The sequence below is a fragment of the Bradyrhizobium sp. HKCCYLRH3073 genome, assembly GCF_051167995.1.
Taxonomy (GTDB): Bacteria; Pseudomonadota; Alphaproteobacteria; order Rhizobiales; family Xanthobacteraceae; genus Bradyrhizobium.
The window spans coordinates 55,795-104,504 of sequence record NZ_JBNPUD010000019.1 but is presented as its reverse complement, the minus strand read 5'-3'; the positions used below and the strand labels follow the sequence as shown (position 1 = coordinate 104,504).

Below are 48,710 nucleotides of genomic sequence, written 5' to 3'. Positions count from 1 at the left end.
GCTCAAGACCGCAGAAGAATCCACGCCATGCACCATGTCCAGTCTGTCTGAACCGGACAGCCGTGGGTCAAGCCCGGGCATGACGAAGGAGAGAGTGACCGTGCAGCTTTCACCGAACGGCTTCCTCACCATCGACTCCGCCCAGCTCGAATATCGTCTCATCGGCCCGCAGCCGTCCGACGCCCCTTGCATCGTGCTGCTGCATGAAGGGCTGGGCTCGGTCGGCCTGTGGGGCGACTTCCCCGACAAGCTCCAACAGGCCACCGGCGCCTCCGTGCTTGCCTATTCCCGCGCCGGCTACGGCGCCTCGAGCCCGGTCACTCTGCCGCGCCCGCTCGACTACATGCAGCGCGAGGCGCGCGATGTGCTGCCGAAGCTGCTCGACGCGATCGGCTTCCGGCGCGGTCTTCTCGTCGGCCATTCCGACGGCGCCTCCATCGCGGCGATCTATGCCGGCAGCCACGCCGACCATCGCCTCCAGGGTATCGTGCTGATCGCGCCGCATGTCATCGTCGAGGACGTTTCGGTGTCGTCGATCGCCGCGATCAAGACCACTTACGAAACCACGGAGCTGCGCACCAGGCTCGGCCGCTGGCACAAGGACGTCGACAATGCGTTCCATGGCTGGAACGGCGCCTGGCTCGATCCGGCGTTCCGGACCTGGGACATCACGGCTGACCTCGCCTACATCCGCGTCCCCGTGGCCGTGATCCAGGGCGTCGATGACCAGTACGGCACCCTCCGCCAGGTCGAGATCCTCCAGGAGGAGTGCTACTGCCCGGTCGAGGTGACGATGCTGCCCAAGACCGGCCATTCCCCGCATCGCGAGGCGCCCGAGGCGACCCTGCGCGTTATCGCCGAGTTCGCCGCAGCCACCTTGCCGTCACCGGCATCACAAACATGAAACAAAGTGCATGTTCTGGCATTTAACGGTAGACGCCAGTCATAACATGAATTATTGTGCATCTCAACGATAAGCACTCCAACGAAGGGTGACTCATGGCCGGGGAAGACCGCGTGCTCGCGGAAGGCAAGACGTTCATCGATTTTCAGACCGATCCCTCCCGCTACAAACATTGGAAGCTCTCGATCGATGGCGACGTGGCGACGCTCGCCATGGATGTCGACGAGAATGGCGGCCTGTTCGAGGGCTACCAGCTCAAGCTCAATTCCTATGATCTCGGCGTCGACATCGAGCTTGCAGATGCCGTGCAGCGGCTGCGCTTCGAGCACCCGCAAGTGAAGGTCGTGGTGCTGCGCTCGGCCAAGCCGCGCGTGTTCTGCGCCGGCGCCAACATCCGCATGCTCGCGGGCGCGACCCACGCCCACAAGGTGAACTTTTGCAAGTTCACCAACGAGACCCGCAATGGCTTCGAGGATTCATCCGAGAATTCCGGCCAGCGCTTCATCACCGTGGTGAACGGCACCGCGGCCGGCGGCGGCTATGAGCTCGCGCTCGCCACCGATCACATCATCCTCGCCGATGACGGCTCGTCTTCAGTGTCGCTGCCGGAGGTGCCGCTGCTCGCGGTGCTGCCCGGCACCGGCGGCCTGACGCGCGTCGTCGACAAGCGCAAGGTGCGCCGCGACCGTGCGGACGCGTTCTGCACGACGGAGGAGGGCGTCAAGGGCAAGCGCGCCGTGCAATGGCGTCTCGTCGACGAGATCGCGCCGAACTCCAAGGTCGATGCCAAGGTCGCCGAGCGCGCCAGGGAGTTCGCGGCCGCATCCAAGCGCAACGGCAGCGGCAAGGGCGTCGCGCTCACGCCGCTCAAGCGCATCATTGACGCGAGCAGCGTGCGCTACGGCTTCGTCAATGTCGACATCGACCGCGCCGCCCGCATCGCCACCATCACGGTCTCAGCTCCCGAGGCCGCGCCGCCGGCCGACATCGACGGCATGATCGGGCAGGGCGCCTCGTTCTGGCCGCTGCAGGTCGCGCGCGAGCTCGATGACGCCATCCTGCATCTGCGCATCAACGAACTCGGCATCGCAATGCTGGTGTTCAAGTCGCAGGGCGAGAACTCCCAGGTCCTGGCCTACGACGCCTTCCTCGAAGCCAACAAGGCGCATTGGCTGGTCAACGAGATCAGGCACTATTGGAAGCGCGTGCTCAAGCGCATCGACGTCACGTCGCGCACGCTGGTGACGCTGGTCGAGCCCGGCTCGTGCTTCGCCGGCACCTTGGCCGAGCTCGTGTTCGCCTCCGACCGCTCCTACATGCTGATCGGCACCATCCAGGGCGACAACCGCCCGGCGCCTTCCATCGAATTGTCGGCGATGAATTTCGGTCCCTATCCGATGAGCCACGGTCTGACCCGGCTGCAGTCGCGCTTCCTCGACGATCCCAACGGGCTCGAGCGCGTGCACGAGCAGGTCGGCAAGCCGCTGGAGGCGGATGAGGCCGAGGAGCTCGGCCTCGTCACCTTCGCGCTCGACGATATCGACTGGGAGGACGAGATCCGCGTCTTCCTCGAGGAGCGCGCCAGCTTCTCGCCCGACAGTCTCACCGGCCTCGAGGCTAATCTGCGCTTCGCCGGTCCCGAGACGATGGAATCGAAGATCTTCGCTCGCCTGACCGCCTGGCAGAACTGGATCTTCCAGCGCCCCAACGCGGTCGGCGAGGAGGGCGCGCTCCGGCGCTACGGCACCGGCGAGCGGCCGCAATACGACATGACGCGCGTGTAGTTATCATCCGTCATGGCCGGGCTTGGCCCGGCCATGACGGGCTCATCGACACGAACGACGTGGATGCCCGGCACAAGGCCCGGCATGACCACCGGGAAGATTTCAGGGAGGCACGCCATGAACATGAACATCATGAACGTCGACTACTCGACCAAGATTCCGAACAACGTGAATCTCGCCGAGGACCGCCAGGTCCTGAAGGCGCTGGAAGGCTGGCATCCCGGCTATGTCGACTGGTGGAACGACATGGGCCCGGAAGGCTTCCAGCAGTCGCTCGTGTATCTGCGCACCGCTTATTCGGTCGATCCGCGCGGCTGGGCGAAGTTCGACTACGTCAAGATGCCGGACTATCGCTGGGGTATCCTGCTGGCCCCGCAGGAAGAGGATCGGAAGATTCCGTTCGGCGAGCATTATGGCGAGCCGGCGTGGCAGGAGGTCCCCGGCGAATACCGCGCGCTGATGCGCCGCCTGATCGTGATCCAGGGCGACACCGAGCCGGCCTCGGTCGAGCAGCAGCGCCATCTCGGCAAGACGGCGCCGTCGCTCTACGACATGCGCAACCTGTTCCAGGTCAACGTCGAGGAGGGCCGTCACCTCTGGGCGATGGTTTATCTGCTGCAGAAATATTTTGGCCGCGATGGCCGCGAGGAGGCCGACGAACTGCTGCGCCGCCGCTCGGGCGATGCGGACTCTCCGCGCATGCTCGGCGCCTTCAACGAGAAGACGCCGGACTGGCTGTCGTTCTTCATGTTCACCTACTTCACCGATCGCGACGGCAAGATGCAGCTGCACAGCCTCGCGCAGTCCGGCTTCGATCCGCTGTCGCGCACCTGCCGCTTCATGTTGACTGAAGAGGCGCACCACATGTTCGTCGGCGAGACCGGCGTCGGCCGCGTCATCCAGCGCACGGTCGATGCGATGCGCGCTGCCGGCATCGATGATCCCACCGACATCACACGCGTGCGCGCGCTCGGCGTGATCGACCTGCCGACCATCCAGAAGAAGCTGAACCTGCACTACACGCTGTCGCTCGACCTGTTCGGCTCGGAGGTCTCGACCAACGCGGCCAACGCCTTCAACGCCGGCATCAAGGGCCGCTATCACGAGACCCAGATCCAGGACGATCACCAGCTCAAGAACTCCACCTATCCGGTGCTCAAGCTGGTCGATGGCGAGATCAAGCGCGTCGACGAGCCGGCGCTGACCGCGCTCAACATGCGCCTGCGCGACGACTACTCGCAGGACTGCGTCAAGGGCCTGTTGCGCTGGAACAAGATCATCTCGACAGCCGGCTACGATTTCGAGCTGAAGCTGCCGCACACCGCCTTCCACCGTGCCATCGGCGAGTTCAAGGACGTCCATGCGACGCCCGACGGCATCCTGATCGACGAGGGCACGTGGGCGAAGCGCAAGGGCGACTGGCTGCCCTCGGCCGACGACGGCGCCTACATCGCCTCGCTGATGAAGCCCGTCACCGAGATCGGCGAATACGCGTCGTGGATCGCACCCCCGAAAGTCGGCATCGACAACAAGCCGGGTGATTTCGAGTACGTGAAGATCGAGACCTGAGACCTGGACCCGGTCTGTTCCCTCCCCCCTTGTGGGGGAGGGCTAGGGAGGGAAGCCGCGGAGACGGTCGTTCGTGGCTTACCCCCCTCTCCACCCCTCCCTCACAAGGGGGGAGGGAGCCGACCTTTCCTTGGGTTACTAATTCGGCCTCAACTATCCCAGCCCGCGCCTGGAATGCCGGGATTCGCGTAGACGATGCCGCCATCGACGGCGATCGTGTTTCCCACCACATAGTCGCCCGCCCGCGACGCCAGGAAGATCGCTGTCCCCGCCATGTCCTCGTCGGTGCCGATGCGGCCCGCGGGCACGCGCGCGGCGACCTCGTCGGCGTTGTCGCGCGCGGCCTTGTTCATGTCGGACTTGAACGGGCCCGGCGCGATCGCGGTGACCACGATGTGGTCCTTGATCAGCTTGGCGGCCATGCGCCGCGTCAGATGGATCAGGCCGGATTTGCTCGCCGCATAGGAATAGGTCTCGAGCGGGTTGACGAAGATGCCGTCGATCGAGGCGATGTTGATGACCTTCGCCGGCCGCTCGGCGCTGGCCGCCGCGCGCAACGGCGCCGCCAGCGCCTTGGTCAGGAAGAATGGCGTCTTGAGGTTGAGGTTCATCACCTTGTCCCAGCCGCTCTCGGGAAACTCATCGAAGTCGGCGCCCCAGGCGGCGCCGGCATTGTTGACGAGGATGTCGAGCCTGGGCTCGCGCGTCTTGATCTCGGCCGCGAGCATGTCGATACCCGCCATCGTCGAGATGTCGATCGGCAGCGCGATGCACTCGCCGCCATATTCCGCCGTCAGTGCCTTGGCAGTCTCCTCGCACGGACCGGCCTTTCGCGCCGTGATGTAGACCCGCGCTGCGCCCTGCGCGAGCAGCCCGGACGCGATCATCTTGCCGATGCCGCGCGAGCCGCCGGTGACGAGCGCGATGCGGCCTTCGAGCGAGAACAGGTTCTTGAGCATGGTGCCTCCCTTTTGCTTATGTCGTGCGCTTGTGTGCGGGACGCGCTGGCACTGTCAAGTGAGACGCAGTCGCAAGGATTTGCCGGAATTCATCGGGGGTGTGAAGACGCGGCCTATGCCGCGTCGATGCGGCGGAAGCCGTTCCACATCGCGGTCGCGGCGCCCGAGGTCAGCACCGGCAGCACGCGGGCGTCCTGGTAATGGCCGTTCAGCGAGACGCGCGACAGAGCCGTGAGATGATCGGCGCTTTCGGCGAAGATCATGCCGGGCCGGGTGGTGACGGCGGTCTTGTAGCCGCTCGCGGCCGCCAGCACGAATTCGCGCTGCGAGGCGGCGGCGCGGTCGCCGTAGGGGTAGGCCATGTGCAGCACAGGCCGCTGCAACTCGTTCTCGATCCGGGCACGGCTGTCGGCGATCTCGATGCGCGCCGTCTCCTCGGTCTGCTTGGCGAGATTGCAGTGACTGATCGAATGCGCGCCGATCGAGATCAATGGCTCCACCGACAGCGCCCGAAGCTCGTCCCAGGACAGGCAGAGCTCACGGCAGATCGACGCCTCGTCGACGTCGTAGCGCGCGCACAGCGCGCTGATCTCGCGCCGGACGTCGTGTTCGCCCGGCAGTGCGCGCAGCCAGTCGTGCAGGCGCTGGAACGTCACGCATTTGGCTGCCGGCGTCGATGCATCGAGCTGCAACGACAGCCCGCCGATCTTGATGTCGATCGCGTTGGTCTTCGCGACCAGCCGCTCCAGCGTCACCCACCAGAGCCGGCCGTTTCCGGACGCGAAATCGGTGGTCACATAGATCGTGAACGGCGCATCGAACTCGCGCATGACAGGCAGCGCGAAGTCGCGGTTGTCGCGATAGCCGTCGTCGAAGGTGAAGCAGGCAAAGCGGCGCGAGAAGTCCTTCGCCACCAGCCGGCTGTGCAACTCGTCGAGAGTGATGATCTCGATGTCGTGGTCGCGCAGGTGCGACAACATCTCGCGCAGGAAATCCGGCGTGACCTCGAGGTGACAATTGGGCTGGAAATCGGCGTCGCGGTGCGGCCGCACATGATGCAGCGTATAGATCGCACCCACGCCCGAGAAGATCGGGCGCAGCCAGACATGCGCGCCGCTCAGATACAGCGCTTCCAGGCCGGCACGGATAAAGGTTTTGCGAAATCGCCTCATCTGAAACATGCGGCCCGGTGAGTGTCGGGACAAGGTTACCGACGAATGATTGAAGAAAACCTTAGCCTGCGGTCGCAACGTACCGTGCGGCGCTCCTCATTTCCGGTTTGACAGGCATGCAAGGGTTTGTTTTCTCTCTGCTTCCTCGATGCGACGGATGACGAATGCGCGGACTTTTCAGGTGGAGCGGGAAATGGTGGCCTGGTGTCATCCCGCTGATCGTGCTTTGGGGCTTCGCGGCCTGGACCAGCACCGTTCCCCTGGAGAATGATCTCGCCGGTCGCAGTGCGGCCGCCCTGAAGGGGGCGGTGCTCGACAGGACGAGCATCACGGTGGATGGCCGCGATGTCTCGCTGCGCGCCAATGCATTTTCCGAGGCCGGGCGCCGCGATGCCGTCGCCGCGGTCGACGCCGTGGCCGGCGTGCGGCTCGTCAACGACGAGACCCGGCTGGTCCCCGAGGCCAAGCCGTTCGTCTGGTCGGCCGAGCGTGACGTCGTCCGGGTGACGCTGGGGGGCAGCGCGCCGTTGCCCGCCTTGAAGGGCAAGCTGATGGACGCGACCCGGGCGGCGCTGCCGGGCGTGGAGGTCGCTGACCAGATGGGCCTGGCGCGCGGCGCGCCGGCGCGCTTCGAGGATGCGGCGCTGCTGCTGATCGGCCAGATCGCCAAGCTGAAGGACGGCAAGTTCACGATCTCCGACGGCGACGTCACATTGTCCGGCATGGCGCGCGAACTCGGCGGCCGCGAGGCGATCGCGGCCGCGCTCGGAAAGCTGCCTGACGGCTTCAAGGTCGCCAGCAACGAGGTCAAGGCGCCGCCCTATGTCTTCCAGGCCTACAAGGACCCGGTCGCGGTGACCGTGACGCTCGCCGGCAACGTTCCAGACGAGAACATCCACGCCGTCGTCATCGGCTCCTCATCGCGCAAATTCTTCAGCGAGAAGGTCGTGGACAATCTCAAGAACAGCCTCGGCGCGCCGGCCAATTTCGTGAATGCGGTGGTGCCGGCGCTGGGCGCCTTGTCGCGGCTGTCGACCGGCACGCTGGTGGTGTCCGACCGCGACATCAAGATTTCGGGTGATGCGCTTTACGACGCCGCCGCCGCCCAGATCCGGACCGGGCTCGCCAAGGACGTGCCGCAGGGCTGGCAAGTGAAGGCCGAGATCACGGTGAAGCCGGCAGCCGCCCCGGTCGATCCCACGGTGTGCCAGCAGCTGTTTTCCGACCTGCTCGGCAAGGCCAAGATCCGCTTCGAGACCGGCCGCAGCGACCTCGACCGCGATTCCACCGGTCTGCTCGACCGCCTCGTCGAGATCGCGTTCCGCTGCCCCTCCGCCAATGTCGAGATCATCGGGCACACCGATGCTGAAGGCGACTCTGCGGCCAATCAGGTGCTGTCGCAGAAGCGCGCCCAGGCGGTCGTCGATTATCTGGTCAAGGCCGGGCTGCCGGCCGATCGTTTCAGCGCGATCGGCTATGGCAGCACCCAGCCGATCGCCGCCAACGACACCGCCGACGGCCGGGCGCAGAACCGGCGCATCGAATTCGTGGTGAGGTAACGTCATGGCCTATCTCGTTGCCTTTCACTGGGGCTGGCTGGCCGGCGCATTCGCCATCGGGCTGGCGATGGGCTGGGTCGCCGTGGTGCATCGCGCCCCGCGCGTGTCGGGCTGGCTGACCTGGCTGCTGGCGGCGCTGGCCGCCGGCCTGGTCGCGGCGGCCGTGGTCTCCCTGATCCCCGGCCGGGCCGGCTACTGGCTCGAGCTGTTGCTGATCATGTTCGTGCCCTACCTCGTCGGCTGCGCCATCGGCACCTGGCTGCGGGCGCTGGTGGTGATCCGCAGCATGCGGACGAAATCGGCGGCCTGAAACCGCCCGCACCGGGCTGCACCCGACGCCACCTGCCGAGACTGCGGCGGGCGCGCCCACCGTCCGCGTGCCCAGGTCATCGCAACTGCGAGACACGAAGGTTTGACGAGGCGCGAACCTGTCAAACGCGCAGCTCGCGCTTATCGTTGAGCCATGCCGACCCGCCGAGCCATGGGGCGCCCCGGAAAGCCCGGAGATCCGCGTTCCTCACCAAAGTTTAACCTGGGGTTTGCAGGCTGGCGGGAGCGTGCGCTGACCCGCCGTCCTGCATGATGCCTTGCCTGACGTCTTTGCCTGATGTCTTGCCTCATGTGCGGCAAAACGGTGCATCGCATTTCCGTAAAGCCTGCTAAGTATATCCATGTGTACGCTTTTGTTCGCACGCTCCGTGTTCCCCAATGCGTCGAAACGCGCTACGAGGGCGTTGTATGCGCACATGATGCTGCGGCCTCCGGGGCCCGGCGTCCCCGGCCGTCGTGATCGGATCACGGTGAGAGGTGTAGATGCTTGAAGCCATACGCAGAGCGGCCACGTTCCTGCGCGAGAAGCAAGTCCTGCACAAGCTCGGCGTGCTGATCAGCATCGCGGTGATCGCGGTCGCCTGCTACGTCCTCTACCACATGCTGCGCGGCATCGACACCTACGAGGTGCTCGAGGCGATCAAGAGCACGGAGCCGCATCAGATCGCGCTCGCCGCGCTGTTCGTCGCCGCCGGCTATTTCACGCTGACCTTCTACGATCTGTTCGCGGTGCGCGCCATTGGCCACGACCACGTGCCCTACCGCGTCAACGCGCTGGCCGCCTTCACCAGCTATTCGATCGGCCACAATGTCGGCGCCAGCGTCTTCACCGGCGGTGCCGTGCGCTACCGCGTCTATTCGGCTCATGGGCTGAACGCCATCGACGTCGCCAAGATCTGCTTCCTTGCCGGCCTGACGTTCTGGCTCGGCAATGCCGCCGTGCTCGGGCTCGGCATCAGCTATCATCCGGAGGCCGCGGCCTCGATCGACCAGCTGCCGCCCTGGGTCAACCGCATGGTGGCGATCGCGATCCTGGTCGGCCTGTTGGGGTATGTCGCCTGGGTATGGACCAAGCCGCGCGTGGTCGGCCGCGGGCCGTGGACCGTGGTGCTGCCGAGCGGCCCGCTGACCCTGTTGCAGATCGCGATCGGCATCATCGACCTCGGTTTCTGCGCGCTGGCGATGTACGTACTGGTGCCGGACGAGCCCAATCTCGGCTTCGTCGTGGTGGCCGTGATCTTCGTCTCGGCAACCCTGCTCGGCTTCGCCAGCCATTCCCCCGGCGGGCTCGGCGTGTTCGACGCCGCGATGCTGGTCGGGCTGTGGCAGATGGACCGCGAGGAGCTGCTGGCCGGAATGCTGCTGTTCCGGATGCTGTATTATTTGGCGCCGTTCCTCATTTCTGTAATCTTGCTGACGTTTCGCGAGGTTATCATCAGCACGCGGTCGAAGCGGCTGCGGCAGGCCGCGCTCAGCCTCGATCCGGGCCCCCCGCCCGAAGCCGCTTTTGTGAGGAAACGCAGCGATTCCGGTGCCTGACGCCAGTTCAAGGGAACAATCGGACCAGATGGCCCTCGACGCTCCCTCCGACACCTCGCTCTCGATCTTCACCCCCTGGCCGGACCGGCTGCGCCATTCCGCGATCATCCTGCTCGCTGCGGCGCTCGCGCTTGTCGGGCTCGTGCTGCTGGACGAGCTGCTGCCGCTGCGGGCCCTGGCGGTATTCCTGTGCATTGCCGCCGCCGCCCTGGTGCCGTGGCGGCTGCATGGCGCGGTCGCCAAGCGCGAGGAGGAGCGCCACGCCAACCCGGTCGAGGCGCCGGCCGTGAGCGCGGTGGTCGAGGGCATCCCCGATCCCGCCGTGCTGCTCGACCGCGCCGGCCGCGTCATCCACCTCAATGCCGCCGCCGCGCAGCTCGCGCCGGCCCTGCGCAAGGGCGAGCTCGCCCAGTTCGCGCTGCGTACGCCGGAGATCATCACCGCGCTGCGCGAGGCGATCGCCACCACCGAGATCCGTCGCGCCACCTATCACGATCACGTTCCGGTCGATCGCTGGATGGAGCTGATCATCACGCCGGTGCCGGTGCCGACGGCGTTCGGCGGCACCGACAAATGCATGCTGATGACGTTCCACGATCTAACCCCGCTGCGCCGGGTCGAGGAAATGCGCGCCGACTTCGTCGCCAATGCGAGCCACGAGCTGCGCACGCCGCTGGCGGCGCTCTCGGGCTTCATCGACACGCTGCAGGGGCCGGCGAAGGACGATCCGAAGGCGCGCGAGCGCTTCCTCGGCATCATGCACATCCAGGCGACGCGCATGGCGCGGCTGATCGACGATCTCCTGTCGCTGTCGCGGGTGGAGCTGTCGGCGCATGTCCAGCCCCACGCCATGGTCGACGTCGTCCCCATCATCCGCCAGGTCACCGACGGGCTGGAGTCGCTGGCCAGGGAGCGCCAGGTGGTGATCGAGACCAGCCTGCCGGAGGCGCCGGTGACGATCGCCGGCGACCGCGAGGAATTGCTGCGCGTGTTCGAGAACCTGATCGAGAACGCGCTGAAATACGGCGCCTCGGGCGGGCGCGTGATCGTCTCGCTGGAGCAGGCCGTCTCCGCCGAGAACGCGCCGGAGATCCGGGTCAAGGTGCGCGATTTCGGTCCGGGCATCGCGCCCGAGCATCTGCCGCGCCTGACCGAGCGCTTCTATCGCGTCGACGTCGGCGACAGCCGCGCGCAGGGCGGCACCGGGCTCGGCCTCTCCCTGGTGAAGCACATCCTCAACCGCCATCGCGGCCGGCTGCTGATCGAGAGCGTGCCGCGCAATGGCGCCGCCTTCACGGCCTGCTTTCCGCAGTCGAAGCCCGCGCGGGGCGCCTGATCGGCGGGCGCATCCTGCGGCCCGGCGCAGGCCGGGCACACGTCATCGATCGTTCTGAGTAAGCAGCCGGAGATCGCGGGGCGATGTGGAGCATCCTCATCGCCTGTCGCGGCCAACCGCTCAGCGCGTGGTCGACTTCGCCGGCTGGCGGCGGCGGTCGGCCGCGGGCTGATAGGCGACACGCGAATGCTGTGCGCAATAGGGCAGGCCGGACAGCGCCTTGCCGCCGCAGAAGAAGAAATCCGCGCTCGAGGGATCGCCGACCGGCCAGTGGCAGGTCGCCTCGTTGAGCTCCAGCAGCGACAGCCGCTGGTTCATCGGCACGACGTTGTCGAATGCAACCGGATCGGGCTCCGCCTCGACCTCGAAAACCTGTGCGAGCGCCGTGTTGCCGCGCGCAACCGGGCGCGCCACCCGCATCATCGGCTGGGCCGGGCGGGCCGCCTTGCGCTGGCGCGGTGCCGCGGTGGCCGGGCTCTTGGCGCGGCCGGACAGGCCCAGCCGGTGCACCTTGCCGATCACGGCGTTGCGCGTCACGTTTCCGAGTTCCGCGGCGATCTGGCTGGCCGATAGTCCGGCTTCCCAGAGTTTTTTCAGTTGCTCGACGCGATCGTCGGACCAGGTCAATACGGTCATCGAACCTTTCCCTTCGCGTTGCGCCGGCCAATTCCGGGACGGCGCTGCGATGCTGTCTCAAGAAAATCCCTGGCGGCAGAATCCCTTATCCCTCGCCGGGCGCGCACGAGGCACCCGGACGTTACGCAAACTCAGAGAACTTCGAGAGGGATCAGAACTGCCGCACGAGATGTCGTACTCGACGTCGAAAACGCTACAATATGGCGTGACTCTCGCGCAAGAGTCGGTGGCCGCAGTCCACACATTCCGTGGTTCCCTGTGGCACGTCTCGAGCCGTGTCGTGCGTCCGCAATCTCACGGGCCGGCCCCGCCATGCATCGGCTGACGCGTAGTTGACTCCCACCGCTGCCCGCATACAATAGATGTACGTGCCGCCTTGAAAAGGCGGCACATTTTGTTTTCCAGGGTGGGGTCCCTGATGCGCGATGGCGCCGCGTGGCGCGTGTCTCGGCCGGCCCGTCAGCTCATGTGATCCGCCATGACCAGTGTTGCCGCTACGCATCTCCTCCCCGTATTCGCCCGGGTCGATCTTTCGTTCGAGCGCGGCGAAGGCGCGTGGCTGATCGCGACCAATGGCGATCGCTATCTCGATTTCACCTCGGGCGTCGCCGTCAATTCGCTCGGCCATGCGCACCCGCATCTGGTCAAGGCGCTGCAGGAACAGGCGGCCAAGCTCTGGCACATGTCGAACCTGTTCAAGAGCCCGGATGGCGAGCGCCTCGCCGCGCGGCTGTGCGAGCAGAGCTTTGCCGACTACGTGTTCTTCGCCAATTCCGGCGCCGAGGCGATGGAAGGCGCGATCAAGATCACGCGCAAATATCACGCCGCCAAGGGCCATCCCGAACGCTACCGTATCATCACCTTCGAAGGCGCGTTCCACGGCCGCACGCTGGCGACGCTCGCCGCGACAGGTTCCGCGAAATATCTCGACGGCTTCGGTCCGCCGATGGACGGCTTCGATCAGGTTCCGTTCGGCGACATCGAAGCGGTGAAGAAGGCAATCGGTCCGCACACCGCCGGCATCCTGGTCGAGCCGGTGCAGGGCGAAGGCGGCGTGCGCACCGCGCCGCTGCCGTTCTACAAGGCGCTGCGCCAGCTCTGCGACGACAATGGTCTGTTGCTCGTCATCGACGAGGTCCAGACCGGCATGGGCCGCACCGGCGATCTGTTTGCGCATCGCTGGCTCGGCGTCACGCCGGACGTGATGTCGCTGGCCAAGGCGCTCGGCGGCGGCTTTCCCATCGGCGCCGTGCTCGCCACGGCCGAGGCCGCGTCGGGCATGACGCCGGGCTCGCACGGCTCGACCTTCGGCGGCAATCCGCTGGCGGTCGCCGCGGCCAACGCCGTGCTCGACGTGATGCTGGCGCCCGGCTTCTTCGATCACGTCCGCAGGATGTCGCTGCTGTTGAAGCAGAAGCTTGGTGCCGTCCTCGATCGTCATCCCGACATCATCTCCGAGATCCGCGGCGAGGGCCTTCTGATCGGCGTCAAGGCGGTGGTGCCGTCGGGCGATCTGGTCGCGGCGCTGCGCGATCAGAAGCTGCTCACGGTGGGCGCCGGCGACAACGTCGTGCGCTTTCTGCCGCCGCTGATCGTCAACGAATCCGAAATCGAACAATCGGTCGAGATGCTCGATCGCGCCTGTGCGGCGCTGTCGGGCAAGCCTGCCAGGCAGGCGGCCACATCATGAGCAAGACCATGGGCAATACGCCGCGTCATTTCCTCGATCTCACCGAGATGCCGGTCGAGGAGCTGCGCAACGTGCTGGCGCTGTCCAGCGCGATGAAGAAGACCTTGAAGGCGCGCGAGCCGGCGAAGAAGCCGCTCGAGGGCAAGGTGCTGGCGATGATCTTCGACAAGCCGTCGACCCGCACCCGCGTGTCGTTCGACGTCGGCATGCGCCAGCTCGGCGGCGAGGCGATCATGCTGACCGGCACCGAGATGCAGCTCGGCCGCGGCGAGACCATCGCCGACACCGCGCGCGTGCTGTCGCGCTATGTCGACGCCATCATGATCCGCATCCTCAGCCACGAGGCGCTGCTCGAGCTCGCCGCGCACGCCACCGTGCCGGTGATCAACGGCCTGACCCGGCGCTCGCATCCCTGCCAGGTGATGGCCGACGTGATGACCTTCGAGGAGCATCGCGGTTCGATCGAGGGCCGCACCGTGGCCTGGACTGGCGACGACAACAACGTGCTGGCCTCCTGGGCGCATGCCGCCGAGCGCTTCAAGTTCCGGCTCAACGTCGCCACCCCGCCGCAGCTGTCGCCGGGCAAGCCGATGAAGGATTTCATCCGCGCAACCAAGGCCGACATCCATCTCGGCCACGACCCGGAAGTGGCCGTGGCGAATGCCGACTGCGTCGTCACCGACACCTGGGTGTCGATGGGCGACAAGGACGGCGAGCACCGCCACAACCTGCTCAAGCCCTATCAGGTCAACGCCAAGCTGATGTCGCTGGCCAAGCCAGAGGCGCTGTTCATGCACTGCCTGCCCGCCCACCGCGGCGAGGAGGTCACCGACGAGGTGATCGACGGCCCGCAGTCCGTCGTCTTCGACGAAGCTGAAAACCGCCTGCACGCCCAGAAGGGCATCCTGGCGTGGTGCTTCGGCGAGCGGGCGTAGGGTTCGACGGCGCCACACCACCGGTGTCGTCCCGGCCTTGAGCCGGGACCCATACCGCGTGATCGAACTGGTTTGCAGCGGTGGCCGTTGCTCTGCTTAGTTGTCGGGATCGTGGTTCGTTCGTCAAGGCCTGGTGTGGGCTGCAAGACGAGTGACTACTACCGACGTCCCTCGATAGCATCCGCGGTATGGGTCCCGGCTCAAGCCGGGACGACAGTCGGGGGGTGCCCTTCCATTCGTGCCAAAAAACCCCAAATACGCCCCATGACAGCCAATCCCCCCGCTACCAACATCAACCTCGACACCAGCCGCGCGCCCTCGGCGGTGCCGGTCGACGACGCCGTGCTGCCGTTCGAAGTCGCGGCGCTCGATCTGCGCGGGCGGCTGACCCGCATGGGCCCGGCGCTCGACGACATCCTCACCAAGCACGCTTATCCCGCGCCCGTGGGCAAGCTGCTCGGCGAAGCCATCGTGCTGACGACCCTGCTCGGCTCCTCGCTGAAGTTCGACGGTCGCTTCATCCTGCAGACCCAGACCGATGGTCCGGTCTCGTTTCTGGTTGTCGACTTCCAGGCGCCCGACCGGTTGCGCGCTTACGCACGCTATGACGAGGCGCGGCTCTCGGAAGCGAAGGACTCCGGCGGCCTGCTCGGCAAGGGCCATCTGGCGATGACCATCGACCAGGGCGCCGACATGAGCCGCTACCAGGGCCTCGTCGCGCTCTCCGGCGGCAGCCTGGAGGAGGCCGCGCACGAATACTTCCTCCGCTCCGAGCAGATCCCCACGCGGGTGCGCCTCGCTGTCGGCGAGGAGTGGAGCGGCGGCAAGCACCGCTGGCGCGCCGGCGGCCTGCTGACGCAATTCCTGCCGCAGGCGCCCGAGCGCCTGCGCCAGGCCGATCTGCATCCCGGCGATGCGCCGGAGGGTACCGAGCTGCACGCGGTCGAGGAAGACGAGGCCTGGATCGAGGGTCAATCGCTGGTCGCGACAGTCGAGGATATCGAGCTGATCGACCCGGCGCTGTCCGGCGAGCGGCTGCTGTATCGCCTGTTCCACGAGCGCGGCGTGCGCGTGTTCGACACCGTGCCGCTGCAGGCGCGCTGCTCCTGCTCGCGCGACGCGGTCGCCAACATGCTGAAGAGCTTCTCGTCCCAGGACCGCGCCGACATGGTCAAGGACGACAAGGTCGTCGTCACCTGCGAGTTCTGCTCCTCGGTCTATCAGTTCACCCCGCACGAGGCGGGCGTGACGGAGAACTAGGCCGTCGATTCACGACGCGACGGCCCGGCAGGAGTGATTGGACGGCCGGCGATGCGCCAGCGAGCGATGCCGCAAGGCGTGATGCGCAACAGGGCGCCGGATCGTGACGCGATGGGATGGAGTCGCATTACTGATCAGTTCGCACAAACCTCGCGACAAGCGCCTCCAGCAATATGTCACTCGACCGCTTGATCTCGGCGGCCGGCACGTCCTGCAAGAACAGGGTCAGAACGCCGTTCGAAGCCGCCCAGATCGTTCGTGACGCGGTGTCCACGTCGGTCGTCAAACGCCCTTGGGCTTCAAGCCGCTCGACCACCGCCCGCATGAGTCCGAAAGCCTCTCTGGACGCGCCTGGGTCCGACCGGGTTTGATCGATCATCATGCGGAACAATTTTGGTCGTTCGAGTGCGAAAGCGATCCAGCCGTTCCAGCCGCGCTTCAGATCGGCGAGGGCGTCAGCGGTGTGACGGTTGGTCCGCTTCTGTGTCATGAACGTCTCGACCCCCCGCAAGACCAGGGCACGCAGCAATCCGCTCTTGTCACCGAAGTGGTGATAGAGCGTTGGCGCGGTGACGCCCGCCGCTTGGCACACCGCCCGCGTCGTCACGGCTTCGGGGCCCTGCCGTTCCAGGATTTCAGCGGCGGCGGATAGAATCTGATCTTCGGTCGACATCGACAGTCCCTGACGGATCTTGCATTGGCCTATAGCGGTGCTATATGAGTGCTATAGCAACGCTATAGAGGTAGCATGAAAAATGTCTTTGTCACAGGCGGCTCCGGCTTCGTCGGCAAGCGCCTCATCGCGCGGTTGCGGGAGATGAATGTGCGAGTGGTCGCGCTGGTTCGCAGCGACGAGGCGGCGGCGGCCGTCGAGGGCCCGGGTGTCGTGACCCGTTGGGGCGACCTTCAGGATGAGATGGCGCTGACCGAGGGTATGCAAGGGTGCGACACGGTCTTTCACGTGGCCGGGCACTTGAGCGAGTGGGACCCTCATGCGCTGTTTCGCGAGGCCAATGTTGACGGCACGCGCAAGATGCTGGCCGCCGCCAAGGCGGCTGGCGCATCGACATTTGTCGCCGCCGGAGCCGCCGCGGTGGTGATGGGACGTCCGAAGCCGATGAGGGACGTCAGCGAGGATGCGACGCTGCAAAGGCCGTCCTGGGCGCCCTACATCGCGACCAAGGCGGACGCCGACCAGATGGTGCGGCAGGCCAACACGGCTGCGTTTCGCACGATCGTGGTCCGGCCGCCGCTGATCTGGGGCGAGGGGATGCCGATGCTCGATGCCATGGTCGAAACCGCGAGGGCAGGTCATTTCGCGCTGCCCGACGGCGGTGGACAGCTCATGTCCACGAGCCACGTCGACAATGTCGTCGCATGCCTGCTATTGGCGGCCGAAAAAGGCCGGGGCGGGCAGGCCTACCATGTCACCGACGGGCAGGCCGGCACGCTCAAGCAGGTGATCACCGATCTGCTCGGCACCCGGGACGTTCCCCCCATCCAACGATCCGCACCGTTCGGCATCGCCTGGCGCATGGCGGCCGTCATGGAGACCGTCTGGCGCATGTTTCATCTGCGCTCCAAGCCGCCGATCACGCGCCAGACACTGCGCATGATCGGCCAGGATTTCACGCTCGACATCAGCAAGGCGCGAAGCGACCTCGGCTACACCCCGGTCGTGACCTGGGCCGAAGGCATCGCGCGCATGCGGGGATGATCGAAGGGCGTCGCGCTGGCGGCACGGTGGCCCCGACGGCGCCTCCGAGCGTGATCGCGTTCCCACGATCGCGAGCGGTGGTCGCGGGCGGTGGGCACGGCGCCGTGCACTTGTGCCTCTATCGTCGGGCCTCCAAGTGCCTTTTGCCCGCCCTATGGTCCGGTGCTTCGTCGCTATTAGTTCATCCTGGATCGTGCCGACCGCACTGCCCGTCGCGCTCCTTTGTCGCAGCAACAAACAACTTGTGTCGTCGGGCAAATCACTGGCACATTTCCGCGCGTCTCTGCTGCCGCATGAGGGGCGTTTCGCGACCGTCACGAACCGTTGGCAGTGGGATGCGATGGGCGTGTATTGCCGCAGCGTGGATCAGTCCGCGCGGACGAACGGCGATGCACGCACGGTCAAGTCGCGCGGTCCTGATATCCCGACGCTGATATCAACTCACGCCGGAGCTTTCGCTTCGCGTGGGGATGGTGGCCAGAAAGCACGGCGCACCAGGGAGAACGCGAAGCAGCCGTTAAAACCGATCGCGCAGGGAGGGCCGGGTCGTTCCGGCTGAACCTGTGGTACCTGCCGCCTGCATTCTTTTCGCAGGCGGGCCACGGGCCTCAGCCGAGGCCCGGCCTTCCCTGCGCCCTCTGCTTTGAGAGGGCGAACGAATCGACAAAGCTCGGGCGCGGGATGCGTCGCGAGAACGCGAAGTGCTGTGACGTCAGTCAGAGAGGGGCGGTGTGACGCAATCTCGCTTCGACAGAAATGGTTTCGTCCCCGCCTAGTGCGCAATTGCGCACGTCGCGCGGGGAACCATAACCACAGGGTCTTGTGGTGAAACGGCATCGTCGCTCCAGCCGTCGCCAAACTGCACACTGTGGTTATGGGTCCCGGGTCGGCGCATCCGCCAACGCTGGCGCGTTGTCGGACGCTTGCCCGGGACGACAGCTGAGCAGAAGTCAGCGGGTGTGCCGGGCCGATACGCGATGAACGTTGAAAGCCAAGTACAAAAATGCGGGTGCACGATCGGTCATCAGCCGAACCAAGTGCACGCTCGGCTAATTCAACACCCGCTTGCCGCCGTCCGGGCTGTCGAGCGAAAACGCCGGCACGGCGATGTCGAAGTGCTCGCCGCTCTCGCTCTCCATCTGGTAGGAGCCGGCCATGAAGCCGGACGCGGTGGTGAGCGGCACGCCGGAGGTGTATTCGAAGCGCTCTCCTGGCGCGAGCACCGGCTGCTCGCCGACCACGCCCTCGCCGCGCACCTCCTGCTGCCGGCCGATCCCGTCGGTGATGATCCAGTGGCGGCTGCGCAGCCGCACCGTCTCCTCCCCGCTGTTGGTGATGACGACGGTATAGGACCAGAACCAGCGGCCATCGGCCACCGACGACTTCTCAGGCAGGAAGTTCGGTTCGACGGTCACTTCGATGTGGCGAGTCACGGCGCGATACATGGTGGCATTGTAGCGGAAACCCGCGCCGGAACCAATCGCGACGCCATCGTGCTTTCAACACAGTTCCGCATTATGGCACCAGAATCGCGGACTCTGTCGGCCGTACGCGCGGTCCGTTCCTTGGACTCGGATCGGGCGCGGCCGGCAGACCCTGGCGGCGATCGACCTGTCCTGCGTCGTGCGATCGCCCACCAGCTGGCCGCCAAGGTCGAAAAACTGGGCACGGCCCAGCTGATAAGTCCTTCATCGCTTGCGCAAAAACTGCGCAGCCCTACATTTCCCCTGCCGGGCCTCGAAGGCTGGCAGCCTTGACGCGGTGCCTGATGACGTCGATTGCCGATCGCCTTGCCGGACCGTCCGCCCCCGCAGCCAGCGCCGCACCCGCGCCGGCTGCGGAGACCGCCGCCGCGGCGAGCGCGGCTGCACCTGTGGTCGCATCAGCATCAGCCGTCGCGGCCGCGCCGGCCGCCACTGCTGCACCCGCCACCACCGCTGCTCCGGCGATCACCTTCCCGGCGGTCGGCGAGCGCGAGCTGCGGCTCGACCTGTTTCGCGGGCTGGCGCTATGGCTGATCTTCATCGACCACCTGCCGCCGAACCTGCTGACCTGGTTCACGATCCGCAACTACGGCTTCTCCGACGCCACCGAGATCTTCATCTTCATCTCCGGCTACACGGCGGCATTCGTCTATGGCCGGGCGATGCAGGATGCCGGCTTCATCGTCGCCACCGCGCGCATCCTGCGCCGCGTCTGGCAGATCTACGTCGCCCATGTCTTCCTGTTCACGATCTTCCTCGCCGAGATCTCCTACGTCGCGACCAGCTTCGAGAACCCGCTCTACACCGAAGAGATGGGGATCATGGATTTTCTCAAGCAGCCGGACGTGACCATCGTGCAGGCGCTGATCCTGCGCTTCCGCCCCGTCAACATGGACGTGCTGCCGCTCTACATCGTGCTGATGCTGTTCCTGCCGCTGATCCTGTGGCTGATGCGCTGGCGTCCGGATGTCACGCTCGGGCTCTCGGTCGTTCTCTACGCACTCACCTGGGAGCTCGATCTCTATCTGACGGCCTATCCGAACGGCTTCTGGGCGTTCAACCCGTTCGCCTGGCAGCTCCTGTTCGTGTTCGGTGCGTGGTGCGCGCTCGGCGGTGCTCATCGCATGTCGCGCATCATCAACTCGCCGATCACGCTCGGGCTCTGCGTCGCCTATCTGGTCGCGGCGTTCTGCGTGACCTTGACCTGGTACATCCCGCAGCTCGGCCATCTGATGCCGCGCCGAATCGAGCAGTGGATGTATCCGATCGACAAGACCGACCTTGACGTGTTGCGCTTCGCGCATTTCCTCGCACTCGCAGCACTCACCGTGCACTATCTGCGCAAGGATTGGCCGCTGTTGAAGTCGCCGTGGCTGCGCCCGCTGATTGTTTGTGGGCAACACTCGCTCGAGATCTTCTGTCTTGGCGTATTTCTGGCGTTTGCGGGCCACTTCGTCCTTGCCGAAGTGTCCGGCGGCGCCATGATGCACGCGGTGATCAGCCTTTGCGGCATCCTCATCATGTGGGGGGTGGCGTCGTTGATTTCGTGGTACAAGCGTGAGGCCGATAAGGGCGCCGCGCGAAAAGGTGCGCGCAGCAACGCCGATCTGGCGGGAGGGGGCTGATGAAGTCCGTCTCGTGGTTAAGGTTTGGTATCGCGGCGCTGGCTGTTTCGCTGGCGGCCTCCGCGCGCGCGGAAGACGCGCCGCAGAACTGTGAGGTGCCGGCCTACCTGCTGACCACCGAGAGCCCGCTCCCGAAGGTTGCAGACGCCGTCAAGAACGGCCGCACACTCGATATTCTCGTCGTCGGAAGCCGCTCGTCCTCGATCGTCAACACCTCCGACGCCAATGCGTACCCCGCCCGTCTGCAGGCTGCGCTGAAGGACAAGCTGCCGGCGGTCGCCGTCAATCTCAGCATCGAGCTGCAGCCCAAGAAGACGGCCGAGGAAGTCGCGGGCAATCTCGTTAAACTGGTGGAAGGAAAAAGGCCTAATTTGGTCATCTGGCAGACCGGCACGGTCGACGCCATGCGGTCGATCGATCCTGATGAGTTCCGGCAGGCGGTCGACGACGGTGTGGCGACGCTGCAGAAAGCAGGAGCTGACGTCGTCTTGATGAATCTGCAATACAGTCCGCGGACGGAAACATTGATCTCCGTGCCGCCCTATGTCGACAACATGCGTGTGGTGGCGCAGCACCGCGACATTCCGCTGTTCGATCGGTTTGCCATCATGCGGCAGTGGAACGAGCAGGGCGATTTCGACCTGTTCAATCCGACGCACGGGGTCGAGCTGGCCAGGCAGGTTCATGACTGCATCGGCCGGGCGCTGTCGAAGTTCATCATCGACGCGGCGCATATCGGGCCGGCGCAGCAGAACTAGGATTATGTCGTTCATGACGTCGAATGAGTGTCACCGCGTATCCGGGACATGGGAGAAGCTTTCGGCCGTTGCGGTCATTGCCATCGCCCTCGCGCTGAGCCCGCAGACGGTACGGGCGCAGAGCGCAGCACCGGCTGCACCCGCCGCGCTGTCCGATGTGGAGAGCTCCGGTCCGAAGACTCCGCTGATCAGCGAGCTGCGACCTAGCATCGGACACGTCACGTTGGCGCAGGCGAACGATCAGGTGCGCGGGCCGATCGCCGCGGTGCGCCCGGCGGCCACGACCGCGCCGCCTGCGGCGACGACCGCGCCGGCCATGACCGATGCACAGCCGCCGGCTGCAGCCGGGCAGGGCGTCGCGGCCACGCCGCCGCAATCGCGCAGCATCACCGAGCGGGCGATCGACAAGGTCAAGCAGGTCGCCAAATCGGCCACCGACATCTTCAACCGCGTGCCGTGCCTGGCGCCGAAGGGCGTCGCGAAGAAGAATTTCATTTCGCTGCCGCACGTCGCCAACAAGCTCGCCTCCGGCCTGCCGATCGTGATCGTCGCCTTCGGCTCGTCGTCGACGCAGGGCTATGGCGCGAGCGCGCCGGACTACACCTATCCGAATCGGCTCGCCGCGCAGCTGCGCCGGCAATATCCGATGGTCGACATCAGCGTCATCAATGCCGGCGTCGGCGGCGAGGATGCGCCGGAGATGATGAAGCGGATCGAGACGTCGGTGATCGACCGTCACCCGGATCTCGTGATCTGGCAGGTCGGCACCAATGCCGTGCTGCGCGATCTCGATCCGGCCGAGACCGCCAGGCTGGTCGAGGACGGCGTCGCCAAGATCCAGGCGGCAGCCTCCGATGTCGTGCTGGTCGATCTGCAATATTCGCCGCGCGTGAACGAGCGGCAGGAGAGCGCGGGTCGCATGAACAAGCTGCTCGGCCGCATCGCCGAGCTGCATCACGCCGGCATCTTCCCGCGCTTCGAGGTGATGCGCGACTGGCACGAGCGGCAGGCGATCCCGATGAACGAGTTCGTGATCTCGGACGGCTTGCACATGAGCGATTGGGGTTATGCCTGCTTCGCGCAACTGCTCGGCGACGACATCATCCGCTCGGTTGGCCAGGTCAAGCTCGGCATCAACGCGCCGGCCGAGGTGCCGACCTATCGGCCGATGTGACGCCGCGGGCGTCATCCCGGGGCGCTCGCCGCGCGAGCGAACCCGGGATCCGGAGGTGATGTGCGGATGAGGAATGACGAGTAGCGCGCAGCGATGAGATCGGTCTACTCGCGACGCTCACTTCGCCATTCGCTACGCCGCGCTGAGGGCGGCGTCGAGATCCTCGATCAGATCGTCGGCATGCTCGAGCCCGGCGGAGAAGCGGATGAAGCCCTCGCTGATGCCGAGCTCGGCGCGCGCGTCCGGCGTCAGCCGCTGATGCGTGGTCGTTGCGGGATGCGTGACCAGCGTCTTGGCGTCGCCGAGATTGTTGGAGATGCGCGCGAGCCTCAATCCGTTGAGCATACGGAACGCCGCCGCCTTGCCGCCCTTCACCTCGAAGCCGACCAGGGTCGAGCCGGCGCGCATCTGCTTCTTGACCGTCGCCGCCTGCGGATGGTCCTCGCGTCCGGGATAGATCAGCCGCGAGATCTTCGGATGCGCGGCGAGAAAATCCGCGACCTTGGCCGCCGTCTCGGTCTGCGCGCGCACGCGCACCGCGAGCGTCTCCAGACCCTTGAGCAGGACCCAGGCGTTGAACGGCGAGATCGACGGGCCGGTCTGGCGCATGAAGTTGTGGATGTGCTCGGCGATGAAGGCTTCCGACGACAGGATCACGCCGCCGAGGCAGCGGCCCTGGCCGTCGATGTGCTTTGTCGCGGAGTAGACGACGACGTCCGCGCCGAGCGCGAGCGGGCTCTGCCAGATCGGCGTGGCGAACACGTTGTCGACGATCAGCCGCGCGCCATGGGCGTGCGCGATCTCGGCGATCGCGGGAATGTCCATCACGTCGAGCGTCGGATTGGTCGGGCTCTCGAGGAAGAAGCTCTTGGTATTCGGCCTGACCGCCTTCTGCCACTGGTCGAGATCGAGCCCATCGACCAGCGTCGACTCGATACCGTAGCGCGGCAGGAGATCCTCGACCACGTAGCGGCACGAGCCGAACAGCGCCTTGGCCGCGACGACGTGATCGCCGGCCCGCAGGGGGGCCAGGATCGCGGTGGTGACCGCAGCCATGCCGGTTGCGGCCGAGCGGCAGGCCTCGGCGCCCTCGAGCTCGATCATGCGGCGCTCGAACATCGCCGTGGTCGGATTGGAGAAGCGCGAATAGATGAAGCCGGGATCCTCGCCCTTGAAGCGCGCCTCGCACTCCTCGGCCGTGGCGTAGACGAAACCTTGCGTCAGATAGAGCGCTTCGGCGGTCTCGCCGAATTCGGAGCGCAAGGTGCCGGAATGCACCAGCCGGGTTTCGGGACGATACTGGGCGAACGACACCGGCGCCTTCGCGGGGGACTTCGACATGTGACCTCCATCGTGACCACCGCGCTCGGCGCGATGGGCACAAAAAAACCGGCCTGGGAAAACTCCTCAAGGCCGGGATCACATTCGTCCCCGGCCTGTTTAGCGACTTATTTAACGTGGCTGCAAGCCGGCCGGCTCAAATCACCACGGGATAAGTGGTGCTCATAGTCGCAACCGGCCTTTCCGTCAAGCCGGCCATCGGATAACCGGTCAAAAGTCCCTATATTGGCTCCACAAGCCGCCGTTCCGGCGCCTGCAAAGGATCAGGCCTTGCCGTTTTCGCTTCCCGCCGACGCCCACGGCATCCTCCCCGATCGCATGATCGTGGCGATGGCGGAGGCCGGCCTGATCATTCCCGAATATGATTTCGTCGAGAGCCAGATCCAGCCGGCGAGCTTGGACCTGCGGCTCGGCGACGTCGCCTACAGGGTGCGCGCGAGCTTTCTGCCGGGGCCGGGATCGACCGTCGCCGAGCGCATCGACGAATTGAAGCTGCACGAGTTCGCGCTCGCCGACGGCGCGGTTCTGGAGACCAACTGCGTCTACATCGTGCCGCTGCTGGAGAGCCTGGCGCTGCCGAAGGACATCGTCGCGGCCGCCAATCCGAAGAGCTCGACCGGCCGGCTCGACGTTTTCACCCGCGTGATCGCCGACGGCACGCGACGCTTCGACATGATCGGCGCCGGCTATCACGGTCCGCTCTATGCCGAGATCAGCCCGAAGACGTTTCCGGTCCTGTTGCGCGAAGGCTCGCGCCTGTCCCAGGTTCGCTTCCGCTATCGCGACGCGGTACTGTCGGAGGACGAATTGATCGCGCTGCACCAGGCCGAGCGGCTGGTGGATCGCGATGATGCGGATCTCGCCGGCGGTGTCGCTCTGTCCGTCGACCTCTCAGGCAGCAATGCGAACGGCTATGTCGGCTACCGCGCCAAGCGCCATACCGGCGTCGTCGACGTCGACCGCCGCGCCGGCTATCCGGTCGAGGAGTTCTGGGAGCCGATCAAGGCACGGCCCGACGGCAGCCTCATCCTCGATCCCGGCGAGTTCTACATCCTGGCCTCGAAGGAAGCCGTGCAGGTGCCGCCGGACTACGCCGCGGAGATGGTGCCGTTCGATCCGCTGGTCGGCGAATTCCGCGTCCACTATGCCGGCTTCTTCGATCCCGGCTTCGGCTATGCCGGTGCCGGCGGGCAGGGCTCGCGCGCGGTGCTCGAGGTGCGCTCGCGCGAGGTGCCGTTCATCCTCGAGCACGGCCAGATCGTCGGCCGCCTGGTCTACGAGAAGATGCTGGCGCGTCCCAACGCGATGTATGGCAGCCGCATCGGCTCCAACTACCAGGCCCAGGGCCTGAAGCTTTCCAAGCACTTCCGCTTCTAGCCGGCTGCGTCTGCCGCGCACCCCCAATGCGCCTGCCGCACAGGGCGCGCGCCAGCGCCGTGCTAGGAAAGCGAAAGCAATCGAACGATAAGATGGCCGCGACCTGCGCGGCCGAGCGGGGGAGCTGAGATGTCCGAGATCGGCCTGGCCGACAATCCGGTCGGCGAGGGGCGTGCATTGCCGCCCCCCGAGAAGCCGATGCGGAATAAGCTCGTCGACGGACCCATCCTGCGCACCCTGCTGTCGCTGGCCTGGCCGAACATCATCGCCAACACGGCCGGCACCTGCGTCGTCATTGCCGAGACCTCCTATATCGGCCGGCTCGGCATCGAGGCGCTGGCGGCGATGGCGCTGGTGTTTCCGCTGGTGATCCTGACCATGACGATGTCCGGCGGCGCGATGGGCGGCGGTGTGGCCTCGGCGATCGCACGGGCGCTGGGCGCCGGCGACACCGATCGCGCCTCGACGCTCGCCTCGCATGCGCTGCTGATCGCGCTGCTGTTCGGCGCGACCTTCATGATCGGCATGCTGGTGTTCGGCCCGGCCTTGCTGGAGTTGCTCGGCGGCCGCGGCGCGGTGCTGAGCCATGCCACGGCCTATCTGCAGATCTTCTTCGGCGGCGCGATCCTGCCCTGGCTGATGAACTCGATGGCCGGCATCCTGCGCGGCACCGGCAACATGAAGCTGCCGTCGTTCATGATCCTGAGCTCGGCGATGCTGCAGATCGTGCTGGGCGGCACGCTCAGCCTGGTCCTCGGGCTCGGTATGCGCGGCGTCGCCGCCGGCGCGCTGCTGGCGTTCTGCGTCAGCATCTCGGTGATGGGCTGGTACCTATTTTCGGGGCGCGCGCGCGTCCGGCCGAAGCTGCGCGGCCTCAGGATCAGCGGCGCGATGTTCGCCGACATTCTCAAGGTCGGCGCCGTCGCCTGCTTCTCGCCGCTGCAATCCGTGCTGTCGATCGCGATCTTCACGCATATGCTGGCGTCGTTCGGCACCGCGGTGCTCGCCGGCTACGGCATCGGCGCGCGGCTCGAATTTATGATGACCACGGTCGCCTTCTCCGTCGGCATGGCCTCGGTGCCGATGGTCGGCATGGCGATCGGCGCGCAGCGAATCGCGCGCGCCCGCCGCATCGCCTGGACGGCGGGGCTGGTGTCGTTCGCGTCGGTTGGCGCGCTGTCGACGCTGATCGCGATCGTCCCACAATTGTGGGTCGACATCTTCACCCAGGACGAGAGCGCGCGCGGCGCCGGCCGGCACTATCTGCAGGTCGCCGCGCCGATGTATGCCTTCATCGGCCTGGCGATCTCGATGTACTTCTCTTCGCAGGGCGCAGCCAGGGTGATCGGTCCGGTGCTGGCGCAAACGGTGCGGCTCGTGTTCATCGCCGCAGGTGGCTCTTATCTGTTGAGCCATGCCGCGACCGAGGGCGACTTCTTCATGCTGGCGGCGTCCTCGATGGTGCTGCTCGGCGTGCTGACGCTCGCGAGCGTCATGCTCACGCGGTGGGGGCCGAAGCCGGCCGCGGCGCTGGAGCTGCGCCCGGCCGTGCTGGCGGCCGGACGCGGTCCTGACGCGCACGCGCCGCCCCCGGCGCGTGTCGGCTGAGCCGCTATCCGCGCAGCCTGCCCAACGTGTCCTGCATCGCGCGCGCGCCGAGCTCCATCTGCTGCTCGATATAGGGCGCGATCTCGTGCGGCAGCACGTCGGTGGTCCAGATCACCCGGCAGCGCTCCTCGCCTTCCGCGATGATCTGAAACGACGCACTGTGCTGGCTGATGCGTTCGTTCCTGATGGCGTAGACGAGGCGCCGGCGCTGATCGTTGCAGTCGACCAGCTGCTCGCGCACCACGCTGCCGTTGGCGAAGCTGACAATGCGGACGTCTCCGTCGAGCCTGGTGCCGGTCACGAAGCCGCGCGCCACCCTGGTATGAACGGCGCCGAAATCGCGCACTGCGTCCCACACTGCACCGGCCGGGGCCGCGATCGGAATGTCCTTTTGGATGGATGCCATGACGCTGACCTCACGGACATACGGCTTCGACGTTGTTGCCGTCGGGATCGATCAGGAAGGCGGCGTAATAGGTCGGGCTGTAGTCCGTGCGCGGCCCGGCGCCGCCATTGTCGCCGCCTCCTGCCTTCAAACCCTCGCTGTGGAATCTGGCGACCGCCGCGTGGTCCTTGGCGCGGAACGCGATATGCGCGGTGCCTTTGCTGGCGCCCTTGTCGAGATACAGCCACAGCGCCGGCTCCCCCTTCGGGCCGATTCCCGCCGACGCCTCGTCCTTGGAGCAGAGGATGTGGCCGAGCGGCGCCAGCGCGGCGGTGTAGAAGCGGACGCTGGCGTCGAGATTGCCGACCCTGAGGCCGATATGATCGTACATCGATGATCTCCATGCTTCGCATGCGGCTGCCGCACGCGCCGGGATCATCCAATCAATGGCGGCTCAGACGGTCTTGGAGAATCTTGCGCTCGCCGCGCGAGGCCTTGCGAAACTTCGCCGGCGACACGCCGGCAGCGCGCGCGAAGGTGCGGGTGAAATTCGACAGATCGGCAAAGCCCGAATCGTAGGCGATGGCGGTGACCGGCGTATCCTCCTCGCTGAGGCGCCGCGCGGCGTGCCGCAGGCGGGAGCGGATCAGATATTGATGCGGCGTCACGCCGATCGTAGCGGCGAACATCCGGAGGAAATGAAACGGGCTGACGCCGGCCTCGCCTGCCGCAGCCGCCAGGTCGATGTCATCATGCGCATTGTCGTCGATCCACAACGCGCTCTCGACCGCGCGCCGCCGGTCGCGAGGGCCTGGTGTCGCGGCGCGCGCCTGCTGGCCCGTGGCGGTCGCGACGAAGCGGCTGGCGATGATATGGCCAATCTCGTCGAGGCCCAGGGTCTGCTCGCGCGCGGCGACGGCCTCTGCGAGCTCAGCGAGGACCATGAGCTCCGGCAGCGGCGGCATCGCGCCGGCCCGCCAGGCCTGCCTGTCGCCGCCGATCTCGTCGATCAGCGCATCGTCGAAGAAGAACGACAGGCATTCGTCGCCGCAGACGTGGTCGTGCGTACACATGAACTCATCGCCGGGATGCCCGACCAGCAGCGCGCCGGTGACCAGCTCGAAGACGCGGCCGCGGTGCCGACAGCCGAAGCTGCCCTTGCGCACATAGGACAGCGAGTAGCCGGCATACTGCTCGACATAGGGACGCTCGCCCGGCATCGCTGCACAGCGGAACTCGGACACGGTGACGTCACGGCTTTCGAACAGGATGGTGGCGGTCATCCTGCAAATCTAGCGCATTGCGGAGGAAAGTGGAGGGCGATGCGCGAGATAATATCGCGCGACGCGAGGCGTCCGCTTACGACGCGCGCGGCCGGTCGACGGCGAGAAACGCGTCGAACAGCGTCAGGCCCGCATGAGGCCGTGCGCCTTCGAGCGACAGCAGCCGACGCTTGGAGACGATGCCGCTGTTGGGCGACGGCTTGTCGAGGCCGTTGCCGATGTCGCGGACGCGATGGCAAGGGACGATCAGGACGAACGTATTCTTGGTCAGTGCCTGCGCGATCGAGTTCAGCGCCTTGGGCACGTGCAGTTCGTCTGCGATCGCGTCGGCGGTGCGCGTCTCGCCGCGCGGAATCGCGCGAATGCAATCGTAGACGCGCTGGTTGAAGGGCGTGACGCCGTCGAGGTCGAGCGCAACGTCGGAGAAGTCGACCTCCTGCCCGCGCAGCATGGCCGCGATGCCTTCGATGGCGAGTTCAGTATTCGAACACGAGCGCTGCTCCCGTGCGTCGGGAAACTGACGAAACAGGCGCCGCCGCGTCTCGATTTCCCGCGCTTCCGGCAATTGTACGCCGGTGATTCCGGCATCGCTCCATGCAATGCCGCAACGGCCGAGGGCCGTATCAAAGATCGTATACCCACGCCCCATGACGCCACCCCAACCCCACGCACATCATATCATCGTCACGATCGCCCGCATCAACTTTGTTTACAAAGTGTTAACAGCGCGGCGTGACGGGGGCGGGTTTGCCCTGATTTGGGTGATGGTTGTCAAGCGTTGCGTTGCGATCTCTGTTGTCGCAGGCGAGACGCGATCGATCAGAGCTCAGACGAGCGGCTCACCATTCCGGTGCGATCGCCAGCAAAATCAGGATCATGCGCGAGCCACAGCTCGAGGAGGCTTAGGAAGGTCACGGCGATCCCGACCGTGATGCTGACATGCATCGCCGATGTATGCGCGAACCCGAGCAGCCACGGCGCTGCAATCAGCCATACGCCAAGCGCAACCTTCAGCCACTCCTCCCAATCGGCGAACGCCACGAGGCCGCCGAACGAGAGCGCGACGACGGCAGCTCCCGCCAGCTCAGCATCGATCCGGCCGGCGCTGCGCGCGAAGCCGAACAGCGCGGGCGCGAAGGCCAGGAACAGGCCGCAACCGAGCGTGTAGAGGTCGAGCGCCGACGGGCCCGACATGAAGGCGAGGGTTTTCGAGGGGGCGGTCGGAGACTTGTGGCCATGGCTCTGCATGATGTGAACTCCCAGCACACGGCGCGGCGACGCGAGCGCCGGCTCCAATGGCAAGGCGAGATCGCCCAATCTGTTCCCGAGACTTGCGGTTGCGACCGATCACGATCGGGCGATCCGGCCATCGCAGACCTTTCGCGTTCGCCGTCTGGGCCCGCAGATCGCGCGGCAACAAGCCGCTTGGCGAAACGCATCGTGTCGGCTAAGCATTGGCGAGCGCGGGCGTAGTTCAATGGTAGAACGGCAGCTTCCCAAGCTGCATACGAGGGTTCGATTCCCTTCGCCCGCTCCAAGCTCCGCATTGGATGCCGACAATGCGAAGGTGAATTGTCCACCGCTTCCGATAGCGCCGGATAAGACGAGTACGCGGTCTATGCTGCGCGATGAGGTGCAGCTGCGGCGTCAGGACGGTATGCGTTGCGCGCGCCCGGTGGAGGGCGGACCTCCCCTGCCGCTCCGCACTTTCGCTGCAAATCGATCAGGACCGCGCGGTCTCGAACCTGACACCAACCCGACGTTCGCGGGAGATCGTGAAGATGGGCGTCGCGGCAGGTGCAGACCTTTTGGCTGTCGCGATCGACTGACGGGCAGGGACCGTGCGCGCGCCGGAGCGTCGTTGCGGCCCTGGCTTCCTCAACCTGCGCGGCTGACGACACGGCGGCCGGCCGGAGGAGCGGTTCTGAAGATCGTCCGGTTGCCAAGATGCAGCTGGGACATGATCACGCCTCTCATCCTCGAAAAACTGCCATCGAATACACCTTTAAGGTGTATTTCAATTGACTAGAAAGTCCTGATGGCGCAAGTTTCGCGTGTATGTATTTTCATTACAATCATAGATTAAACCCAATCATGGATTGTTAAGGGGCCGGATCGGCCCCGACATCTTCGTTTCGGCAAGGGGAACGTCCAGTGGCAGAGCAGCCTGTCTCATCGACGGGAGTCGATAACTATTCCCGATACGGCGACTATCTTTCCGCGCAGATGCAGTCCAACCGCAGCTTCGGTTACGGTCTGTTCATTTGCAGGATGCAGGCGGCACCGGGTCCCGTCTGCTCGGCATTCTGGCTCTACTCCAACGCGCCCTCGGCGGCGCAATCGCCCGACGTAGCGCAGAACTGGAATTGGAACGAGGTCGATTTCGAGTTCGTCCCCTTCACCCAGGCGACCCAGGCGGCCTACGCCACCTTCGCGGGCGGGCTGCCAAAACCGAATGACCTGCAAACCTTCGGCGCAACCGTCGCTCTGGGAGATCCGCGTTCGCAGACACTCGATCCGGCCGCGACCTCTTGGACACTCGGCTTCACGCGGACCGATGAGGCCATCGCGCAGCAGATGTGGGCCTACTACAATACGTGGATGGGCGCGCCGGGCGCTCCGCCCAGCGGCGGAACGTTCGTCCTGGAGGACGGCACGACTGGCGCCAAGACCGGTGATCTTGCTTACAATATCAGTTCCGGCGACCTGCAGACAGCGCTCAACGAACTCAACAGCGGCACCGGCTTGTTCGGCGCAGGGCCGGTCACGGTCACCGTCGCGGCGTCGGGCGGTTCGGGAAACATCAACAGCGGCCAGCTCAATCAGATCGATATCACCACGGTTGGCCTGATCGGACAGCTTTCGGGCGGCGAGGCGGTCTCCGCCGTGGGTAACCCCGGTCTCCTTCCCGAAGGGACCTTCATCACCGAGGTCGACCAATCGACGTCGATCGTCACGCTGAGCCAGGCCGCCAGCGCGCCCGTATCAGGCCAGACCTTCCAGTTCACCCCCGTGAACGTTTGGTCGGTTGGCCTCGCCGGTAGCCAGCCAGTCAAAGACGTGCTGATCATCGATACAAGTGATCTCACGCCGGAGGGCACGCTCGGAAGCGTGATCGCCGGCCTCAGCGGTCCCGGTGGCAACGAGGAGACCGCATTCAATGTCTCCGTCTTCCAACCCCTGCACGCGCCGGCGCGCGGGTCGACCTGGTGGGAGTTGCTCGTCGACCAGACCGGGCCCAATTTGATCTGGCCTGACGCGACGATCTGGAAATATCCGCTGACGTCGCTCGCGGCTCCATCCGACCTCGACATGACCAATGCCGTGGCGCTCAACTACTGGCGGAGCCCTGCCGGCCAAGCCTCGAATACCGTCGATTTCACCGGATGGCCCGACGTCACGCACACCGGAATACTCCGGGTGAGCCCCATACCCGGCACGAGCGATCCGAACTCCTTCACCTCGGCGGTGCTCAACAACGAGGCGTATCTGTTCGACACGTCTGGAAACTTCGCGCCTTACAGCGAGTTTCATACGTACACCATCGCGTGGACGCCGACGCGTGTGGCGCAGTACATCGACGCGCCGAACGGCGGCCGCGACATCTCCAAAGCCACCCCGGTCGCGGTGTTCGACCGCACTGATTTCCCGTCTGTCGCCAAGTCCGGACCACAGGCGCCGGGCGCGGAGATCCCGTGGATCAGCAGCGAAATGAACATGCCGGTGGGGAACGTCACGATAAATCTCGCCAACTACGTCGCCTTCATGGCTGCCGGTGCGGGACCAAACCCTCCGGTCGAGACGACAGGCAGCCTCACCGCAAATTCGACGGCCGTCACCGTTTCCGATCCATCGGGGATTTTCGCCAGCCAAGTCGTCTCCGGGGCGGGAGTGCCGGCGGGAGCGACGGTGACGGGCGTCAACGGAAGTATTGTGACGATGAGCCTCGCCGCCACGACGAGCGGCACGGGGGTCCCGCTGCAATTCGTGCCGACCGCCACGGTCACGACGACAGGCGACCTCGCGACCGGATCGCCGACGATCTCCAACATCGCTGCGGCGCAGGGAATCTTCGTCGGCCAGCAGGTCTCGGGGGCAGGCGTCCCGGAGGGGACGACGGTGACAGGCGTCGCGCCGCCCGATGTGATCATGAGCGCCAACGCCAGCGCGAGCAGTTCGGGAGCGCCGCTGACCTTCACCACATTGTTCGACGCGACGACGACCGGCGATCTGACCCAAGGTTCGACGATCATCACCAATGTCGCCAATCCCTCGATTGCCCTCCCGGGCCAGTCCGTCTCCGGTCAAGGGATACAGAATGGGACGAGCGTGGTCAGCGTCAACGACACCATGGTCACGCTGACCCAGGCCGCCGCCGCGAGCGGGACGGGCGTCGCGCTGACGTTTGCCACGATGCAGTCCGGCGTCGGGTGGTCGGGTCCCCCTCCCGGTTCTGACTTCACCAACGTGGCGGCCTTCGTGCAGACGATCGGCTGGTACCCGCTCATCCCTTTCAAGTCCGGCAAGGATACGTCGGATTTCGACCTGCAGAGCGACGATGCCCTGTGGCTCGATTTCTCCGACGGAACGTGGACTGCAACCGATTTCGCGACCGACTTCTCGAAATATTTCGGCATCCTCTACGCGCAGGACTTCACCAGCGCGGGCGGCGCCGGCTCGGCTCCGCTGCGCGATTCGAAGAGCCCTCTCGCCGTATCGTGGGTGGAGGGTCCCAAGGGCACTGGCGCCATGCAACTCGCCTGTGCATCGTCGGTGGCCGATCCGGCACGCAATTTCTTCGTCCTGCTCCCGAGCCAGGAAAGTCCGGGCGTGTTGGGCCCCGGCAATCCTCTCGTGCGCGCCGTGGTTCAGTCGACCGGGATCACTTTGAGCGCCAACGCGACCCAAAACGGCGACGCGTTGCTGACCTTCACCAGCACGACCACAGGCGATCTGTTCGAAGGGATCACGGCGATCTTCAACGTCGCAGACCCGTCGCTCGTACAGATCGGCCAGTCCGTATCCGGACAGGGAATCGCGACCGGCACCGTGGTAACCGACGTCAATGCATCGGCCGTCACCATCAATTTGCCTCCAACGTCTTCCGGCACGGCGGTCGCGGTGACCTTCGTCAGCACGACGACCGCGACGCTGATCCAAGACGAGGCCGCCGTCACCCTCGCTGACCCCTCGTGCGTCGTTGCGGGCCAAGCGGTCACCGGGACAGGAGTGCCGGCGGGCACGACCGTGGCGCGTGCGAGACAATACTACGCCGCAACCAGCTCGGTCGGCACGCCCACCGCGTTCTACGCGCCGCCGGCGAACACGAGCGTCGAGCTCTTCGTAGGCGTCTGGACCAGTTCGGCCAGCTACTTCCCCCAAGCGACGGTCCAGCCGTACTACACCGCCGAGATCATTGCTTCGACCAGTGCGGAGGGGGCGGTGTCGTGGGCGATCAAATCAGATCCGAAGGGAGCCCTGACCATCGATCCGAGCAACCCGTTCCGCATCGCCGTCGCAGCGCCTTCCGGTTAATCGGATCGCTGGCGGTCTCGGCCAGGTAAGGTTCGCCGAGGCCGGCGCACGGACCTCGCCGGCGTGCCCTCGCCAGCATGCCCTCGGCGCGAGACCAGGGATGCGAGCGGGTCAGCCGCGGGCTGAGCCTGAAACGGCAGTCTGTGGCGCCACCCGCTTCGCATAGATCGCCTCGATCTCCGTCGCGAAAGCACGCTCGATCGTCGGGCGCTTGTTCTTCAAGGTCGGCGTGATCAGGCCTTCCTGTATGGTCCACGGCTCCAAGGTCCAATGCACGGCTTTCGGCGTCGCGTAGGAGGGATAGGCCTTCACGGCGCGGGCGATGTGCCGCAGCAGCGATGCCGCCTCGGCCTCGGTGCCGCGCTGGCCGTGCGCCGCGAGCCGCGCCTGCTGCTCGGCCCAGCCCTTGGCATTGAGCACGACGATCGCGGCCAGGAACGGCCGGTTCTCGCCGATCACGATTGCCTGCTCGAACAGCGGATCGGTCAGGATCGCGGTCTCGAGATCGGCAGGCGCGATCTTCTCGCCGGTCGAGGTGACGAGGATGTCCTTGATCCGACCGGTGATGGTGATGCGTCCCGCATCGATGCGGGCCTGGTCGCCGGTGTGCAGCCAGCCGTCCGCTTCCTTGATCCGCGCGGTTTCCTCCGGCCGGCGCCAGTAGCCGAGCATCACGTTCGGGCCGCGCACCATCAGTTCGTCATTGTCGCCGATGCGCACCTCGATGCCGGGCAGGGCGCGACCGACGGTGCGCGGGTCGTTGTCGTCGGGCGTGTTGACGCTGACGACGGGCGAGGTCTCGGTCATGCCGTAGCCCTGCAGCACCTTGAGCCCGAGCGCCAGGAACAGCCGCACCACCGGCTCGGCGATCGGCGCGCCGCCGCTGACGGCGACCCGCAGCCGTCCGCCGAACCGGGCCAGCACCTTGGCGGCGACCAGGCGCCGCAGCAGCGGCCACGCGAAACGGTCGAACGCTGACAGGCTCGTTTCGCGCCCATGCTGCGCATCGAAGCGGCGGCCGCCGATCGCGATCGTCAGGTCGAGCAGCGCCCGTTCGAGCGGGTTTGCGGTCCCGCGATGATGCATGACCAGCGAGTAGATGCGTTCATAGATGCGCGGCACCGAGATCAGGATCGTCGGACGGACCTCCACCAGATCTTCGGACAATTGCTTCACCGACCGCGCATAGGCGATGCAGGCGCCGATGGCGATCGGGTAATAATAGCCCGCGGTGCGCTCGAACGTGTGCGACAGCGGCAGGAACGACAGGAACACGTCGTCGGTGTCGGCCGCGAGCCGTTGATGAATCGCCTTGAGGTTGGAGACGACGTTGTCGTGCGACAGCATCACGCCCTTGGGCCGGCCCGTCGTGCCGGAGGTGTAGACGATGGCGGCGAGGTCGTGCGGCGCGATGGCGGCCTGGGCGCCGGAAGGCGCGGCGTTGCCGGCTGCGTTCAACCACGCGTCCAGATCGACGAGGCGCGGATCGCCGGTCGGGCCAGCCGGTTGTCGGTCGGCGCAGACGATGCGCCGCAGTTCGGGAAGGGCCTCGCCGGCCGCCGCGATCTCCTCCCAGCGGGCGTCCGAATCGACCAGCAGCAGCCGGGCGCCGGAATCGGCGAGGATGTAGGCGATGCTGTCGGCGTTATCGACGGCGTGCATCGGCACCGGCACCAGGCCGAGCGACAGCGCCGCCTGGTCCATCGCGAGATGCGCGATCCCGTTCGGCATCAGGATGGCGATACGCTCGCCCCGGTCGAAGCCCTCGGCCGCAAGCGCCCGCCGCCAGCGGGCGACGACGAGATCGATCTCGCGCCAGCTGAAGCTCGCCCATCGGCCGCCTCGCGCGTCGAAATGGCGGTAGGCCGGCTTGTCCGGGCTCTGTGCGACGCGCCAGCGCCAAAGCTCGGGCAGGGTGGTGATGGCGGCCAGCGTGCCGGCCGCCATGGCGTGATCATCGATGGGATTTGATTGCTGCACGCCCGTCTCCGGCGATCCTGGACTCCGTTGCGAGCAGAAGCTCTGCAGCGGCGGATCGCGTCCGACGTTGACGTAGCGCAATCATCGCAAGGCAGGTCGCGCATCCGCGCATGGGAGCCCGGCCATCGCGGCAGGCCGGCACCGCAGCGGACGCCGGACCGGTCGGAGCGTCCATCAGGCGCCCTGCGGGACCTTGTCGAGAAATCCGGTGACGCGCTGGATGCGGCCGTTGGCCAGCTCGACGAAATCCGTGCCCTGGATCGGGGCTTCCGCATTCTCGGGGCCGAGCTCCCAGGAAAACCGCAGATGAGGACCGTGGCCGTCCGCAGCACCGACCAGGCGAAAGCGGAAGTCGGGAAAGCGCTGCTGCACGCCCGCGACCAGGCCATCCACCGCGTCGCGTCCTTCGCCGCGCATCATCGGGTCGACGTAGAGCGCATCCTTGGTCCAGTTGCGCGCGAGCAAGGTGCCGCGCTGCGCGGCGTCGCGTTCGTTCCACAGCGCGATGTAGCTCTCGGCGATCTCGGTCGGGTTGGTCATCGGTGCTCTCCATGTTGTGAACGATGAGGAGCCCATCATCGCGCCCGGCGCGCAGCGAATCGATTACGTCGAACGTCATCTCATCCGGAATGACAGAACTGTAAGTTGCCGCCTGTTTGCGCGAGGCCTACGTCTCGCGCGGCGGCGGTGCGGGGAATGCGTCTCATGATGTCCGACACTTGGAAGTGGATTGCCGTCGCGATCTGCCTGGTGCTGTTCACGGCGGATACCGTGCTCAAGCCGCAGGACAAGCCCAATCGCATGGTCTTCTTCGAGCTGCATCGCGGTGAGAGCCCGACGATGATCGGCATGATGCGCGACGACCTCGTCAAGCTGCCGGGACGCGGCGCCAGCCGCATCCGCGATGCGCTGGCGCGCGGCGAGACGTTAACGGTCTGGCAATACGAATTAAAAAAGATTGAAGACGGCAGCTATCAGGAGGTGCCGGAGCGGCAGATCGAGCTCGGCGCCGCCGATGCGCCGCTCGTCACCTTCGGTGCGCGGATTCGGCTGCCCGATAATTAGTTCGATCCGCCGGGGCCGTGAGCGTCGGGAGGCCGATCGTCTCCCGGCTGCTGGCGCGGTGTCGGCGCGACCTCGCTTCATCTCCTCCCGATCAGACGGCGCGGTGCCGCCTGACCCCACCGCAGTCATTGCGGCGCAGGGCCAGGAGCGGACGGCACAAACTTGTGATTGCGTCGACGGCCTCTCCTGACGTCGTCGCATGACGCCATGCCCGCGCGAGCCCTCACCCGCCATCGGGACCGCACCAGCGCCGCTGGGCCGGCGATCCGCGGGATTCGCCTCCCGCCCTGATTGGGGTGTGTCGTGCGAAAGCGCGGCCCCCGGGTTTCTCCGGAGTGCCGGTCGTGCCGCCGTGACGCCGCTGCCGCGCCGATGGGCGAATCATGCCGGGCCTCCGCCTTGCTCGTGGCGCGACCGCCATGTCCGGAACCAGCGTTCGGCCATTTTCGGTGGTAGCGACTCATTGGTGCAGCGGGCTTGCAACACTCGCGGTGAATTTGGCTTTGGTCGCTGCGCTCTCCTGGACAAAAACACGATCTCGAAACACGCTGCATGTGCGATTTGGATTTGGCCTTCGCGTTCCGGTTCTGCGGATGGGGTCGTGATTGCAAGGTCCACCGCAGTCCAAGCATCACAAGAAGCGCATCACACGAAGCGTGCCAAAGTCGGTCAGATCGGTTTCGCCGGGTTGCACTGGGGCTCGACATGAAATTCTGGACGGGATTGCTTGCGGTCGTTCTGTTGCTGTCGGGGGTCGGCGCCAGCCAGGCCGTGGTCCGGATCGCCGATGACCGCGGCGGCCGGATCGGAACCTATGTCGACAGGTACCAGGGCCTGCGATCTTCCGGGGAGTACGTGATCATCGACGGGCTCTGCGCATCGGCCTGCACCATCGTGCTCGGCGCCATCCCGCACGAGAAGATCTGCGTCACCTCGCATGCCAATCTCGGTTTCCACGCCGCCTGGGATTTCGGCGCCAACGGCCGGGCCGTCACCAATCCCGAGGCGACCCAGATGCTTTACTCGATGTACCCGTCGCCGATCCGCCGCTGGATCACCCAGCGCGGCGGCCTGACGCCCCGGATGATCTTCCTGAAGGGCAAGGAGCTGCAGGCGATGTACAAGCCCTGCTACATGGATGCCCAGGCATCCTCGCCCTCGTCCTCGCATGTCGCTCCCAATGCGCCGGCCATCTCTCCGGCCGCGGCCAAGGCCTCCGCCTCCCATTGATAACGGCTGGCATTTGGGCTGATCGGCCTCCCGACTGCGGCGCTTGCCTGGACCGGTTGCGGGGCTTATCTGGAGTCTGAGGGGCGGGCCGCGTGGTCGGCTCCGGCCGATGAGTACGCCATCATGCAGCCTCTTTCAGCGCCGCAAGAGATACCGTCCGTGTCGCAAGCCCGGCGTCCCGCCGCTGTGCCGGCCATCGCGGCGGGGCTCGCGGCGATCGGGCTCGTCCTCGGGGCCGTGACGATGTGGGCGCAGTACGGGACCGCGGTGTTCTTCGAGACCCTCGCGGCCGGCTTGCAGGCCTGCTTCTGAGAGACAGTGAAGGAGCGCGCAATGCCGTCCAATATCACCCGTCCGCTGGTGATCGTCGGAGCCTTCGCCGCCAGCCTGGTGATCGGGCTGTCGCTGATGTTCCTCGTCATGGGCGGCGGACGCAACATCGCGGCGCCGGCGGCGATCGGCGGCCCGTTCCAGTTGACCGACCAGAGCGGTGCGGTCGTCACCGAGAAGAGCCTGGAGGGGCGGCCGACCCTGATCTTCTTCGGCTTCACCCATTGCCCTGACGTCTGCCCGACCTCGCTGTTCGAGATCTCCGAGGTGCTGCGCGCGATGGGCAAGGATGCCGACAGCGTCAACGCCTATTTCGTCTCGGTCGACCCGGAGCGCGACAATCCGGCCGCGATGAAGGATTACCTCTCGAGCTTCGACCCGCATCTCAAGGGCCTGACGGGCGATCCCGAGGTGCTGGCGAAGGTTCTCACCGAATACCGCGTCTATGCCAAGAAGGTTCCGCTGAAGGACGGCGACTACACCATGGACCACACTGCTTTGGTGTATCTGATGGACCGCAATGGCCGGTTCGTCGCGCCGTTCAACCTGAAGCGGACGCCCGAGGAAGCTGCGGCGGATCTCAAGAAATACCTCTGAGCGCGTTAACGCTCCAGCCGGGCGGCTGCCTCCCGGCCGAATCCAGCCTCGAATTTGCGCTGGGATGCTTTATAAGGCGGTGACCATCGGGACCGCTGATGCCGACCGTCTTGTCAAAGCCCGTGAAATCGACCCGTCTCGCCCGCGCCGCCGCTGGCGCGTTGCTGTGCTTCGGCCTCGCCGCGGCCGGTTCCGAGGTGCGCGCGCAAGCGCCGGTGAGGCCGGTCGTCGAGGCGGCGCCGCAGGCCGTCCCTGGTTTCTGGGATCCGCGCCGCCGGCCGGAGCGGCCCGATCTGTCGCGCCTCACCGTGATTCGGTTCCTGACCGAGACCGACTATCCGCCGTTCAACTTCACCGGCCCGGACGGCAATCCGGCCGGCTTCAACGTCGATCTTGCCAGGGCGATCTGCGACGAGATCAAGGTCACCTGCACCGTCCAGATGCGCCGGTTCGAAACCCTGCTCGACGCGCTGTCGTCCAACCGGGGCGATGCGATCATCGCCTCGATCGCGGTGACGCCGCAGATGCGGGCGCGGGCCGACTTCTCCGATCCGTATTACCGCGCGCCCGCGCGTTTCGTGTCCCGCCGCGACGCCGTCATGACCGAGATCCGCCCCGAATTTCTCGAGGGCAAGAAGATCGGTGCCGTCGCCGGCACCGCGCACGAGGCCTACCTCAAGGCGATGTTCACCGACGCCGAGATCAAGACCTATCCGAACGACGAGGCGCTGCGGCAGGCGCTGCGCCGCTCTGAGGTCGACCTGATCTTCGGTGACGGCATCTCGCTGGCGTTCTGGGTCAATGGCACCGATTCCGGCGATTGCTGCGCCTTTTCCGGTGGACCTTTCGTCGAAAGCCGTTATTTCGGCGAGGGCGTCGGCATCGCCGTGCGCAAGGGCAACGACCTCCTGCGCCAGGCGCTGAACTGGGCGCTGTTCCGGGTCTGGGAAAAAGGCCGCTACACCGATCTGTGGCTGCGCTACTTCTCGATCAGCCCGTTCTAGAGTTTCACCTGCCGGGTGGGCGAAGGCGTCATGCGCCCGGCCCGCCGTCGCTGCGCATCCACCGTCATTGCGAGGAGCGGAGCGACGAAGCAATCCAGAAGCCTTGTGACGGCTGGATCGCTTCGCTTCGCTCGCGATGACGCCCTGTGTTAGTTTTCTGCTCCTTCGAAACCGGTACTTCACGATGTCCACGATCGATCTCGTCCCAACCAGCCCGAGCGACCTGCGTGCGCTTGCCGAAAACTCCAACGCCTGGCCGTTCGAGCAGGCGAAGGCGATCGTGAACCGGTTGAAGAAAACCCCGAAGGACGAGGTGCTGTTCGAGACCGGCTACGGCCCGTCCGGCCTGCCGCATATCGGCACCTTCGGCGAGGTCGCGCGCACCACGATGGTGCGCCACGCCTTCCGCGTGCTCACCGAGGACAAGATCAAGACCCGGCTGCTCGCCTTCTCCGACGACATGGACGGCCTGCGCAAGGTGCCGGACAACGTGCCGAACAAGGAGATGCTGGCCACGCATCTGGGCAAGCCGCTGTCGCGTATCCCCGATCCGTTCTCCAACGAGTATCCCTCGTTCGCCGCGCACAACAATGCGCGGCTGCGCGCGTTCCTCGACAGATTCGGCTTCGACTATGAGTTCGCCTCCTCGACCGAGTACTACACCTCCGGCAAGTTCGACGCGGCGCTGCTGCGCATGCTGGAACGGCTGGAGAAGGTGATGGCGATCATGCTGCCGTCCCTGCGCGAGGAGCGCGCGGCCAGCTACTCGCCGTTCCTCCCCATTTGCCCGCGCACCGGGCTGGTGCTGTACGTGCCGATCGTCGAGCACGACGCCAAGGCTGGCACGATCTCCTACGACGATCCCGAGACCAGGGAGCGGATGACCGTTCCGGTCACCGGCGGCCATTGCAAGCTGCAATGGAAGCCGGACTGGGCGATGCGCTGGCATGCGCTCGGCGTCGACTACGAAATGGCCGGCAAGGACCTGATCGATTCGGTGAAGCTGTCGGGCAAGATCTGCGCGGCGCTCGGCGGCACCCCGCCGGAGGGCTTCAACTACGAGCTGTTCCTCGACGAGAAGGGCCAGAAGATCTCGAAGTCGAAAGGCAACGGCCTGACCATCGACGAATGGCTGCGCTACGCCTCGCCGGAATCGCTGTCGCTGTTCATGTATCGCGAGCCCAAGGCCGCGAAGCGGCTGTATTTCGACGTCATCCCGCGCAACGTCGACGATTACCAGCAATTCCTCGAGGGCTTCTCCAGGCAGGACGCCAAGCAGCAGCTCGGCAATCCGGTCTGGCACATCCATTCCGGCAAGCCGCCGAAGGCCGACATGCCCGTCACCTTCCAACTGCTGCTGACCTTGGTGTCGTCGTCGAACGCCGAGAATGCCGAGACCCTATGGGGCTTCATCGGCCGCTACCGGCCAGGCGTGACGCCGCAAACCCATCCCAAGCTCGATGCGATGGTCGGCTACGCGATCAACTACTATCGCGACTTCGTCGCGCCCACCAAGACGTTCCGCGAGCCGACCGAGGGCGATCGCGTGGCGCTGCAGGATCTGCGCGACGCGTTGTCGAACCTGCCGGCGGAGGCGACGGCCGAGGACATCCAGAACGTGGTCTACGAGATCGGCCGCCGCGAGCCGTTCCTCGACCACGCCAAGAAGGGCAAGGACGGCCGCCCGGGCGTGTCGCTCGACTGGTTCAACATGCTCTACCAGGTGCTGCTCGGCCAGGAGAAGGGCCCGCGCTTCGGCTCCTTCGTCGCGGTCTACGGCCTGAACAATGCGGTGGCGATGATCGACGGGGCATTGGCACGCAGCGCGTAAGGCCAACGCTGGTCATGACACAAAAGGTGTCGTCCCGGCCTTGAGCCGGGACCTATAGCCACCGGCCAACATGTGGCGGAGGGTCTCCGCCATCTTCTCAACCAATCAGGATTCCGCGGTATGGGTTCCGCTTTCGCCGGGACGACGGCGGAATGCGCGGCGGCGCTTTCCACCGCCGCGCGGCGAGCGAACTACACCCCTTGCAGCACGAAGCGGCGGTCGAGCTTCTGCACCGGACGGGCGTTCATCGGATACAGTTTGGCGAATTTCGCCACGTCGGCTTCCGCGACCGAGACCGGCTCGCTCAGCAGCAGCCATTCGACCACCTCCGAGCAGGGCGGCGTCGTCAGCGAGCCGGCATAGCGATAATAGGAGCGGCGCGCTGGCAGCATCATGTGGGGATTGATGCGCGGATCAGCCTTCACCGCGGGACCCTCCTTGTCCGGCATCGTCGCGACGATCTGCGCGAAGGCGGCGTTGGGGCGGCCGGTGGTCATGAGCACGCCGAGGACGGCGAGGCCGCCGGAGGCGGCGCGATGCACGAAATGCGCCTCCATCGGATAGTTCTTGCCGCCGATCTGGTGCTCGCTCGGACGATGAAAATGCACCTGCAGCAGCTTGTAGGTGGTGCCCTCGAGCTTCATGGTGCTGCTGCCATCGGCGAAGTTGAGCTGGATGGTGTGGCCGTTGTTGACGATGGTGTCGGCGGTCCTGGCCCAGTTCAGCCTGAAGTCGGGCAGCTGGGCCCGGGTCGAGTGCTCGATGTCGATGGGCGATTGCTGGGTGCCGACGCCGCAGACCTTGTTGGCCGCGTCGAGATCACCCCATTTGGCCGGTCCGGTCGCGCCCTCATAGCTCCAGTGCGGGGCGCCCTCGGCGGCGAAGCCCGGGGTGGCGCAGACGGGGCACAGGGCGAGCCCCGCCAGGGCCTTCAAGACGTGGCGGCGGTCCATGACAATCTCCAAAGGTTCAAGCGTGGGCATGATCGGCTGCGAATCGCGCGCAACAGGAAAGCCGAATCAGGTTAACTCTTGCTGAGGAACCGGTTGCACCCTCGCGAATTCGCCGTCGCTCGGATACAACCTGAGCGGGTCAGCCGCTGAACTGTCCCGGGCAAACGATGCTTGAGTTCGCCGCCCCCTGCCGATACGGTCGGCCGCTCCCGAAAACATCAGCAAACTCAAGCTCAAGCCAGGACCGCGCGAAGGTGCCCAAAATCTACAAAATCTGCTCAGCTTCGGCCTGGCGCGAGGCGGAGCGGCTGGGCGTGTACCGCGGCAGCGCGGACGATCTGCGCGACGGGTTCATCCATTTTTCGACCGCCTCCCAGGTGCCGGAGACGGCGCGGAAGCACTTCTCGGGGCAGAGCGCGCTGTTCCTGGTCGAGGTCGAGGCGGATGCGCTGGGGGCAGGCTTACGCTGGGAGCGCTCGCGCAACGACGAGCTGTTCCCGCATTTGTATGGCGAGCTCGATCTCGGCGCCGTGACCGCCGTTCACCAGATGCACAGCCGTGCCGATGGCGGCCACGACCTTCCGGAATTGAAGCCGTGATCCGCGCTTTCGACCAGCTCTCGCTGCCGCTGCTCCGATGGCTCGACGCCGAGGATGCGCACCGGCTCGCCATCCAGGGCCTGAAGCTGCTGCCGGCGATCAAGCCGCGACCGGATGATGCCAAGCTCGCGGTGCGCGCCTTCGGGCTGAACTTCCCTAACCCGGTCGGCATGGCCGCCGGCTTCGACAAGAACGCCGAGGTGCCGGACGCGCTGCTGCGGCTCGGCTTCGGCTTCGTCGAGATCGGTTCGGTGACCCCGCGGCCGCAGAGCGGCAATCCGCGCCCGCGGCTGTTCCGGCTGGAGCGCGACGAGGCGGTCATCAACCGCATGGGCTTCAACAATGACGGCGCCGAGATCGTGCTGCGCCGGCTGGCCGGCCGCGCTCATCAGGGCGGCATCGTCGGCGTCAATGTCGGGGCCAACAAGGATTCGGCCGACCGCGTCGCCGACTATGTCCGGCTGATCGAGACCTTCGCGCCAGTGGCGAGCTATTTCACCGTCAACATCTCCTCGCCCAACACGCCGGGCCTGCGCAATCTGCAGCAGGCCTCGCAGCTCGACGAGCTCTTGTCCAAGGTGCTCGAGGCGCGCGACCGTATCAGGCGGAAATCCGGTGACACCCCGGTTCTGCTCAAGATCGCCCCCGATCTCAGCCTCGCCGAGCTCGACGACGTCGTCCACGTCGCCCGCTCGCGCGGCGTCGACGGCATGATCGTGTCGAACACGACGCTCGCCCGGCCGAGCTCGCTGCGCGAGCAGTTGCGCGCCAGGGAGCAGGGCGGCCTGTCCGGGCGGCCGCTGTTCCGGCTGTCGACCCGCATGGTGGCCGAGACCTTCGTGCGCGTCGAAGGCGCGTTCCCGCTGATCGGCGTCGGCGGCATCGACACCGGCGGCGCCGCGCTGACCAAGATCCGCGCCGGCGCCAGCCTGATCCAGCTGTATTCCTCGCTGGTCTACAAGGGCCTCGGCCTGGTCGAGAGCATCAAGGCCGACCTGACTTCGACCCTGCTGCGCACGGGACGCGATTCGCTGTCGGAGATCGTGGGCGCCGATGCCGCCACGATCACCGCCGAGGATTGGCCGGTCTAGCGCGCGGTCTATCGTCGACAAGAATGTAGGGTGGGCAAAGCGCAGCGTGCCCACCCTTTGCACGTCAAGGAAGGCGGCGGGCACGCTGCGCTTTGCCCGCCCTACGACCCTCATGATTTCCCGAACGACGCCCGCAACAGCGCCGGATAGCGTGCGGCCTGGAAGCCGCCGCGGGCCGCGTAGAAGCTCAGCATCGCGATCCACAGGCCCGTATTGCCGAAGCCGCGCAGCGCCAGCCAGGTGCCGAGGAAGACGACCAGCGCCGCCACCATGAGGTTGCGCATGTCGCGCGCCCAGGTGGCGCCGATATAGACGCCGTCGAATGCGAAGGCGAACACCGACAGCAGCGGCGACGCCACCACGAACGGCAGGTAGTCGCGCGCCGCACGGCGCACGGCATCGCTTGCCGTCATCACGTCGATCAGCACCGGCCCGAACAGCGCGAAGATCGCGGCCACCGCGAACGCGAAGCCGAAGCCCCAGGTCAGCACCAGCCTCGTGGCGCCGGCGAAGGCGTCCTTGTTGCGCGCGCCGAACGCGTAGCCGCAGAGCTGCTCGGCGGCATTGGCGAGCCCGTCGAGGAAGAAGGCGGCCACCAGCAGGAAATTGTTCAGCACCGCGTTTGCGGCGAGCGTCGTGTCGCCGGCGCGCGCGCCTTGCGAGGTGAAGAACAGGAAGGCCACGATCATCGCCGCGGTGCGGATCATGATGTCGCGGTTGACGGCCATCATGTGCATCAGCTTGGCGCGGTCGAGCAGCGCCGCACGCGACATCCGGGCGTCGGCCTTGACCAATCGGCGCGCCAGCACGAGGCCGATCGCGACACCGACCGTTTCCGCGATCACGGCGGCGATCGCCGCGCCGGCGATGCCGGCCTGCAGCACCTGGACGAACAGGATGGTCGCGGCCATGTTGATCAGGTTGATCGCGACCTGAACGCCCAAGGCCAGCCGCGCACGCGCCAGTCCGACCAGCCAGCCGAGCAGCACGTAGTTGGCGAGCGCCAGGGGCGCCGACCAGATCCGGACGATGAAATAGCTGTGGGCCGCGCTCAGCACGGCGTCGCTGCCGCCCATGATGTCGAAGATGATCGCGCCCAGCGGCAGTTGCAGCGCGATCAGGCTGACGCCGATCAGCGCGGCCAGCACGAGGCCGCGGACCAGGACCATCAGGATCTCGTCGGTCTCGCCGGCGCCGAGCGATTGCGCAGTGAAGGCGAGCGTGCTGGCGCGGAGGAACGCGAACAGCCAGAACAGGCAGTCGAAGATCACCGAGGCCATGGCGACGCCGCCGAGCATGGCCGCTTCACCGAGCCTGCCGATCGCCGTGGTCGAGACGATGCCGATCAGCGGCGTGGTCAGATTGGCGATCATCGCGGGGCCCGCGATGTCGAACACCTGCGCAGTCGTGACTTTGGCTGAAGCGGTCAAGAACGGCTCTTTGATTGGCGAAACGCGCGACACGCGCGTCTCTGCCGTTCTTAGCGGCCTTTCGCGTCTCCCGGCTAGAGGTCGATGCTCATGCCGTCATGCGCGGCCACGTGGTCGATGCGGTCCAGCCGGCCCAGCATGTCGTCGCTCATATGGGTGAGCACCAGCCGCTTCGGCCTGATAGCATCGAGATGCGCCTCCAGCGTCGCGAGGCTGAGATGGTTCTTCACCGCCTTGTCGTAGGTATAGGCCTCGGCGATCAGCAGGTCGGCGTCGCGGCCGAGCCGGATCAGGCTGTCGGTCCATTCGGTGTCGGCCGTATAGGCGACGACCTTGCCTTCCGCCTCGATGCGGTAGCCGAGAAACGGCCCTCCGGAGTTGCCGTGCACCACCGCAAACGGCGTCACGCTGATGTCACCGAAGCGCGTCGTCTCCTCGGGCACCAGCTCGATCACCGACAGCTCGAAATTGCGCGGCGTCGTCGACGAATGCTCGAACAGCGCTTCCATCACCTGCGTCAGCCGCGCCGCGATGCCGGCGGGGCCGGCGATCACCAGCGGCGTCGTTCGCCGTGAGAACTGCGCATCGAGCAGCAGGAACGGCAGGCCGGCGAAATGATCGCCATGGAAATGCGTGATCAGGATCAGTTCGATGGCGTTGCAGGCGATGCCGAGCCGCTTCAGCGCCGGCAGCGACGAGGCGCCGCAGTCGATCAGCAGGTTGGTGCGCTGGCCGGTCAGATGGAAGCAGGTGTTGGACCTGCCGCCCGATCCGAACGCGTCGCCGCAGCCGACGAAGCGGAGCTGCATCGGCTGCGGCTCTCTATCGGCCGCGCGGGGCGAACAGCCGCGACAGGAACCAGATCGGGATCACGATCACGGCGCCGAGCAGGAAGTAGCGCCACAGCCAGTTGAAGGCGTCGAAACCGAGCTCGTACAGCCGGATGAACAGCAGCCGGATGCTGTGCAGGATGTTCAGCGGATCGAAGCCGATGGCCGACAGCACCACGCCGACCAGGATCGACAGCAGCACAAGCCGGAACGCCACCGACAGCGGCGAGCCGCCGAGAAAACGGTACAGGCCATCCGAGCTGCGGGCGCGGGCCGGATAGTCCCTGACGTCGTTCGACATGGCATCGTCTCCAGGCGGGTTCGTCGGATTCGCGAGCCCGATTATAAGGCACGGCAGGGCAGGTGGGGAACCCGGCTCAGCACCGCAAGCCGGTTGCCGGCATTTAATGTTCCTTCGCGCTGCCGGACATTTGCGGATCGCCGCGCATTTCGATGCTGTCATGGCCGGGCTTGACCCGGCCATCCATCTTTCGAGTGAGGATGGATGCCCGGGCCTTCGCCGTGCCGAAGCGGCTACGGCCGCGCAGGCGGGTCAAGCCCGGGCATGACGAGTCCCCTATTGTCAGGCCATTTTGGGGTCTAGACACGCGAGACGCTGTCACGCCAGCGCCTCGCTCTTCAGCAGGCGCTCCAGCGTCTCCAGCCGGTCGGCGTCGCGCGGCGGCTTGTCCCAGCGCAGCCGGCTGATGCGCGGAAAGCGCATCGCGATGCGGGATTTGTGCCGCGGCGAGCGCTGCAGGCCCTCGAACGCCACTTCGAGCACAAGGCCCTGCTCGGGCTCGTGCACGACATGCCGCACGGGACCGAACTTCTCGGTGGTGTTGCGGCGGACGAAGCGGTCGATCTGCAGTAGCTCCTCGTCGGTGAAGCCGAAATAGGCCTTGCCGACGGGGACGAGCTGATCGCCGCCGTCTCCTGCCGTCCAGACGCCGAACGTGTAGTCGGAGTAATAGGACGAGCGCTTGCCATGGCCGCGCTGCGCATACATCAGCACGGCATCGATGATGTGCGGATCGTGCTTCCACTTCCACCATTGCCCCTTGGGACGGCCGGGCAGATACAGCGCGTCCCGCCGCTTCAGCATCACGCCTTCGACTGCCTCGGCATCGTCGCCGGCGCCGGCCGAGGCGGGATTGGCACGCGCAGCCTTCAGCTCGTCCCAGGTCGCGAACGCAATCGTCGGCGACAGGTCGACGCGCGGGTCATCCAGACGCCGGATGAACGCTTCGAGCCGCTCGCGCCGCTGTTCGAACGGCAGCTCGCGCAGATCGTGCTCCTCATCGCCGAGCAGGTCGTAGGCGCGCAGGTGGATCGGATACTCCTTCATCAGCTTCGGCGACACCGTCTTGCGGTTCAGCCGCTGCTGCAGCACGTTGAAGCTCTGCACGCGACGGTCGCGCACCACCAGCAGCTCCCCGTCGAGCGCGCCGGGCAGATGCAGCGAGGGCAGCAGGTCCGGGAAGCTTGCCGTGATGTCCTCGCCGCTGCGCGAATACAGCCGCGTGACGACGCGGCCATCGGCCTCGCGGCCGCTCACTGCCTGCACGCGGATGCCGTCCCATTTCCATTCCGCGATGTAGTCGGCTGCCTTCATGTTGGCGAAGTCGTCGTCGTCGACGGCATGCGCCAGCATCACCGGCCGGAACGGCGCGGGATCGCGATTGACCGGCTTGTCGCCGCGGCCTTCCAGCCAGGCGAACAGGTCGAGATAGGGCGGCGCGAGGCCCGGCCAGATCAGCTCGACCTCGTGCGGGTCCTTGTCGCCGAGGGCGGCGGCCGCGGTCTTGGC

Annotated in this window: 45 protein-coding genes, 1 tRNA gene and 1 riboswitch (1 of these 47 running past the window's edge); of the genes, 27 read left to right on the top strand and 19 right to left on the bottom strand. The window is 66.1% G+C overall.

From position 1 onward, the window contains the following. Positions 1-100: 100 nt before the first annotated feature. The 3 genes from ACQR1X_RS29980 (at position 101) to boxB (ending at position 4,257) form a co-directional block, all read left to right on the top strand. Positions 101-904: an alpha/beta fold hydrolase gene (locus ACQR1X_RS29980; protein WP_434900170.1), complete on the top strand. Its 804-nt coding sequence runs from the start codon at positions 101-103 to the stop codon at positions 902-904. 95 nt (positions 905-999) lie between these two features. Further along, complete coding sequence (boxC, locus tag ACQR1X_RS29975; protein WP_434900169.1) at positions 1,000-2,688, top strand: 2,3-epoxybenzoyl-CoA dihydrolase; 1,689 nt, start codon at positions 1,000-1,002, stop codon at positions 2,686-2,688. A 117-nt stretch (positions 2,689-2,805) separates the two neighbouring features. After that, the gene (gene boxB / locus ACQR1X_RS29970; RefSeq protein ID WP_434900168.1) at positions 2,806-4,257 is read left to right on the top strand and encodes a benzoyl-CoA 2,3-epoxidase subunit BoxB; all 1,452 of its coding nucleotides are present in this window, start codon (positions 2,806-2,808) and stop codon (positions 4,255-4,257) included. A 149-nt stretch (positions 4,258-4,406) separates the two neighbouring features. On the opposite strand, the gene ACQR1X_RS29965 is transcribed toward boxB, so the two are convergent. Next, a complete protein-coding gene (locus ACQR1X_RS29965; protein WP_316182009.1) occupies positions 4,407-5,216 on the bottom strand; it encodes an SDR family oxidoreductase in 810 nt (269 codons plus the stop codon). A 113-nt stretch (positions 5,217-5,329) separates the two neighbouring features. Next, complete coding sequence (locus ACQR1X_RS29960) at positions 5,330-6,388, bottom strand: polysaccharide deacetylase family protein (protein ID WP_434838119.1); 1,059 nt, start codon at positions 6,386-6,388, stop codon at positions 5,330-5,332. A gap of 164 nt (positions 6,389-6,552) precedes the next feature. On the opposite strand from ACQR1X_RS29960, the gene ACQR1X_RS29955 reads away from it, so the two are divergent. The 4 genes from ACQR1X_RS29955 (at position 6,553) to ACQR1X_RS29940 (ending at position 11,152) form a co-directional block, all read left to right on the top strand. Then, the gene (locus tag ACQR1X_RS29955; protein WP_315801600.1) at positions 6,553-7,947 is read left to right on the top strand and encodes an OmpA family protein; all 1,395 of its coding nucleotides are present in this window, start codon (positions 6,553-6,555) and stop codon (positions 7,945-7,947) included. 4 nt (positions 7,948-7,951) lie between these two features. Further along, positions 7,952-8,257, top strand: coding sequence for a hypothetical protein (locus ACQR1X_RS29950; RefSeq protein ID WP_315801599.1), 306 nt, complete (start codon positions 7,952-7,954; stop codon positions 8,255-8,257). 503 nt (positions 8,258-8,760) lie between these two features. Beyond that, positions 8,761-9,816: a lysylphosphatidylglycerol synthase domain-containing protein gene (locus tag ACQR1X_RS29945; protein ID WP_315751236.1), complete on the top strand. Its 1,056-nt coding sequence runs from the start codon at positions 8,761-8,763 to the stop codon at positions 9,814-9,816. A 28-nt stretch (positions 9,817-9,844) separates the two neighbouring features. Continuing rightward, on the top strand, positions 9,845-11,152 hold the full coding sequence (locus ACQR1X_RS29940; RefSeq protein ID WP_434838117.1) for an ATP-binding protein: 1,308 nt from the start codon (positions 9,845-9,847) through the stop codon (positions 11,150-11,152). A gap of 120 nt (positions 11,153-11,272) precedes the next feature. Here ACQR1X_RS29940 and ACQR1X_RS29935 read toward each other — a convergent pair whose 3' ends face one another. Next, positions 11,273-11,788: a GcrA family cell cycle regulator gene (locus ACQR1X_RS29935; protein WP_315717142.1), complete on the bottom strand. Its 516-nt coding sequence runs from the start codon at positions 11,786-11,788 to the stop codon at positions 11,273-11,275. Between the two features lie 478 nt (positions 11,789-12,266). On the opposite strand from ACQR1X_RS29935, the gene ACQR1X_RS29930 reads away from it, so the two are divergent. From ACQR1X_RS29930 to ACQR1X_RS29920, 3 genes are all read left to right on the top strand, one after another. Continuing rightward, a complete protein-coding gene (locus ACQR1X_RS29930; protein ID WP_434900167.1) occupies positions 12,267-13,478 on the top strand; it encodes an aspartate aminotransferase family protein in 1,212 nt (403 codons plus the stop codon). 8 nt (positions 13,479-13,486) lie between these two features. Then, entirely contained in the window at positions 13,487-14,413 is a 927-nt protein-coding gene (gene argF / locus ACQR1X_RS29925; RefSeq protein ID WP_434900175.1) for an ornithine carbamoyltransferase, read from the top strand. 264 nt (positions 14,414-14,677) lie between these two features. Next, positions 14,678-15,673, top strand: coding sequence for an Hsp33 family molecular chaperone (locus ACQR1X_RS29920; protein WP_316181999.1), 996 nt, complete (start codon positions 14,678-14,680; stop codon positions 15,671-15,673). 127 nt (positions 15,674-15,800) lie between these two features. On the opposite strand, the gene ACQR1X_RS29915 is transcribed toward ACQR1X_RS29920, so the two are convergent. Then, complete coding sequence (locus tag ACQR1X_RS29915) at positions 15,801-16,346, bottom strand: TetR/AcrR family transcriptional regulator (protein ID WP_316181998.1); 546 nt, start codon at positions 16,344-16,346, stop codon at positions 15,801-15,803. A 75-nt stretch (positions 16,347-16,421) separates the two neighbouring features. On the opposite strand from ACQR1X_RS29915, the gene ACQR1X_RS29910 reads away from it, so the two are divergent. Both ACQR1X_RS29910 and ACQR1X_RS29905 read left to right on the top strand, forming a co-directional pair. Next, positions 16,422-17,390 carry an NAD-dependent epimerase/dehydratase family protein gene (locus ACQR1X_RS29910; protein WP_434900166.1) on the top strand — a complete coding sequence of 323 codons (969 nt, stop codon included), beginning with the start codon at positions 16,422-16,424 and terminating at the stop codon, positions 17,388-17,390. Between the two features lie 193 nt (positions 17,391-17,583). Next, positions 17,584-17,949, top strand: coding sequence for a hypothetical protein (locus ACQR1X_RS29905; RefSeq protein WP_315801593.1), 366 nt, complete (start codon positions 17,584-17,586; stop codon positions 17,947-17,949). 490 nt (positions 17,950-18,439) lie between these two features. Here the strand turns inward: ACQR1X_RS29905 and apaG are convergent, their stop codons facing one another. Then, positions 18,440-18,835, bottom strand: coding sequence for a Co2+/Mg2+ efflux protein ApaG (gene apaG, locus ACQR1X_RS29900; RefSeq protein WP_315801592.1), 396 nt, complete (start codon positions 18,833-18,835; stop codon positions 18,440-18,442). 323 nt (positions 18,836-19,158) lie between these two features. On the opposite strand from apaG, the gene ACQR1X_RS29895 reads away from it, so the two are divergent. From ACQR1X_RS29895 to ACQR1X_RS29885, 3 genes are read left to right on the top strand one after another with little or no spacing between them, the layout of a single operon-like run. Continuing rightward, on the top strand, positions 19,159-20,499 hold the full coding sequence (locus ACQR1X_RS29895; RefSeq protein WP_315801591.1) for an OpgC domain-containing protein: 1,341 nt from the start codon (positions 19,159-19,161) through the stop codon (positions 20,497-20,499). Further along, positions 20,499-21,257 carry an SGNH/GDSL hydrolase family protein gene (locus ACQR1X_RS29890; protein ID WP_315801590.1) on the top strand — a complete coding sequence of 253 codons (759 nt, stop codon included), beginning with the start codon at positions 20,499-20,501 and terminating at the stop codon, positions 21,255-21,257. Before ACQR1X_RS29895 ends, ACQR1X_RS29890 begins: the two co-directional genes overlap by 1 nt. Positions 21,258-21,270: 13 nt before the next feature. Continuing rightward, positions 21,271-22,431 (top strand): GDSL-type esterase/lipase family protein, encoded by a 1,161-nt coding sequence (locus tag ACQR1X_RS29885; RefSeq protein ID WP_315801589.1) that lies wholly within the window; start codon positions 21,271-21,273, stop codon positions 22,429-22,431. Between the two features lie 132 nt (positions 22,432-22,563). Here ACQR1X_RS29885 and ACQR1X_RS29880 read toward each other — a convergent pair whose 3' ends face one another. Further along, entirely contained in the window at positions 22,564-23,772 is a 1,209-nt protein-coding gene (locus ACQR1X_RS29880) for an O-succinylhomoserine sulfhydrylase (protein WP_434900165.1), read from the bottom strand. Positions 23,773-23,850: 78 nt separating this feature from the next. Next, a riboswitch (SAM riboswitch) is annotated at positions 23,851-23,930 on the bottom strand. A 112-nt stretch (positions 23,931-24,042) separates the two neighbouring features. Between ACQR1X_RS29880 and ACQR1X_RS29875 the strand changes: the two genes are divergently transcribed. Both ACQR1X_RS29875 and ACQR1X_RS29870 read left to right on the top strand, forming a co-directional pair. Next, positions 24,043-25,149: a 2'-deoxycytidine 5'-triphosphate deaminase gene (locus ACQR1X_RS29875; RefSeq protein WP_316181992.1), complete on the top strand. Its 1,107-nt coding sequence runs from the start codon at positions 24,043-24,045 to the stop codon at positions 25,147-25,149. Between the two features lie 129 nt (positions 25,150-25,278). Continuing rightward, positions 25,279-26,757, top strand: coding sequence for an MATE family efflux transporter (locus ACQR1X_RS29870; RefSeq protein WP_434838114.1), 1,479 nt, complete (start codon positions 25,279-25,281; stop codon positions 26,755-26,757). Positions 26,758-26,761: 4 nt separating this feature from the next. Here the strand turns inward: ACQR1X_RS29870 and ACQR1X_RS29865 are convergent, their stop codons facing one another. From ACQR1X_RS29865 to ACQR1X_RS29845, 5 genes are all read right to left on the bottom strand, one after another. Beyond that, positions 26,762-27,163, bottom strand: a complete 402-nt coding sequence (locus tag ACQR1X_RS29865) for an SRPBCC family protein (protein ID WP_316218166.1) — start codon at positions 27,161-27,163, stop codon at positions 26,762-26,764. Between the two features lie 10 nt (positions 27,164-27,173). After that, the gene (locus ACQR1X_RS29860; RefSeq protein ID WP_434891665.1) at positions 27,174-27,533 is read right to left on the bottom strand and encodes a VOC family protein; all 360 of its coding nucleotides are present in this window, start codon (positions 27,531-27,533) and stop codon (positions 27,174-27,176) included. Positions 27,534-27,585: 52 nt separating this feature from the next. After that, a complete protein-coding gene (locus ACQR1X_RS29855; protein ID WP_434838112.1) occupies positions 27,586-28,425 on the bottom strand; it encodes a helix-turn-helix transcriptional regulator in 840 nt (279 codons plus the stop codon). A 76-nt stretch (positions 28,426-28,501) separates the two neighbouring features. Then, positions 28,502-29,074, bottom strand: coding sequence for a methylated-DNA--[protein]-cysteine S-methyltransferase (locus ACQR1X_RS29850; RefSeq protein WP_316218167.1), 573 nt, complete (start codon positions 29,072-29,074; stop codon positions 28,502-28,504). A gap of 170 nt (positions 29,075-29,244) precedes the next feature. Beyond that, on the bottom strand, positions 29,245-29,673 hold the full coding sequence (locus ACQR1X_RS29845) for an SPW repeat protein (RefSeq protein ID WP_315801580.1): 429 nt from the start codon (positions 29,671-29,673) through the stop codon (positions 29,245-29,247). 215 nt (positions 29,674-29,888) lie between these two features. Here ACQR1X_RS29845 and ACQR1X_RS29840 point away from each other — a divergent pair. Then, positions 29,889-29,962: transfer RNA gene (locus ACQR1X_RS29840), tRNA-Gly, on the top strand. 617 nt (positions 29,963-30,579) lie between these two features. Continuing rightward, the gene (locus ACQR1X_RS29835; protein WP_434900164.1) at positions 30,580-33,960 is read left to right on the top strand and encodes a hypothetical protein; all 3,381 of its coding nucleotides are present in this window, start codon (positions 30,580-30,582) and stop codon (positions 33,958-33,960) included. Between the two features lie 111 nt (positions 33,961-34,071). Here the strand turns inward: ACQR1X_RS29835 and ACQR1X_RS29830 are convergent, their stop codons facing one another. Beyond that, positions 34,072-35,940 (bottom strand): AMP-dependent synthetase/ligase, encoded by a 1,869-nt coding sequence (locus tag ACQR1X_RS29830; protein WP_434900163.1) that lies wholly within the window; start codon positions 35,938-35,940, stop codon positions 34,072-34,074. Positions 35,941-36,114: 174 nt separating this feature from the next. Next, positions 36,115-36,480 carry a nuclear transport factor 2 family protein gene (locus tag ACQR1X_RS29825; protein WP_434874016.1) on the bottom strand — a complete coding sequence of 122 codons (366 nt, stop codon included), beginning with the start codon at positions 36,478-36,480 and terminating at the stop codon, positions 36,115-36,117. A 165-nt stretch (positions 36,481-36,645) separates the two neighbouring features. Here ACQR1X_RS29825 and ACQR1X_RS29820 point away from each other — a divergent pair, with 165 nt between their 5' ends. The 6 genes from ACQR1X_RS29820 (at position 36,646) to ACQR1X_RS29795 (ending at position 41,997) form a co-directional block, all read left to right on the top strand. Continuing rightward, positions 36,646-37,005 carry a hypothetical protein gene (locus ACQR1X_RS29820; RefSeq protein WP_315801576.1) on the top strand — a complete coding sequence of 120 codons (360 nt, stop codon included), beginning with the start codon at positions 36,646-36,648 and terminating at the stop codon, positions 37,003-37,005. 705 nt (positions 37,006-37,710) lie between these two features. Further along, positions 37,711-38,235 (top strand): hypothetical protein, encoded by a 525-nt coding sequence (locus ACQR1X_RS29815; protein ID WP_316181980.1) that lies wholly within the window; start codon positions 37,711-37,713, stop codon positions 38,233-38,235. Between the two features lie 159 nt (positions 38,236-38,394). Then, on the top strand, positions 38,395-38,547 hold the full coding sequence (locus ACQR1X_RS29810) for a hypothetical protein (protein WP_315801574.1): 153 nt from the start codon (positions 38,395-38,397) through the stop codon (positions 38,545-38,547). Positions 38,548-38,568: 21 nt separating this feature from the next. Next, positions 38,569-39,162: an SCO family protein gene (locus tag ACQR1X_RS29805; protein ID WP_315801573.1), complete on the top strand. Its 594-nt coding sequence runs from the start codon at positions 38,569-38,571 to the stop codon at positions 39,160-39,162. A gap of 98 nt (positions 39,163-39,260) precedes the next feature. Beyond that, the gene (locus ACQR1X_RS29800) at positions 39,261-40,166 is read left to right on the top strand and encodes a transporter substrate-binding domain-containing protein (RefSeq protein ID WP_316181978.1); all 906 of its coding nucleotides are present in this window, start codon (positions 39,261-39,263) and stop codon (positions 40,164-40,166) included. Between the two features lie 184 nt (positions 40,167-40,350). Beyond that, on the top strand, positions 40,351-41,997 hold the full coding sequence (locus ACQR1X_RS29795) for a lysine--tRNA ligase (RefSeq protein ID WP_434900162.1): 1,647 nt from the start codon (positions 40,351-40,353) through the stop codon (positions 41,995-41,997). A 191-nt stretch (positions 41,998-42,188) separates the two neighbouring features. On the opposite strand, the gene ACQR1X_RS29790 is transcribed toward ACQR1X_RS29795, so the two are convergent. Next, positions 42,189-42,950 carry a carbonic anhydrase gene (locus ACQR1X_RS29790; protein WP_315801570.1) on the bottom strand — a complete coding sequence of 254 codons (762 nt, stop codon included), beginning with the start codon at positions 42,948-42,950 and terminating at the stop codon, positions 42,189-42,191. Positions 42,951-43,204: 254 nt separating this feature from the next. Between ACQR1X_RS29790 and ACQR1X_RS29785 the strand changes: the two genes are divergently transcribed. Next, a complete protein-coding gene (locus tag ACQR1X_RS29785; protein ID WP_315801569.1) occupies positions 43,205-43,549 on the top strand; it encodes a DUF952 domain-containing protein in 345 nt (114 codons plus the stop codon). Then, positions 43,546-44,640 (top strand): quinone-dependent dihydroorotate dehydrogenase, encoded by a 1,095-nt coding sequence (locus ACQR1X_RS29780; protein WP_315801568.1) that lies wholly within the window; start codon positions 43,546-43,548, stop codon positions 44,638-44,640. Before ACQR1X_RS29785 ends, ACQR1X_RS29780 begins: the two co-directional genes overlap by 4 nt. A 110-nt stretch (positions 44,641-44,750) precedes the next feature. On the opposite strand, the gene ACQR1X_RS29775 is transcribed toward ACQR1X_RS29780, so the two are convergent. The 5 genes from ACQR1X_RS29775 to ACQR1X_RS29755 all read right to left on the bottom strand — a co-directional run. Then, complete coding sequence (locus tag ACQR1X_RS29775; RefSeq protein WP_434900174.1) at positions 44,751-46,037, bottom strand: MATE family efflux transporter; 1,287 nt, start codon at positions 46,035-46,037, stop codon at positions 44,751-44,753. A gap of 107 nt (positions 46,038-46,144) precedes the next feature. Further along, positions 46,145-46,879, bottom strand: coding sequence for an MBL fold metallo-hydrolase (locus ACQR1X_RS29770; RefSeq protein WP_434900161.1), 735 nt, complete (start codon positions 46,877-46,879; stop codon positions 46,145-46,147). Positions 46,880-46,892: 13 nt separating this feature from the next. After that, on the bottom strand, positions 46,893-47,201 hold the full coding sequence (locus ACQR1X_RS29765; RefSeq protein WP_315801566.1) for a DUF6460 domain-containing protein: 309 nt from the start codon (positions 47,199-47,201) through the stop codon (positions 46,893-46,895). A gap of 103 nt (positions 47,202-47,304) precedes the next feature. Beyond that, on the bottom strand, positions 47,305-47,457 hold the full coding sequence (locus tag ACQR1X_RS29760; RefSeq protein WP_434900160.1) for a hypothetical protein: 153 nt from the start codon (positions 47,455-47,457) through the stop codon (positions 47,305-47,307). Between the two features lie 62 nt (positions 47,458-47,519). Beyond that, positions 47,520-48,710: the 3' portion of an ATP-dependent DNA ligase gene (locus ACQR1X_RS29755; RefSeq protein ID WP_434900159.1), read on the bottom strand. 696 nt of this gene lie beyond the right edge of the window; 1,191 of the gene's 1,887 nt are visible here — the last part of the coding sequence; its start codon lies beyond the right edge, outside the window; the stop codon is at positions 47,520-47,522.

Excerpts from the sequence above, each read along its gene's own strand:
- ACQR1X_RS29805 (WP_315801573.1), top strand. The coding sequence starts at position 38,569 with ATGCCGTCCAATATCACCCGTCCGCTGGTGATCGTCGGAGCCTTCGCC.
- ACQR1X_RS29795 (WP_434900162.1), top strand. The coding sequence starts at position 40,351 with ATGTCCACGATCGATCTCGTCCCAACCAGCCCGAGCGACCTGCGTGCG.
- ACQR1X_RS29850 (WP_316218167.1), bottom strand. The coding sequence starts at position 29,074 with ATGGGGCGTGGGTATACGATCTTTGATACGGCCCTCGGCCGTTGCGGC.
- ACQR1X_RS29940 (WP_434838117.1), top strand. The coding sequence starts at position 9,845 with ATGGCCCTCGACGCTCCCTCCGACACCTCGCTCTCGATCTTCACCCCC.
- ACQR1X_RS29895 (WP_315801591.1), top strand. The coding sequence starts at position 19,159 with ATGACGTCGATTGCCGATCGCCTTGCCGGACCGTCCGCCCCCGCAGCC.
- ACQR1X_RS29800 (WP_316181978.1), top strand. The coding sequence starts at position 39,261 with ATGCCGACCGTCTTGTCAAAGCCCGTGAAATCGACCCGTCTCGCCCGC.
- ACQR1X_RS29765 (WP_315801566.1), bottom strand. The coding sequence starts at position 47,201 with ATGTCGAACGACGTCAGGGACTATCCGGCCCGCGCCCGCAGCTCGGAT.
- ACQR1X_RS29910 (WP_434900166.1), top strand. The coding sequence starts at position 16,422 with ATGAAAAATGTCTTTGTCACAGGCGGCTCCGGCTTCGTCGGCAAGCGC.
- ACQR1X_RS29770 (WP_434900161.1), bottom strand. The coding sequence starts at position 46,879 with ATGCAGCTCCGCTTCGTCGGCTGCGGCGACGCGTTCGGATCGGGCGGC.
- ACQR1X_RS29790 (WP_315801570.1), bottom strand. The coding sequence starts at position 42,950 with ATGGACCGCCGCCACGTCTTGAAGGCCCTGGCGGGGCTCGCCCTGTGC.
- ACQR1X_RS29860 (WP_434891665.1), bottom strand. The coding sequence starts at position 27,533 with ATGTACGATCATATCGGCCTCAGGGTCGGCAATCTCGACGCCAGCGTC.
- ACQR1X_RS29920 (WP_316181999.1), top strand. The coding sequence starts at position 14,678 with ATGACAGCCAATCCCCCCGCTACCAACATCAACCTCGACACCAGCCGC.
- apaG (WP_315801592.1), bottom strand. The coding sequence starts at position 18,835 with ATGTATCGCGCCGTGACTCGCCACATCGAAGTGACCGTCGAACCGAAC.
- ACQR1X_RS29955 (WP_315801600.1), top strand. The coding sequence starts at position 6,553 with ATGCGCGGACTTTTCAGGTGGAGCGGGAAATGGTGGCCTGGTGTCATC.
- ACQR1X_RS29880 (WP_434900165.1), bottom strand. The coding sequence starts at position 23,772 with ATGTCGAAGTCCCCCGCGAAGGCGCCGGTGTCGTTCGCCCAGTATCGT.
- ACQR1X_RS29915 (WP_316181998.1), bottom strand. The coding sequence starts at position 16,346 with ATGTCGACCGAAGATCAGATTCTATCCGCCGCCGCTGAAATCCTGGAA.
- ACQR1X_RS29945 (WP_315751236.1), top strand. The coding sequence starts at position 8,761 with ATGCTTGAAGCCATACGCAGAGCGGCCACGTTCCTGCGCGAGAAGCAA.
- argF (WP_434900175.1), top strand. The coding sequence starts at position 13,487 with ATGGGCAATACGCCGCGTCATTTCCTCGATCTCACCGAGATGCCGGTC.
- ACQR1X_RS29960 (WP_434838119.1), bottom strand. The coding sequence starts at position 6,388 with ATGAGGCGATTTCGCAAAACCTTTATCCGTGCCGGCCTGGAAGCGCTG.
- ACQR1X_RS29870 (WP_434838114.1), top strand. The coding sequence starts at position 25,279 with ATGTCCGAGATCGGCCTGGCCGACAATCCGGTCGGCGAGGGGCGTGCA.
- boxB (WP_434900168.1), top strand. The coding sequence starts at position 2,806 with ATGAACATGAACATCATGAACGTCGACTACTCGACCAAGATTCCGAAC.
- ACQR1X_RS29950 (WP_315801599.1), top strand. The coding sequence starts at position 7,952 with ATGGCCTATCTCGTTGCCTTTCACTGGGGCTGGCTGGCCGGCGCATTC.
- ACQR1X_RS29855 (WP_434838112.1), bottom strand. The coding sequence starts at position 28,425 with ATGACCGCCACCATCCTGTTCGAAAGCCGTGACGTCACCGTGTCCGAG.
- ACQR1X_RS29890 (WP_315801590.1), top strand. The coding sequence starts at position 20,499 with ATGAAGTCCGTCTCGTGGTTAAGGTTTGGTATCGCGGCGCTGGCTGTT.
- ACQR1X_RS29845 (WP_315801580.1), bottom strand. The coding sequence starts at position 29,673 with ATGCAGAGCCATGGCCACAAGTCTCCGACCGCCCCCTCGAAAACCCTC.
- ACQR1X_RS29815 (WP_316181980.1), top strand. The coding sequence starts at position 37,711 with ATGAAATTCTGGACGGGATTGCTTGCGGTCGTTCTGTTGCTGTCGGGG.
- ACQR1X_RS29965 (WP_316182009.1), bottom strand. The coding sequence starts at position 5,216 with ATGCTCAAGAACCTGTTCTCGCTCGAAGGCCGCATCGCGCTCGTCACC.
- ACQR1X_RS29935 (WP_315717142.1), bottom strand. The coding sequence starts at position 11,788 with ATGACCGTATTGACCTGGTCCGACGATCGCGTCGAGCAACTGAAAAAA.
- ACQR1X_RS29820 (WP_315801576.1), top strand. The coding sequence starts at position 36,646 with ATGATGTCCGACACTTGGAAGTGGATTGCCGTCGCGATCTGCCTGGTG.
- ACQR1X_RS29825 (WP_434874016.1), bottom strand. The coding sequence starts at position 36,480 with ATGACCAACCCGACCGAGATCGCCGAGAGCTACATCGCGCTGTGGAAC.
- ACQR1X_RS29885 (WP_315801589.1), top strand. The coding sequence starts at position 21,271 with ATGACGTCGAATGAGTGTCACCGCGTATCCGGGACATGGGAGAAGCTT.
- ACQR1X_RS29865 (WP_316218166.1), bottom strand. The coding sequence starts at position 27,163 with ATGGCATCCATCCAAAAGGACATTCCGATCGCGGCCCCGGCCGGTGCA.
- ACQR1X_RS29930 (WP_434900167.1), top strand. The coding sequence starts at position 12,267 with ATGACCAGTGTTGCCGCTACGCATCTCCTCCCCGTATTCGCCCGGGTC.
- boxC (WP_434900169.1), top strand. The coding sequence starts at position 1,000 with ATGGCCGGGGAAGACCGCGTGCTCGCGGAAGGCAAGACGTTCATCGAT.